The organism is Plantactinospora sp. CA-290183 (genome assembly GCF_050936375.1).
Taxonomy (GTDB): Bacteria; Actinomycetota; Actinomycetes; order Mycobacteriales; family Micromonosporaceae; genus Plantactinospora.
Map to the genome: position 1 here is coordinate 1 of NZ_JBNJMX010000017.1, position 56,390 is coordinate 56,390.

General features: G+C 73.7%; 51 protein-coding genes and 1 pseudogene (1 of these 52 running past the window's edge). 27 read left to right on the forward strand and 25 right to left on the reverse strand.

The features are described 5' to 3' along the window. From ACQEUR_RS20000 to ACQEUR_RS20015, 4 genes are all read left to right on the forward strand, one after another. On the forward strand, positions 1-954 hold a 954-nt coding region (locus ACQEUR_RS20000; protein ID WP_433033314.1), incomplete at its 5' end, for a sensor histidine kinase. A gap of 68 nt (positions 955-1,022) precedes the next feature. Further along, positions 1,023-1,709 carry a response regulator gene (locus ACQEUR_RS20005; RefSeq protein WP_433033317.1) on the forward strand — a complete coding sequence of 229 codons (687 nt, stop codon included), beginning with the start codon at positions 1,023-1,025 and terminating at the stop codon, positions 1,707-1,709. A gap of 615 nt (positions 1,710-2,324) precedes the next feature. After that, positions 2,325-3,092 carry an ABC transporter ATP-binding protein gene (locus ACQEUR_RS20010; protein ID WP_433033320.1) on the forward strand — a complete coding sequence of 256 codons (768 nt, stop codon included), beginning with the start codon at positions 2,325-2,327 and terminating at the stop codon, positions 3,090-3,092. After that, a complete protein-coding gene (locus tag ACQEUR_RS20015; RefSeq protein ID WP_433033323.1) occupies positions 3,092-5,641 on the forward strand; it encodes an ABC transporter permease in 2,550 nt (849 codons plus the stop codon). The genes ACQEUR_RS20010 and ACQEUR_RS20015 overlap by 1 nt, the downstream gene beginning before the upstream one ends. A 157-nt stretch (positions 5,642-5,798) precedes the next feature. Here the strand turns inward: ACQEUR_RS20015 and ACQEUR_RS20020 are convergent, their stop codons facing one another. Continuing rightward, a complete protein-coding gene (locus ACQEUR_RS20020; RefSeq protein WP_433033326.1) occupies positions 5,799-6,452 on the reverse strand; it encodes an HAD family hydrolase in 654 nt (217 codons plus the stop codon). Between the two features lie 182 nt (positions 6,453-6,634). Then, the gene (gene metH, locus ACQEUR_RS20025) at positions 6,635-10,147 is read right to left on the reverse strand and encodes a methionine synthase (protein ID WP_433033329.1); all 3,513 of its coding nucleotides are present in this window, start codon (positions 10,145-10,147) and stop codon (positions 6,635-6,637) included. Between the two features lie 326 nt (positions 10,148-10,473). Between metH and ACQEUR_RS20030 the strand changes: the two genes are divergently transcribed. After that, a complete protein-coding gene (locus tag ACQEUR_RS20030) occupies positions 10,474-11,343 on the forward strand; it encodes a PAC2 family protein (RefSeq protein WP_433033332.1) in 870 nt (289 codons plus the stop codon). A gap of 238 nt (positions 11,344-11,581) precedes the next feature. After that, positions 11,582-12,373 (forward strand): GntR family transcriptional regulator, encoded by a 792-nt coding sequence (locus ACQEUR_RS20035; protein ID WP_433033334.1) that lies wholly within the window; start codon positions 11,582-11,584, stop codon positions 12,371-12,373. 56 nt (positions 12,374-12,429) lie between these two features. On the opposite strand, the gene mshC is transcribed toward ACQEUR_RS20035, so the two are convergent. The 6 genes and pseudogenes from mshC to ACQEUR_RS20065 form a co-directional block, all read right to left on the reverse strand. After that, positions 12,430-13,671 (reverse strand): cysteine--1-D-myo-inosityl 2-amino-2-deoxy-alpha-D-glucopyranoside ligase, encoded by a 1,242-nt coding sequence (gene mshC / locus ACQEUR_RS20040; RefSeq protein WP_433033337.1) that lies wholly within the window; start codon positions 13,669-13,671, stop codon positions 12,430-12,432. A gap of 121 nt (positions 13,672-13,792) precedes the next feature. After that, positions 13,793-14,611: an SCO1664 family protein gene (locus tag ACQEUR_RS20045; RefSeq protein WP_433033339.1), complete on the reverse strand. Its 819-nt coding sequence runs from the start codon at positions 14,609-14,611 to the stop codon at positions 13,793-13,795. A gap of 31 nt (positions 14,612-14,642) precedes the next feature. Further along, the gene (locus ACQEUR_RS20050; RefSeq protein WP_433033342.1) at positions 14,643-15,227 is read right to left on the reverse strand and encodes a DUF3090 domain-containing protein; all 585 of its coding nucleotides are present in this window, start codon (positions 15,225-15,227) and stop codon (positions 14,643-14,645) included. Between the two features lie 202 nt (positions 15,228-15,429). Then, a pseudogene (locus tag ACQEUR_RS20055) lies at positions 15,430-16,130 on the reverse strand (MSMEG_4193 family putative phosphomutase); the annotation flags it as partial. 77 nt (positions 16,131-16,207) lie between these two features. After that, the gene (locus tag ACQEUR_RS20060; protein WP_433033345.1) at positions 16,208-17,041 is read right to left on the reverse strand and encodes an undecaprenyl-diphosphate phosphatase; all 834 of its coding nucleotides are present in this window, start codon (positions 17,039-17,041) and stop codon (positions 16,208-16,210) included. 76 nt (positions 17,042-17,117) lie between these two features. Beyond that, positions 17,118-18,170, reverse strand: coding sequence for an LLM class F420-dependent oxidoreductase (locus ACQEUR_RS20065; RefSeq protein ID WP_433033347.1), 1,053 nt, complete (start codon positions 18,168-18,170; stop codon positions 17,118-17,120). A gap of 194 nt (positions 18,171-18,364) precedes the next feature. Here ACQEUR_RS20065 and ACQEUR_RS20070 point away from each other — a divergent pair, with 194 nt between their 5' ends. Together ACQEUR_RS20070 and ACQEUR_RS20075 are read left to right on the forward strand one after the other, a co-directional pair. After that, complete coding sequence (locus ACQEUR_RS20070) at positions 18,365-19,336, forward strand: aldo/keto reductase (protein WP_433033350.1); 972 nt, start codon at positions 18,365-18,367, stop codon at positions 19,334-19,336. Between the two features lie 109 nt (positions 19,337-19,445). Continuing rightward, on the forward strand, positions 19,446-19,637 hold the full coding sequence (locus ACQEUR_RS20075; protein ID WP_433033352.1) for a DUF5703 family protein: 192 nt from the start codon (positions 19,446-19,448) through the stop codon (positions 19,635-19,637). 64 nt (positions 19,638-19,701) lie between these two features. On the opposite strand, the gene ACQEUR_RS20080 is transcribed toward ACQEUR_RS20075, so the two are convergent. After that, positions 19,702-20,376 carry a hypothetical protein gene (locus tag ACQEUR_RS20080; protein WP_433033354.1) on the reverse strand — a complete coding sequence of 225 codons (675 nt, stop codon included), beginning with the start codon at positions 20,374-20,376 and terminating at the stop codon, positions 19,702-19,704. 213 nt (positions 20,377-20,589) lie between these two features. Continuing rightward, positions 20,590-21,918, reverse strand: a complete 1,329-nt coding sequence (locus ACQEUR_RS20085) for a M20/M25/M40 family metallo-hydrolase (RefSeq protein ID WP_433033356.1) — start codon at positions 21,916-21,918, stop codon at positions 20,590-20,592. A gap of 158 nt (positions 21,919-22,076) precedes the next feature. Here ACQEUR_RS20085 and ACQEUR_RS20090 point away from each other — a divergent pair, with 158 nt between their 5' ends. The 4 genes from ACQEUR_RS20090 (at position 22,077) to ACQEUR_RS20105 (ending at position 25,262) form a co-directional block, all read left to right on the forward strand. Further along, positions 22,077-22,715, forward strand: a complete 639-nt coding sequence (locus ACQEUR_RS20090) for a hemerythrin domain-containing protein (protein WP_433033358.1) — start codon at positions 22,077-22,079, stop codon at positions 22,713-22,715. Positions 22,716-22,803: 88 nt separating this feature from the next. Beyond that, a complete protein-coding gene (locus ACQEUR_RS20095; protein WP_433033360.1) occupies positions 22,804-23,499 on the forward strand; it encodes a ThuA domain-containing protein in 696 nt (231 codons plus the stop codon). Between the two features lie 94 nt (positions 23,500-23,593). After that, positions 23,594-24,565, forward strand: a complete 972-nt coding sequence (locus tag ACQEUR_RS20100; protein ID WP_433033363.1) for a LysR family transcriptional regulator — start codon at positions 23,594-23,596, stop codon at positions 24,563-24,565. Positions 24,566-25,025: 460 nt separating this feature from the next. Further along, the gene (locus ACQEUR_RS20105) at positions 25,026-25,262 is read left to right on the forward strand and encodes a hypothetical protein (RefSeq protein ID WP_433033366.1); all 237 of its coding nucleotides are present in this window, start codon (positions 25,026-25,028) and stop codon (positions 25,260-25,262) included. A gap of 44 nt (positions 25,263-25,306) precedes the next feature. Here ACQEUR_RS20105 and ACQEUR_RS20110 read toward each other — a convergent pair whose 3' ends face one another. Genes ACQEUR_RS20110 through ACQEUR_RS20120 form a run of 3 tightly spaced genes read right to left on the reverse strand, consistent with a single transcriptional unit; the run spans position 25,307 to position 28,476 of the window. Then, positions 25,307-25,657 (reverse strand): DUF3140 domain-containing protein, encoded by a 351-nt coding sequence (locus ACQEUR_RS20110; protein WP_433033368.1) that lies wholly within the window; start codon positions 25,655-25,657, stop codon positions 25,307-25,309. Continuing rightward, positions 25,657-25,839, reverse strand: a complete 183-nt coding sequence (locus ACQEUR_RS20115) for a hypothetical protein (RefSeq protein ID WP_433033371.1) — start codon at positions 25,837-25,839, stop codon at positions 25,657-25,659. Before ACQEUR_RS20115 ends, ACQEUR_RS20110 begins: the two co-directional genes overlap by 1 nt. 54 nt (positions 25,840-25,893) lie before the next feature. Next, positions 25,894-28,476, reverse strand: a complete 2,583-nt coding sequence (locus ACQEUR_RS20120; RefSeq protein WP_433033374.1) for an ATP-dependent Clp protease ATP-binding subunit — start codon at positions 28,474-28,476, stop codon at positions 25,894-25,896. 377 nt (positions 28,477-28,853) lie between these two features. On the opposite strand from ACQEUR_RS20120, the gene ACQEUR_RS20125 reads away from it, so the two are divergent. The 5 genes from ACQEUR_RS20125 to ACQEUR_RS20145 all read left to right on the forward strand — a co-directional run bounded on the left by ACQEUR_RS20125 (position 28,854) and on the right by ACQEUR_RS20145 (position 33,981). Beyond that, on the forward strand, positions 28,854-29,255 hold the full coding sequence (locus tag ACQEUR_RS20125; RefSeq protein ID WP_433033377.1) for a hypothetical protein: 402 nt from the start codon (positions 28,854-28,856) through the stop codon (positions 29,253-29,255). 235 nt (positions 29,256-29,490) lie between these two features. Continuing rightward, positions 29,491-29,751 carry a hypothetical protein gene (locus ACQEUR_RS20130; RefSeq protein WP_433033380.1) on the forward strand — a complete coding sequence of 87 codons (261 nt, stop codon included), beginning with the start codon at positions 29,491-29,493 and terminating at the stop codon, positions 29,749-29,751. 6 nt (positions 29,752-29,757) lie between these two features. Further along, positions 29,758-30,621 (forward strand): hypothetical protein, encoded by an 864-nt coding sequence (locus ACQEUR_RS20135; protein WP_433033383.1) that lies wholly within the window; start codon positions 29,758-29,760, stop codon positions 30,619-30,621. After that, a complete protein-coding gene (locus tag ACQEUR_RS20140; RefSeq protein WP_433033386.1) occupies positions 30,614-33,313 on the forward strand; it encodes an FtsK/SpoIIIE domain-containing protein in 2,700 nt (899 codons plus the stop codon). Before ACQEUR_RS20135 ends, ACQEUR_RS20140 begins: the two co-directional genes overlap by 8 nt. After that, on the forward strand, positions 33,313-33,981 hold the full coding sequence (locus ACQEUR_RS20145) for a hypothetical protein (protein WP_433033389.1): 669 nt from the start codon (positions 33,313-33,315) through the stop codon (positions 33,979-33,981). The genes ACQEUR_RS20140 and ACQEUR_RS20145 overlap by 1 nt, the downstream gene beginning before the upstream one ends. A gap of 79 nt (positions 33,982-34,060) precedes the next feature. On the opposite strand, the gene ACQEUR_RS20150 is transcribed toward ACQEUR_RS20145, so the two are convergent. The 3 genes from ACQEUR_RS20150 to ACQEUR_RS20160 all read right to left on the reverse strand — a co-directional run bounded on the left by ACQEUR_RS20150 (position 34,061) and on the right by ACQEUR_RS20160 (position 36,930). Next, positions 34,061-35,386, reverse strand: coding sequence for a cupin domain-containing protein (locus ACQEUR_RS20150; RefSeq protein WP_433033392.1), 1,326 nt, complete (start codon positions 35,384-35,386; stop codon positions 34,061-34,063). 15 nt (positions 35,387-35,401) lie between these two features. Continuing rightward, on the reverse strand, positions 35,402-35,707 hold the full coding sequence (locus tag ACQEUR_RS20155; protein WP_433033395.1) for a hypothetical protein: 306 nt from the start codon (positions 35,705-35,707) through the stop codon (positions 35,402-35,404). 203 nt (positions 35,708-35,910) lie between these two features. Then, positions 35,911-36,930 (reverse strand): LacI family DNA-binding transcriptional regulator, encoded by a 1,020-nt coding sequence (locus ACQEUR_RS20160; RefSeq protein WP_433033398.1) that lies wholly within the window; start codon positions 36,928-36,930, stop codon positions 35,911-35,913. A 336-nt stretch (positions 36,931-37,266) separates the two neighbouring features. Between ACQEUR_RS20160 and ACQEUR_RS20165 the strand changes: the two genes are divergently transcribed. Continuing rightward, complete coding sequence (locus tag ACQEUR_RS20165) at positions 37,267-38,805, forward strand: glycoside hydrolase family 43 protein (RefSeq protein WP_433033401.1); 1,539 nt, start codon at positions 37,267-37,269, stop codon at positions 38,803-38,805. Between the two features lie 48 nt (positions 38,806-38,853). Here the strand turns inward: ACQEUR_RS20165 and ACQEUR_RS20170 are convergent, their stop codons facing one another. The 6 genes from ACQEUR_RS20170 to ACQEUR_RS20195 form a co-directional block, all read right to left on the reverse strand. Next, positions 38,854-39,825, reverse strand: coding sequence for a GNAT family N-acetyltransferase (locus ACQEUR_RS20170; RefSeq protein ID WP_433033404.1), 972 nt, complete (start codon positions 39,823-39,825; stop codon positions 38,854-38,856). Positions 39,826-39,914: 89 nt separating this feature from the next. Next, positions 39,915-40,367, reverse strand: coding sequence for a YbhB/YbcL family Raf kinase inhibitor-like protein (locus ACQEUR_RS20175; RefSeq protein WP_433033407.1), 453 nt, complete (start codon positions 40,365-40,367; stop codon positions 39,915-39,917). Between the two features lie 149 nt (positions 40,368-40,516). Next, complete coding sequence (locus ACQEUR_RS20180) at positions 40,517-40,951, reverse strand: MauE/DoxX family redox-associated membrane protein (RefSeq protein ID WP_433033410.1); 435 nt, start codon at positions 40,949-40,951, stop codon at positions 40,517-40,519. Between the two features lie 108 nt (positions 40,952-41,059). Beyond that, positions 41,060-42,244 carry a low temperature requirement protein A gene (locus ACQEUR_RS20185; RefSeq protein WP_433033413.1) on the reverse strand — a complete coding sequence of 395 codons (1,185 nt, stop codon included), beginning with the start codon at positions 42,242-42,244 and terminating at the stop codon, positions 41,060-41,062. A gap of 99 nt (positions 42,245-42,343) precedes the next feature. Next, positions 42,344-42,553, reverse strand: a complete 210-nt coding sequence (locus tag ACQEUR_RS20190; RefSeq protein WP_433033415.1) for a hypothetical protein — start codon at positions 42,551-42,553, stop codon at positions 42,344-42,346. Then, positions 42,550-43,350, reverse strand: coding sequence for an SDR family NAD(P)-dependent oxidoreductase (locus ACQEUR_RS20195; protein WP_433033418.1), 801 nt, complete (start codon positions 43,348-43,350; stop codon positions 42,550-42,552). Before ACQEUR_RS20195 ends, ACQEUR_RS20190 begins: the two co-directional genes overlap by 4 nt. A 363-nt stretch (positions 43,351-43,713) precedes the next feature. Between ACQEUR_RS20195 and ACQEUR_RS20200 the strand changes: the two genes are divergently transcribed. Then, entirely contained in the window at positions 43,714-44,337 is a 624-nt protein-coding gene (locus ACQEUR_RS20200; protein ID WP_433033420.1) for a DUF642 domain-containing protein, read from the forward strand. Positions 44,338-44,523: 186 nt separating this feature from the next. Here ACQEUR_RS20200 and ACQEUR_RS20205 read toward each other — a convergent pair whose 3' ends face one another. Further along, complete coding sequence (locus ACQEUR_RS20205; protein WP_433033423.1) at positions 44,524-45,408, reverse strand: phosphotransferase enzyme family protein; 885 nt, start codon at positions 45,406-45,408, stop codon at positions 44,524-44,526. A gap of 248 nt (positions 45,409-45,656) precedes the next feature. Here ACQEUR_RS20205 and ACQEUR_RS20210 point away from each other — a divergent pair, with 248 nt between their 5' ends. The 5 genes from ACQEUR_RS20210 (at position 45,657) to ACQEUR_RS20230 (ending at position 51,744) form a co-directional block, all read left to right on the forward strand. Beyond that, the gene (locus tag ACQEUR_RS20210) at positions 45,657-47,096 is read left to right on the forward strand and encodes an OFA family MFS transporter (RefSeq protein ID WP_433033501.1); all 1,440 of its coding nucleotides are present in this window, start codon (positions 45,657-45,659) and stop codon (positions 47,094-47,096) included. Beyond that, positions 47,093-47,215 carry an MFS transporter small subunit gene (locus ACQEUR_RS20215; RefSeq protein WP_433033426.1) on the forward strand — a complete coding sequence of 41 codons (123 nt, stop codon included), beginning with the start codon at positions 47,093-47,095 and terminating at the stop codon, positions 47,213-47,215. The genes ACQEUR_RS20210 and ACQEUR_RS20215 overlap by 4 nt, the downstream gene beginning before the upstream one ends. 457 nt (positions 47,216-47,672) lie before the next feature. Then, the gene (locus ACQEUR_RS20220; RefSeq protein WP_433033429.1) at positions 47,673-49,331 is read left to right on the forward strand and encodes a hypothetical protein; all 1,659 of its coding nucleotides are present in this window, start codon (positions 47,673-47,675) and stop codon (positions 49,329-49,331) included. Further along, entirely contained in the window at positions 49,328-50,794 is a 1,467-nt protein-coding gene (locus ACQEUR_RS20225; RefSeq protein WP_433033431.1) for an NADH-ubiquinone oxidoreductase-F iron-sulfur binding region domain-containing protein, read from the forward strand. The genes ACQEUR_RS20220 and ACQEUR_RS20225 overlap by 4 nt, the downstream gene beginning before the upstream one ends. Before the next feature lie 131 nt (positions 50,795-50,925). Beyond that, positions 50,926-51,744: an inositol monophosphatase family protein gene (locus ACQEUR_RS20230; protein ID WP_433033434.1), complete on the forward strand. Its 819-nt coding sequence runs from the start codon at positions 50,926-50,928 to the stop codon at positions 51,742-51,744. Positions 51,745-51,762: 18 nt separating this feature from the next. Here the strand turns inward: ACQEUR_RS20230 and ACQEUR_RS20235 are convergent, their stop codons facing one another. Next, complete coding sequence (locus ACQEUR_RS20235; RefSeq protein ID WP_433033437.1) at positions 51,763-53,460, reverse strand: cholesterol oxidase substrate-binding domain-containing protein; 1,698 nt, start codon at positions 53,458-53,460, stop codon at positions 51,763-51,765. A 336-nt stretch (positions 53,461-53,796) separates the two neighbouring features. On the opposite strand from ACQEUR_RS20235, the gene rnhA reads away from it, so the two are divergent. Together rnhA and ACQEUR_RS20245 are read left to right on the forward strand one after the other, a co-directional pair. Next, complete coding sequence (gene rnhA, locus ACQEUR_RS20240) at positions 53,797-54,309, forward strand: ribonuclease HI (RefSeq protein ID WP_433033440.1); 513 nt, start codon at positions 53,797-53,799, stop codon at positions 54,307-54,309. A 212-nt stretch (positions 54,310-54,521) separates the two neighbouring features. Further along, a complete protein-coding gene (locus tag ACQEUR_RS20245; protein WP_433033443.1) occupies positions 54,522-54,698 on the forward strand; it encodes a DUF397 domain-containing protein in 177 nt (58 codons plus the stop codon). Here the strand turns inward: ACQEUR_RS20245 and ACQEUR_RS20250 are convergent. Then, complete coding sequence (locus tag ACQEUR_RS20250) at positions 54,676-55,494, reverse strand: DUF6082 family protein (protein WP_433033446.1); 819 nt, start codon at positions 55,492-55,494, stop codon at positions 54,676-54,678. The two genes, ACQEUR_RS20245 and ACQEUR_RS20250, sit on opposite strands and share 23 nt — an antisense overlap. Positions 55,495-55,768: 274 nt before the next feature. Here ACQEUR_RS20250 and ACQEUR_RS20255 point away from each other — a divergent pair, with 274 nt between their 5' ends. After that, positions 55,769-56,390 carry the 5' portion of a Clp protease N-terminal domain-containing protein gene (locus ACQEUR_RS20255; protein WP_433033449.1) on the forward strand. The gene runs 116 nt beyond the window's last position, so 622 of the gene's 738 nt are visible here — the first part of the coding sequence; its start codon is at positions 55,769-55,771; its stop codon lies off the right edge, out of view.

Genomic DNA, 56,390 nt, shown 5'->3' on the forward strand with positions numbered 1-56,390 from the left:
ACCCCGTTCACCAGCATGGTGACGTTCATCGCGCTGACCTACAGCACCGCGGCGCTGCTGCCGCTGCGCCAGGCCGCGCTCGCGGCCGTGCTGGTCTGGGTACCCACCCAGGTCGTCGCGCTCGCCGAGCCGACCCCGCCACGCTCCGGCGTCACCACCGCCTACCTGCTCTTCACCCAGGCGCTGCTCGCGCTCGTCTGCTTCTTCATCGGCCGCACCGTGCAGGCGCGGCGGGCCACCATCCGGGCCCTGCGGGAGCGGGCCCGGGCGGCCGAGGAGAACCAGCGGTCCCTGGCGGACCAGGCGGTGGCCGACGAACGGCGGCGGATCGCCCGCGAACTGCACGACGTGGTCGCACACCACGTCAGCGTGATGGGGGTGCTGGCCACCGCCGCCCGCCGGGTGCTGCCCCGCAACCCGGCCGCCACCGACGACACCCTCGGCACCATCGAGGACACCAGCCGCACCACGCTGCGCGAGCTGCGCCGGCTGCTGGACGTGTTGCGCACCGATGCCGAACCCGCCGCCGAGCTGACCCCACAGCCGGGGCTGGCCGGCATCGAGTCCCTGGTTGAGCAGGTCAGGGAGGCCGGGCTGCCGGTCTCCCTGCGCATCGACGGCGAGCACGGGCCGCTGGATCCGGGGGTCGCGCTGACCATCTTCCGGATCGTGCAGGAGGCGCTCACCAACACCCTCAAGCACGCCGGTACGGCCACCGCCCAGGTCCGGCTCACCTTCGGCGGGCACTGGCTGATCGTGGAGGTCTCCGACACCGGCCGGGGACCCGTACCGACGCCGGGGCGGGTCGGGCACGGACTGGTGGGGATGCGGGAACGGGTGGCCCTCTACGGTGGAACCCTGCGCACCGGTCCCCGCCCGGGCGGCGGTTACCGGGTCTACGCGAAGATCCCGATGGACCAGTTGGGCGCGCCGGCCGACGGGGAGCCCCGGTGAGCCGGGCGGGCGGACACTGCGGGGCGGATGGCGCCGGGCCCACCGGCACGAACGGAAGGACGGGCGGCATGACCGACGGCACGGCGCCGGCACGGCCGGTACGGATCCTGCTCGTCGACGACCAGCCGCTGCTGCGTACCGGCTTCCGGATGGTGCTCGGCGCGGAGGACGACCTCGACATCGTCGGCGAGGCGGGGGACGGCGCCGAGGCGGTGGACCTGTCCCGCCGGCTGCTCCCCGACGTGGTGCTGATGGACATCCGGATGCCGCGGATGGACGGGGTGGCCGCCACCCGGGCGATCGTCGACGCCCGGCTGCCGGTCCGGGTGCTCATCCTGACCACCTTCGACCTCGACGAGTACGTGGTGGGTGCGCTGCGGGCCGGCGCGAGCGGCTTCCTCGCCAAGGACGTACCGGCCGAGGACCTGGTCACCGCGATCCGCACGGTGGCCGCCGGGGAGGCGGTCGTCGCCCCGCGCATCCTTCGACGCCTGCTGGACCGGTTCGCCGAGTCCCTGCCCGATCCGGCGGCCGCGCCGCCCCGGGCGATCCAGGGGCTCACCGAGCGGGAACGCGAGGTCCTGGTGCAGGTCGCCCGCGGGCTCTCGAACGCGGAGATCGCCCGGGCCCTGTCGGTCAGCGAGACCACCATCAAGACCCACGTCGGCCACGTGCTGACCAAGCTCGGCCTGCGCGACCGGGTCCAGGCGGTCGTGCTCGCCTACGAGACCGGGCTGGTCCGGCCCCGGGCCTGACCAGCCCGCTTCGTAAGGAAGGGCCCCTTCTTATCGCTTTCGGTATAGGAAGGGCCCCTTCCAAACCGTCTCCACCCCGGGGCGTACGCCCCGAGCACCGGACGAGGCACGCCCAGCGGTGCCGCCGTCGTACCGGCGGAGGAGGTCGGCGGCTGTCCGGTCGTACCCGGAAACCCTCCGCGCGCACGACGGAACGCCGCGGCCCGGCACCTAGCGTTTCCCACGACGGCGCCGGCACGCCGGTCCGGTCGAGCCGGGGCGGGGCGCGAACGGGGGCCGGTCGGGACGCCCGAGGGGGGCGGGTCGTCCCGGCCGGACGTGCCGGTGAGCGGATCCGGTGAATGGGACGAGGAATGGAAATGGCCAAGCGGTCGCCGGCCGGCGACCGGTTGGAATAGCGTGAACAAGCGCCCATCCCGGCACGGCCGCGCGCGGGTTCGGCGACGATAGCAGTCAGGGTCAACCCTGATTCGGCATCGGGGCGACCCGCACCCGAAAATCCGCATCGAATACGCCCGCAGAGGGACGGCTGCTTTGCGCGTCCCGGCGACAATGGGTGTCGCCGGCCGGACCACGTGTCCGGTCGGTCCAAGACGATTAGCAGGAGGAGATGACGTGACGGCCACCGTGGCCCACGGCGCGCAGATGGCGGCCAGGGCGAGCGATGTGTGGAAGGTCTACGGCAGCGGCGAGGCCCAGGTGGTCGCCCTGCGCGGAGTCAGCGCAGAATTCGAAAGGGCTCGATTCACCGCAATCATGGGTCCGTCCGGCTCCGGAAAGTCCACCCTGATGCACTGCCTCGCCGGACTCGATTCCGTCACCCGTGGGCACATTCACATCGGCGACACAACGGTCACCGGACTCGGTGACGCGGGTCTCACCAAACTTCGCCGGGACAAGGTCGGCTTCATTTTCCAGCAGTTCAACCTCCTGCCGACCCTGACCGCCCAGGAGAACATCCTGCTGCCGCTGGCCATCGCCGGTCGGAAACCCGACCCGGAGTGGCTGGACACGGTCATCGACACGGTGGGGCTGCGCGACCGGCTCAACCATCGCCCGGCCCAGCTCTCCGGCGGGCAGCAGCAGCGGGTCGCCTGCGCCCGGGCGCTCGCCTCCCGGCCGGAGGTCGTCTTCGCCGACGAGCCGACCGGCAACCTCGACTCCCGGTCCGGCGCCGAGGTGCTCGGCTTCCTGCGCCGCTCCGTGCAGGAGTACGGCCAGACCATCGTCATGGTCACCCACGACCCGGTCGCCGCCTCGTACGCCGATCGGGTCATCTTCCTGGCCGACGGCCAGATCGTCTCCGAACTGATCGAGCCGACCCCGGACACCGTGCTGGACACGATGAAGAAGCTCGACGGACTGGCCGAGGCGGGGCACTGATGCTGCGCGCCACCCTCAAGAGCCTGCTCGCCCGCAAACTGCGGCTCGTCCTCTCCGGCCTGGCCGTGGTGCTCGGCGTCATGTTCGTCTCCGGCGCCTTCGTGCTCACCGACACCCTCAGCCGCTCCTTCGACTCGGTCTTCAGCGACGCGTACGCGGAGACCGACGTCGGGATCTCCGCCAAACCGAAGATCGAGACCTCGGAGATGGAGGGCGAGCAGATCGGCGCGCCCTTCCCCGCCGCCGCTCTGGACCAGGTCCGGGCGGTGCCCGGGGTGGCCGAGGCGACCGGGATCGCCGCCGCCGACGGCGCCCGGGTGATCGGCAGCAACGGCAAGGTGCTGACCTCGTTCGGGCCGCCGCAGCTGGGGTCGAACTGGACCGGCGAGAGCGACCTCGTGCAGCTCCGCCAGGGGCAGGGGCCGACCGCCGACGACCAGGTGGTGGTCAACCAGGCGGTGGCCGAGGCGGCGAGGATCGGCGTCGGCGACCGGATCGGGGTGCTGACGCTGCAACCGAAGCGCGAGTTCACCGTGGTCGGCATCTTCGGCTACAGCGGTGGCCGGGACAGCCTGGGCGGCGCCCAGGAGGTGGCGTTCACCGACCGGGCGGCGCAGGAGCTGATGCTCGGCGAGCCGGGCGTCTTCTCCCAGATCAGCGTACGGGCCGCCGCCGGCGTGGATCCGGTGGCGCTGCGCGACGACGTCGCCGCGGCGCTCGGCGACGGCTACGTGGTCAGGACCGGCGAGCAGCTCTCCGCCGACGCCTCGGCGGGGCTGAAGGAGGGGCTGGGCTTCTTCAACAACATCCTGCTCGGCTTCGCCGGGGTGGCCCTCTTCGTCGGCATCTTCCTGATCCTCAACACCTTCTCCATCGTCGTCGCCCAGCGCACCCGGGAGCTGGCCCTGCTCAGGGCGATCGGGGCGGGACGCCGCCAGGTGATCGGATCGGTGCTCGTCGAGGCCGTGGTGATCGGTCTGGTCGCCTCGGTGCTCGGGCTGGCCGCCGGGATCGGGGTCGGCGCGCTGCTGGCGTACGTCTTCGGGCAGAGCGCGGGCGGCCTGCAACTGGCCGGCCTGGGTGTCCCGGCGGCGGCCGTGATCAGCGCGTTCGCCGTCGGCCTGCTGGTCACCGTCGTCGCGGCGGTGTTGCCGGCGCTGCGGGCGGCCCGGATCCCGCCGGTCGCGGCGATGCAGGACGTGGCCACCCCGGACCGGCCGCTGACCAGGATCTCGGCGGCCGGCGCCGTGGTCGCCGCGGCCGGCGGCACCCTGTTGGCGCTCGGCCTGAGCGGCAGCGCGGGCGACAACACCCTCTGGACGGTCCTCGGCGGCGTGCTGCTGTCGTTCGTCGGCGTGGCGCTGCTCACCCCGCTGATCAGCCGTCCGGTGGTCTCCGCGCTGGGTCGGCTCTTCTCCTGGTCGGTGCCGGGCAAGTTGGGCCGGCTGAACTCCGGCCGCAACCCCCGGCGCACCGCGATCACCGCCGCCGCGTTGATGGTCGGCATCGCCCTGGTCACCGGGGTCACCGTGATCCTCGACTCGGCCAAGAGCAGTCTGACCGCCCTCGCCGAGGACACGATCCAGGCCGAGCTGGTGATCTCGGGGGCGCAGACCGGTCCCCGGCCGCCGAGCTTCGACCCGGCGGTGCTGCGACAGGCCGCCGAGGTACCCGGGGTGGCGATGGTGGCCGGGCTCTACGGTGACCGCGGGGTGATCGGCGGGGAACCCACGTGGGTCACCGCGACCAGTGACCCGGCCGCGCTGCGGGAGATCTACCGGGCCACCCCGACGGCCGGCAGCATCGACTCGATCGGCCCCGACCAGCTCCTGGTGGACTCGGGGACGGCGAAGGAGCGGGGACTCTCGGTCGGTGCCACCCTGCCGGTGCAGCTGTCCCGGGGCGACGCGCGGACCTACACGGTGAGCGGGATCTACGCCGAGTCCGAGCTCTTCGGGGGCTTCGTGGTGCCGGCCGCCGCGACGTCCGACTTCGCCGTTCCGCAGCCGAACCAGGCGTACCTGAAGCTGGTGCCGGGTGCCTCGGTGCAGCAGGTGCTGCCACGGATCGAGGCGCTGCTGGCGGACAGTCCGGAGGTCTCGGTCGCCGACCGGGCGGCCTTCATCGACCAGCAGACCGGCCAGTTCGACCAGCTGCTGACGATGATCCAGGTGCTGCTGGCGCTGGCCATCCTGATCGCCGTGCTGGGCATCGTGAACACGCTGGCGCTGTCGGTGCTGGAGCGGACCCGGGAACTGGGGCTGCTGCGGGCGATCGGGCTGCGGCGGTCCCAGACGATGCGGATGATCACCGTGGAGGCCGTGGTGATCTCCGTCTTCGGCGCGCTCCTCGGCGTGGTGGTCGGCACCGGGCTGGGCGCGGCGGTGGTCCGGGCGCTGCGCGAGGACGGCATCACCGAGCTCGTGCTGCCGTGGACGCAGATGGGGCTGTTCCTGGTGCTCGCGGCGGTGATCGGGGTGATCGCGGCCGTGGTGCCGGCGATCCGCGCCGCGCGGCTCAACGTGCTCGGGGCCATCGCCCACGAGTAGTGACCACCCCAAGATCGCGGTGATCAGGGAGCGGTTCGGGCGTGTCGTCGGCGCGTCCCGGGATCAGCTCCCTGATCACCGCGATCATGCGGCCGGCGTGGGGCGGCCCGCGGGCCGCCGGGGGTGGCGCGCGGGCCGCGCCAGCGTGGCCGGGCCGCTAGCGGGGCAGGTTCAGAGGCGCGAGCAGGCTCGCCAGCAGCTCCAGGTCGACGCCGGTCAGGCTCTCCAGCAGGTGCAGGCCCTCGCACGGGTCGATCGGCACCTCGCTCGGCACCCCGAGTACGGCCGCACCCGAGGCGAGCGCACTGGCCACCCCGGTCGGCGAGTCCTCGATCGCCACGCACCGGTTGATCGGCACGTCCAGCAGCCGGGCGGCGGTGAGGTACGGGGCCGGATCGGGCTTCGTCGCGGTCACCTCGTCACCGCAGACCACCACGTCGAAGCTGTCCCGGCCGAGCGTCTCCAGCGCCACCTCCACCAGCACCCGGTTGGTCGAGGTGACCAGCGCGGTCGGGATCCCCGCGGCGCGTACCGCCCGCAGCAGGCCCAGCGCGCCGGGGCGCCAGCGCAGATCGCTGACGAACAGCTCGGAGATGCGCCGGTCCAGCCAGGCGGCACTGACCGCCGGGTCCCGCCAGGGCTGCGCCAGATCCTCGTGCAGGATCCGCATCGAGGTGGGCGAGTCGGAGCCGATCATGGCCCGGCGACCGGCCTCGGACAGGGTCCCGCCGTAGTGTGCGGCGAGTTCCCGCAGCCCGATGTCCCACAGCTTCTCGCTGTCCACCAGGGTGCCGTCCATGTCGAAGAGCACGGCGGCGGGATGCTGGCTGTTCAGGGGTCCTCCCCGGCTCGGGCGCGGCTGTCCGTACCGATCCTGCCAACCGCACCCCGGCCAGGGCCGCACCCCGGCCCCGAAGTGTGGCGGATCCCTCAGCCGACCCCCCTCCGCCGGGGTGGGCCGGCTCCGGTCCCGGCCGCCGCACGCCCCGCCGGTCAGCGCGCGTTGTAGTAGCTGGCGTCCGGGTGGTGCACCACGATGGCGTCGGTGGCCTGCTCGGGGACGAGCTGGAACCCCTCCGACAACCGCACCCCGATCCGCTCCGCGTCGAGCAGCTCGACCACCTTCGCCCGGTCCGCCAGATCGGGGCAGGCCGGATAGCCGAACGCGTACCGGCAGCCGCGGTAGTCCGTACGCAGCAGGCCGGCCAGGTCGGCCGGGTCGGCGTCGCCCACCGTACGGCCGCCGGGCAGCAGCAGCTCGGCGCGGATCCGCCGGTGCCAGTACTCCGCCAGCGCCTCGGTGAGCTGTACGGACAGGCCGTGCACCTCCAGGTAGTCGCGGTAGGAGTCGGCGGCGAAGAGCGTGGCCGCGTACTCGCTGATCGGCTGCCCGACGGTGACCAGTTGCAGGGCGAGCACGTCCGGTTCCTCCCGGCCCGACCGGAAGAAGTCGGCGAGGCAGAGCCGGCGCTCCTGCCGCTGCCGGGGGAAGCTGAACCGGGCCCGCTCGGCGCCGCTGTCCGGGTCCAGCACCACCAGGTCGTTCCCCTCCGAGTAGGCCGGGAAGTAGCCGTAGACCACGGCCGCCTCCAGCGCCTTGTCCGCGGCGAGCCGGTCCAGCCAGTACCGCAGCCGGGGCCGCCCCTCGGTCTCCACCAGCTCCTCGTAGGACGGTCCGGAACCGCCACGCGAGCCGCGCAGGCCCCACTGGCCGAGGAAGGTGGCCCGCTCGTCGAGCAGCGCCGCGTACTCGGCCAGCGGGACGCCCCGGACCACCCGGGTGCCGAAGAACGGTGGGGTCGGCACCTCGACGTCGACGGCCACGTCGGAGCGGACGGACGCGTCGGACAGCTCGGGCAACGCCTCGGCGACCGTCGCGCGCTGCCGCTCCCGGCGGGCCCGCCGGGCCGCCAGCGCCGCCTCCCGGGCCGGGTCGACCAGCGGCGCCCCGCCCCGCTTCGCCGACATCAGCCGGTCCATCAGGGAGAGTCCCTCGAAGGCGTCGCGGGCGTAGTGCACCTGGCCGGAGTAGCCGGACCGGAGGTCGTCCTCGACGTACGCCCGGGTCAGCGCGGCCCCGCCGAGCAGCACCGGCCAGCGCTCCGCGACCCCGCGGGCCGCCATCTCGGCGAGGTTCTCCTTCATCACGACGGTGCTCTTGACCAACAGCCCGGACATGCCGATGGCGTCCGCGCGGTGCTGCTCGGCCGCCTCCAGGATGGCCGTGATCGGCTGCTTGATGCCGATGTTGACGACCTCGTAGCCGTTGTTGGACAGGATGATGTCGACCAGGTTCTTGCCGATGTCGTGCACGTCGCCCTTCACGGTGGCCAGCACGATGCGGCCCTTGCCGCCGTCGTCGGCCTTCTCCAGGTGCGGCTCGAGGTGGGCGACGGCAGCCTTCATCACCTCGGCCGACTGGAGCACGAACGGCAGCTGCATCTGGCCGGAGCCGAACAGCTCGCCGACCACCCGCATGCCGTCCAGCAGGATGTCGTTGATGATCGTCAGGGCCGGCCGCTGTGCCAGCGCGGCGTCCAGGTCGGCCGCCAGGCCGTTGCCCTCGCCGTCGACGACGCGCCGCCTCAGCCGCTCGTCCAGCGGCAGCGCGGCCAGTTCCTCGGCCCGGGTGGCCCGGGCCGAGGCCGCGTCGACCCCCTCGAAGGCCTCGATGAACCGCTGCACCGGGTCGTGGCCGGCCCGGCGGCGGTCGTAGACCAGGTCGAGCGCGACCTCGCGCTGCCCGTCCGGGATCCGGGAGATCGGCAGGATCTTGCTGGCGTGGACGATCGCGCTGGTCAGGCCGGCCTGCACGCACTCGTGCAGGAAGACGGAGTTGAGCACCTGCCGGGCGGCCGGGTTGAGCCCGAACGAGACGTTGGAGATGCCCAGCGTGAAGTTGACCCCCGGCCAGCGGCCGGCGATCTCCCGGATCGCCTCGATGGTCTCGACACCGTCCCGGCGGGTCTCCTCCTGGCCCGTGGCGATCGGGAAGGTGAGGCAGTCGACCAGGATGTCGTCGACACCCATCCCCCACCGGCCGGTCAGGTCCTCGATCAGCCGGGTGGCGACCCGGACCTTCCAGTCCGCCGTTCGGGCCTGGCCCTCCTCGTCGATGGTGAGCGCGACGACCGCGGCGCCGTGCTCCCGTACCAGCGGCATCACCCGGGCGTAGCGGGAATCCGGGCCGTCGCCGTCCTCGAAGTTGACCGAGTTGACCACGCAGCGCCCGCCGAGCGCCTCCAGGCCCGCCTCGACCACCGCCGGCTCGGTGCTGTCCAGCATGATCGGCAGGGTGGACGCGGTGGCGAACCGGCTGGCGATCTCCCGCATGTCCCGTACGCCGTCCCGCCCGACGTAGTCGACGCAGACGTCGAGCAGGTGCGACCCGTCCCGGGCCTGGCATCGGGCGATCTCCACGCAGGCCTGCCAGTCCTCGGCCAGCATCGCCTCCCGGAAGGCCCGGGAACCGTTGGCGTTGGTCCGCTCCCCCACCATCAGCACGCTGGCCTCCTGGGCGAATGGCACGTGGTGGTAGAGACTCGCCACGCCGGGCTCCGGTTCCGGCGCGCGCGGCGCGGCCACCGTGCCGGTCAGCCGCTCCACCACGGTACGGATGTGCGCGGGCGTGGTGCCGCAGCAGCCGCCGACCAGCGCGAGCCCGTAGTCGTCGACGAACCGCGCCAGCGCCTCGGCCAGCTCGTCCGGGGTCAGCGGGTAGCGGGCGCCGTCGGCGGTCAGCTCGGGCAGGCCGGCGTTCGGCATCACCGACAGCGGCACCCGGGCGTGCCGGGAGAGGTAGCGCAGGTGCTCGGTCATCTCGGCCGGACCGGTGGCGCAGTTGAGCCCGATCAGGTCGACGCCGAGCGGCTCCAGCGCGGTCAACGCGGCGCCGATCTCGCTGCCCAGCAGCATCGTGCCGGTGGTCTCCACGGTGACGTGGCAGATCACCGGCAGCTCCCGGCCGGCGTCGGCCAGCGCCCGGCGGGAGCCGATCACCGCCGCCTTGACCTGGAGCAGGTCCTGGCAGGTCTCCACGATCAGCCCGTCCGCGCCGCCGGCCACCAGCCCCGCCGCACCGCGCTGGTACGCGTCGCGCAGCTCCCGGAACGGGATGTGCCCCAGCGTCGGGAGTTTGGTGCCGGGCCCGATCGAGCCGAGCACGTACCGGGGCCGGTCCGGGGTGCTCGCCGCGTCGGCGGCCTGCCGGGCCAGCCGGGCACCGGCCTCGGCCAGCTCGGTGACGCGCCGCTCGATGCCGTACTCGCGCAGCGCGGAGAGGTTGACGCCGAAGGTGTTGGTCTCCACACAGTCGGCGCCGGCGGCGAGGTACGCGTCGTGCACCGCGCGCACCACGTCCGGACGGCTGACGTTGAGAACCTCGTTGCACCCCTCGTGCCCCTCGAAGTCGTCGAGGGTCAGCTCGGCCGCCTGCAACATCGTCCCCATCGCCCCGTCGGCGACGAGAACCCGGCCGGCCAGCGCGTCCAGCAGCGGAATCGGCACGACTCCAGGCTAGTGCCGGGGCCGGTCCCGCACCGGCGGGAGGACGACGAGCACCCCGGCGGCACCCCGGGCAGCGGTCGTCCGGTCCGTACCGGCGCGTCCCGCTTGTCGCCGGGACCCCGTACCGGCGGCGACCGGGCGGCGGGCCCGGGTGCCGGGCGGGCCGGCACGCCGGGCGCGGCCGGCGGGCCGCATCCGGGTCCGGGACGTAGGCTGACTTACGTGAGGGACAACAGGGACGGCAGTACCAGGCAGCGGCACGGGGGGACCACGGCGCGGCATCAGACCGGCCGGCTCGGCAACGGCACACACGCTGGGGGGACGGCGTGACCGAGTTCGACGGTTTGCCCGTACTGCGCTCGCCGGTCGCGATCGCGGCCTTCGAGGGCTGGAACGACGCGGCGGACGCCTCCACGGCGGCGGTCGAGCACCTGGAGCAGGTGTGGCAGGCCCGCCAGGTCACCGAGCTGGACCCGGAGGACTTCTACGACTTCCAGGTCAGCCGCCCGACCATCACGATGGCCGACGGGGAGACCCGCCGGGTCGAGTGGCCGACCACCCGCTTCATGGTGGCCAGCCCGGAGGGCACCGAACGGGACGTGGTGCTGATCCGGGGCATCGAGCCGAGCATGCGGTGGCGCACCTTCTGCGAACAGGTCCTCGAGCTCTGCCACAGCCTGGAGGTCAACCGGGTGGTGCTGCTCGGCGCCCTGCTCGCCGACGTGCCGTACACCCGCCCGCTGCCGATCAGCGGCAGCGCGTCGGACAAGGACGCCGCGGAGCGCTACCAGCTCACCCCCACCCGCTACGACGGCCCGACCGGCATCGTCGGGGTGCTGCACGACGCCTGCGCCCGGGCCGAGGTGGAGGCCGTCTCGTTCTGGGTGCACGTGCCGCACTACGCGAACAACCCGCCCTGCCCCAAGGCGACGCTCGCCCTGCTGCACCGGGTCGAGGAGGTGCTCGACCTGCCGGTGCCGATGTCGGAGCTGGCCGAGGAGGCCGCCGAGTGGGAGCAGCGGGTACGCACCGCCGCCGAGCAGGACGCCGAGCTGGGCGAGTACGTCCGCGAGCTGGAGGAACGGGTCGGCGACGCCGGCATCCAGCCGCTGACCGGGGACGAGATCGCCCAGGAGTTCGAGAAGTACCTGCGCCGTCGCGGCGGTTCGGCCGGCCCGACCGCCGGATCCTGGTGACCGCACCGCACTGACCGCGCTCGCCGCGTTCCGCCCCTCCCCCGGGGCCGGGCCGGCAGTTCGCCCGATCCGACCGTTGCCGGCCGGCCCGCCACCGAGGCGGGCCGGCCGTCGTCATGGTGTCCGGGTCTGCGCTGTCGCCGGTGCGGGCGGCGGTGCGGGCGGCGGTGCGGGTTGCCCCGGGCACACCCCGTACGGCATCCTAGGAACCTAGTGCTGTTGCTGACGGGAGTGCGTCATGCAGATCAACCCCGGGGCCGCCGAGTTCCCGCACCGGCAGATCGCCGCCCAGCTGCGCGCCCGGATCCGGGCCGGCGACTGGGCCGCCGGCGAGCGACTGCCCTCCATCCCGGCCATCGCCGAGATGTTCGGGGTGGCCAAGCAGACCGTGCAGCGCGCCATCGACCAGCTCCGGGTCGAGGGCGTCCTGATCACCAAGCCCGGCTCCGGCACGTACGTCCGGGGCACCCGCCGCCGTCTCAACCGGCTCTCCCGGGGCCGCTACGGCGGGCACCGCGGCTACCACGCCGACCTCGCGGCGCGGTACCGCCAGCAGCTGGTGCAGGTCGGCCGCGCCCCGGCCCCGCCGGAGGTGGCGGACGCGTTCGGCGTCACCGACGGCACGGAGCTGCTGGTCCGCCGGCACCTGGTCCGCACCGAGGACGTACCGGTGGAGGTCGGCGCGTCCTGGTTCCGGGTCGACGACGCCGCCGGCACCAGCCTGGAGCGGATGGAGGCGTACGGCCGGCCGCTCTACCAGGAGGCGGAGGAGGCGATCGGCCGGCGGTACGTCTCGGCCACCGACCAGATCAGCGCCCGGCAGCCGAGCCGGGAGGAGGCGGAGATCCTCCAGATCCGCCCCGACACCCCGGTGCTGCACCTGCTGCACGTCGCCTACGACGCCCACCACCGGCCGATCGAGGTGGCCCAGGCGACCTGGCCGGGCCCGATGACCACGCTGACCGAGCGCTACCAGGTGCCCGGGCCGGCGGCGGAGCCCGAACCGGACCCCGGACTGGTGCTCGGCTGACCCACCCGCGCGCCGGCACCGGCGGCGCCGAGCGCTTCGGGCCTGGGCCCGGGTGTCTACAACCGCACCCCGAGCAGGGCGTCGACGGTCCGGGTCAGGAGCCTGCCCGCCTCGGTGTCGGTGCCGCCGCCGGCCAGCGTCTCGTCGACCCAGCGGTCCACGAACGCCAGCGCGCCGGGGGTGTCCAGGTCGTCGGCCAGCCGCTCGCGTACCCCGTCCAGCAGGTCCGGGCCCGACGCCCCGGTCGACCTCCCGGCCGCCTCCCGCCACCGGCCCAGCCGCTGCGTGGCGGTCTTCAACAGGTCGTCGGTCCACTGCCGGTCGGCGCGGTAGTGGCCGGCCAGCAGCGCGAGGCGCAGCGCCATCGGGTCCACCTGGTCGGCCCGCAGCCGGGACACGAAGACCAGGTTCCCCTTGGACTTCGACATCTTCGCGCCGTCCAGCCCGATCATGCCGGCGTGCACGTAGTGGCGGGCGAACGGGACCTCGCCGGTCAGCCGCTCGGCATGGGCCGCGGAGCACTCGTGGTGCGGGAAGAGCAGGTCGTTGCCGCCGCCCTGGACCGCGATCCGGGCACCGAGCAGGTCGAGCGCGATCACCGCGCACTCGATGTGCCAGCCCGGCCGCCCCGGCCCCAGCGCCGCGCCCGGCCAGGCCGGCTCGCCGTCGCGGGCGCCGCGCCAGAGCAGCGGATCGAGCGGGTCCCGCTTGCCGGCCCGGTCCGGGTCGCCGCCCCGCTCCGCGAAGAACCGGAGCATCTCCGCGCGGGAGAGGTTCGACTCGTACCCGAACCGGGGCGCCGCGGCGATGTCGAAGTAGACGTCACCGGTGCCGTCGTCGAGGCGGTAGGCGGCACCGTCGTCGAGCAGCACCTGGACCCGCTCCGCGATGGCCGGAATCGACTCGACCGCGCCCACGTAGTGGTCCGGCGGGATCACCCGCAGCGCCTCCATGTCCTCGCGGAACAGCGCGGTCTCCCGCATCGCCAGGACCACCCAGTCCTCGCCGTCGCGCGCCGCGCGCTCCAGCAGCGGGTCGTCGATGTCGGTGACGTTCTGCACGTACCGCACCGGGTGGCCGGCGTCCCGCCAGGCCCGCTGCACGAGGTCAAAGGTGATCATGGTGGCGGCGTGCCCGAGGTGGGTCGCGTCGTACGGGGTGATCCCGCAGACGTACATCGTCGCCGGGCCCTGGACCGGGCCGCTCGGGTACACCCCGCGCCGCGCCGAGTCGTACAAGGCCAGCGGTCGCCCCGTCCCCGGCAGCCGCGGGATCTCATGCCCCACCCAGGAGTCCATGGTCACCACCCTAGCCAGCCGGACGGGGCCGATCATCGCTCCGGCGGCACCGGGTGATCAGAACGACAGCGCCGCGCCGGCACGGGGACCGTGCGGGGACCCCGGCGGTGGCCGACAGGCGTCAGATCGGCGGCCAGGGCATCGCCGGCCAGTCCTCGGGCGGATCCGGGAAGCTCTCCCCGGCGAGCAGCCGGGACACCCGACGGACGGTGGCGGCGACCTCGGCCCGGGTCAGGTGATCCGCCAGCGACGCCCCGAGCGGGCCGGCCAGCGCCCCGGACAGCTCCCGCAGCATCTCGACCGCGTCCGGCGGCAGGCTCCGTCCCGACCAGCCCCAGAGCACCGTACGCAGCTTGTCCTCGACGTGGAAGCAGACCCCGTGGTCGACGCCGTAGATGCGGTCGTCGGGCCCCGGCAGGACGTGCCCGCCCTTCCGGTCCGCGTTGTTGATCACCGCGTCCAGCACCGCCAACCGGGCCAGCCTCGGGTCGTCCGCGTGCGCCAGCAGGTACGCCGCGCCGTCGTCGTCCCGGGCCGCGGCGACCCGGAACCAGCGGGGCGGCAGGCTCTGCTCGGGTACGAAGCCGACCAGCGGCTCCGCCTCCTGCGGCTCGTCGATCCAGAGCTGGCAGGCGCCGGGACCGAACGGACCGTCCCGCAGCACGGTCGGCGGGACCAGATCCCAGCCGGTGGCGTGGGAGACCAGGTAGGCGGAGACCTCCCGGCCGGCGAGGGTGCCGTCGGGGAAGTCCCAGAGCGGCCGCTCGCCCCGGACCGGCTTGTAGACGCAGCGGGCCGTCACGCCGTCGAGGGTCAGGAACCCCCGCAGGGTGGTGTTGGAGGCGTCCACCAGCCGGCCCTCGAGCTCGAACTCGCCCCCGGTCAGCAGCCGGAGGGCGTCGCTCTCGTCCAGCACCGGTCGCAGGTCCGAGGAGGTCACCGACGGGTCCCCGGTGCGAGGCCCCCGTCGGTCACCGGTGGTAGCCGTTGTGTCGTGGGCAGAGGTGCCCGGCCGGGTCGAGCGGCTGGCCGCAGAGCGGGCACGGCGGGCGGCCGGCGGACACCACCCGGCGGGCCCGGTCGATGAACTCCCGGGCGGCCTGCGGGGTCAACCGGACCCGCAGCCGGTCCAGGTCGTCGTCCGGCTCGTCGTCCTCGTCCTCGTCCTCCTCGACGTCCTCACCAGCACCGAGCTCCACCTCCGCCTCGGCCTCCCCGGCGGCGATCGCCTCGATCACCACGGTGGCCGTGTCCACGTCGAAGGCGAGCCCGAGCGTGCCCACCCGGAACTCCTCGTCCACCGGGGTGTCGAGCGGCTCGTTGTCCCCGGTGACCGGGGGCGGCTCGGGCAGTTCGACGCCGAACCGGCGGTGCGCCTCGGTCAGCAGCTCCTCGAGCTTCTCGGCGAGCAGCGAGACCTGCACCTTTTCCAGGGCGACGCTGACCAGCCGGCCACCGCCCCGCGCCTGGAGGAAGAACGTCCGCTCACCCGGCGGGCCCACGGTCCCGGCGACGAACCGCTCCGGCGGCTCGAATGCGTGCACCTGGTGGGTCATACCCACGACCCTATCCGGCCCGGTACGGTGCCGCGCAGCCCACCGACCCGAATCACGGTGCCCCCTGGCCCGGCCGGCCCGCGCCGTCCCGCCCGCCAACCATCACCTGCGCCGCTCCCGACGCACCCGCCGGGGCGACCCCGTCGGCCGGGCCGGTCGCGGCGGCGGCCGTACCCGAGCGGGTGGCCCGGCCCGCGTCGACGCCGCCGGCGCCGGCGCCGCCGCCGACCGGGGCGTCCGACTCGGCGGCCCGGGCCCGGCGGCGCCGTCCCCGGCGCGGGACCACCAGGCCGGTCAGGTCGCCGCCGGTGTCGTTGAGCCGGAGCAGGAACGGGCGCACCGGGGTGTAGCGGATCCCGGTGACGGAACCGGGGTCGGCCACGATCCGCTGGAAGAGGTCGAGGTGCAGGCCGAGGGCGTCCGCCACTTCGCGGCCTTGATCACATCACCGTGGCTGCACGCCAGCCAGATCGCCTCCGGCCCGTGCTCGGCGGTGACCCGGGCGTCCCAGCGGCGCACCGCCGCGACCGCCCGCGCCGCCATCCCCGCCATCGACTCGCCGCCCGGGAAGACCGCCGCGCTCGGATGCTGCTGCACCACCGGCCACAGTGGATCCTTGGCGAGCTTCTTGAGCGGCTGCCCCTGCCAGGCACCGTAGTCGCACTCGACCAGCCCCTCCTCCACCTGCGCGGCGGCCTCCGGCAGGGCCAGCTCCAGCGTCTGACGGCAGCGGACCAGCGGGCTGGTGACCACCGCCGCCAGCGGCAACGGCCGCAGCCGGGCCCCCACCGCGACGGCCTGGGCCCGCCCGGTCTCGTCCAGCTCGACGGGCTGGTGGCCGGCCAGCCCGCCGTCGGCGTTGGCGGTGGTCCGGCCGTGTCGCAGGAGCAGAAGGGTTGCCACGAGCACACCCTACGACCCGGCCGGCAAACGGCGGCGGCACCCGGCCCGGCCAGCGGGGAACACGCCCCGCGGCGGCGTCAGGTCGCCGAGATGGTGCCGGTCATCAGCAGGGCGAGGACGAGACTGCCCAGTGCCACCCGGTAGAGCACGAAGACGTACAGGGTGTGGTGGGCGACGTAGCGCAGCAGCCAGGCGATGGCCGCGTACCCGACGCCGAAGGCGATCACCGTGGCCACCAGCATCTGCGCGCCGGACGGGATCGAGCCCCCGCCGCTGGTGTCGAAGACGTCCGGGATGCTGAACACCCCGGACATCACCACCGCCGGGATCGCCAGCAGGAACGAGTACCGGGCCGCCGCCTCCCGGGTCAGGTTGAGGAAGAGCCCGGCGGTCAGGGTGCCGCCGGACCGGGACACGCCGGGGATCAGTGCCATCGCCTGGGCGAGGCCCATCACGATGCCGTCCCGGAGGGTGAAGTTCTCCAGCCGGCGGGTCTGCCGGCCCCAGTACTCGGCGAAGGCGAGCACGAAGGCGAAGACGATCAGGACGGTGGCGACCAGCCAGAGGTTCCGGGCCGCGGTCCGGATCTGGTCCTTGAACAGGAGACCGAAGATCCCGATCGGGATGGAGCCGACAATGACGTACCAGCCCATCCGGTAGTCGAGGCTCGACCGGACCGAGGAGTCCCAGATGCCGATCACCCAGATCCGGGTGATCCGCCAGATGTCCTTCGCGAAGTAGAGCAGCACCGCGGCCTCGGTGCCGAGCTGGGTGACCGCGGTGAAGGACGCCCCGGCGTCCTGCTCGAAAAAGATCGCCGAGGTGATCCGCAGATGCGCCGACGAACTGACCGGCAGGAACTCGGTCAGGCCCTGGACGATCCCCAGGACGATTGCCTCGATCCAGCTCACCGTCGCACCCCACCCGTCGCCACGTCCCGCCGCGCACCCCGCCCCACCGGGCCCGTCCCCGGTCCGACGCGCTCGGTCACTCGCCCACCCCGGCGAGGTCGAACGCCTCCGCGCAGGCGCGCAGCGTCCGTACACCGGTCTCGGCGTCGGCCACGAAGAGGCTCACCGAGAGCGTGGTCACCCCGGCCGCCGCGTACTCGCGCATCCGTTCCGCGATCCGCTCCCTGGGCCCCAGCAGCGAGGTGCGGTCGATGAACTCCAGCGGCACCGCCGCCGCCGCGTCGCGCTGCCGCTTCGCCAGGTAGAGGTCCTGGACCTCCCGGGCCGCGTCCCCGTAGCCCATCCGGGTGGCGAGCTGGTTGTAGAAGTTCTGCTCCCGGCTGCCCATGCCGCCCACGTAGAGCGCGGCGTACCACCGGACCAGCTCGGCGCAGGCGGCGACATCGTCACCGACCACCAGCGGCACGGTGGGCACCACGTCGAACCCGGCCAGCTCCCTGCCGGCCCGGGCCCGCCCCGCCGACACCGCGGCAAGCTGCTCGGCGGCGAACTCCGGGGCGTAGAAGACCGCCAGCCAGCCGTCGGCGATCTCACCGGCGAGTTCCAGGTTCTTCGGCCCGACCGCCGCCAGGTAGATCGGAATGTGGTCGCGCGGGGGGTGGAAGCCGAGCCGCAGCGCCTTGCCCGGGCCGTCCGGCAGCGGCAGCCGGTAGTGCGCCCCGTCGTAGGCGACCTCCCGGCGGGCGAGCGCCAGCCTGACGATGTCGACGTACTCCCGGGTGCGGGCCAGCGGCTTGGCGAAGCGCACCCCGTGCCAGCCCTCCGAGACCTGCGGGCCGGAGACGCCGAGACCGAGGCGGAACCGGCCGCCGGAAACGGCGTCGATGGTCGCCGCCGTCATCGCGGTCGCCGCCGGGCTGCGCGCCGGGATCTGCATCACCCCGGCGCCGAGGTCGATCCGCTCCGTCTGTCCGGCCAGCCAGGCCAGCATGCTCGGCGAGTCCGAGCCGTACGCCTCCGCCGCCCAGACCACCGAGTAGCCGAGCCGATCCGCCTCCCGGGCGAGCGCCAGATGGTCCGCGGGTGTGCTCCACGCCGTCTGGTAACCGAGGCTGAGCCCGAGTCGCACTGGTCCACTCCCCCATCCATGCGCAAGTCGCATCAGGGTACGCAATGCCCCGCCCGGCCCCCGCCGGAGGGGACCGCCCGGCCCCCGAAGGAGGGGACCGCCCGGGCCGCCACCGGGGACGGGAAGCCGACGCGCCGAGGCCAATGGGGGCGACGAGGATATCGGCGGGGCGATGTTCTGAATAAGGTTCAACCATGCAACAGCGACCGCTCGGCCGAAGCGGGCTGGCGGTTTCCCGGCTCGCGCTCGGCACCATGACCTGGGGTCGGGACACCGATGCGGACGACGCGGCCGCACAGCTCAAGAGCTACCTGGACGCCGGGGGCAACCTCGTCGACACGGCGGACGTCTACAGCGACGGCGACGCCGAGGCGGTGATCGGCTCCCTGCTGGGCACCCTGGTCCCCCGCGACGACCTGCTGATCGCCACCAAGGCGGGGCTGCGGCCGGGCGCCGAGCGCCGCCGGGACGGCTCCCGGGGCCACCTGCTGCGTACCCTGGACGCCTCGCTGCGCCGGCTGGGCACCGACCACGTGGACCTGTGGCAGGTGCACGGCTACGACCCGGACACCCCGCTGGAGGAGACCCTGGCCGCGCTGGACCACGCGGTGGCCAGCGGCCGGGTCCGCTACGTCGGCGTCTCCAACTTCTCCGGCTGGCAGACCGCCCGCGCCGCGACCTGGCAGGCCGCCTTCCCCGGGCGCGCCCCGGTGGTCGCCGCCCAGGTGGAGTACTCGCTGCTCGAACGGGGCGTCGAGCGGGAGGTGCTGCCCGCCTGCGCCGGTCTGGGGCTCGGCGTGCTGCCCTGGTCGCCGCTGGGCCGGGGCGTGCTCACCGGGAAGTACCGGCACGGCCGGCCGGCCGACTCCCGGGCCGCCTCGCCGCACTTCGAGCGCTTCGTGGCCAGCTACCTGGAGCCGCGCTGCTCCAGCATCGTGGAGGCGGTGGCGACCGCGGCCGGCGGTCTGGGTGTGTCGCCCCTGGAGGTGGCGCTGGCCTGGGTGCGGGACCGGCCCGGGGTGGTCGCGCCGATCCTGGGCGCCCGCACGGTCGGCCAGCTGCTCGGCGCGCTGCAGGTGGAGCGGATGACCCTGCCGGCCGAGATCACCCGGGCCCTCGACGACGTCTCGGCCGTGCCGCTGGGCTACCCGGAGCGGGACGGCTGAGCGCTCCGGCGCCGACCCGCCCGTACCGCGGGTCCCACCGGCCCCACCAGGCCCGGCTCGGGCACCGAAGGACTGGTGTCCGCCGCCCGGCGTGGGCAGGATAGAGGACATGGACTACGAATACGCGCCGTTACGGTTGCCCCCGAACGTCGATCGGGTTACCGCGACGGCGCAGCTGGCGATCCAGGCCGAGTTCTCCGGCTGGGAGCTGGCCCGGGTACGACTGTTCCGCGACGGCACGCGGCAGGTGGTGCTGCGGCGTCGGGTGAACAGCCAGTCGCAGCCGGGCCTCTCCTACTGACGGTCCCCCGGACGGTGCCGCCCGTCGGCCCCTCGCCGACCGGCGGCACCGTCCTGGGCACGCGTCACCGGGTTTCGATCTCCTCGTCGACGTCGCCGTCCAGCGACAGGTACGGGTGCTCGTCCAACCGCCCGACCAGCCGGTCGTCGACGGCGGGCGTGAACGGCCCGAGGCTGTCCTCGTCGTCGAAGGACTCCAGGTCCAGCGGGGTGCCCACCTCGCTGACCATCACCACGCCGTCGAGCGGCTCCAGCTCCGGGATGTCCAGGGCGGCCAGCGACCCGTCACCGCCCTGGAGCAGTTCGAGGACGGCCTCGCCGACGCTCTCCACCTCCACCGACTCCTCGTCCTCCGGCAGGGCCGATCGGCGGGCCGCCTGCGCCACCCGCAGCAGCGCGGCCACGCTCGGCACCCGGTAGTCGCGCCGCTGGCGTACCGAGACCACCTGCGGGTGCGGGTCGCCCGGCTCGGCGCCGTCGACCCCGCCCAGCCCCACGCCGAAGCGCTCGTCCGCCTCCTCGGGGTCGATCGCCTCGACGTCCCACGGCGTCACCTCGCCGAAGGCGTCGAGCAACCGCTCGTCGTAGTCGAACGAGGCGTTGTTGAGCTCCACGTACGCCTGCCAGACGGCGTCGTCGTCGATCCGCCCCTCCGCGCCCCGGATCGCGGCGAGGTGGGCCCGGGCCGTCTCGACGACCCGTTCCAGGGCGGCGTCCAGCTCGGCGTGCTGGTCGGTCATGGTGTGGAATGTCCCTTCGGTGATGTCACGGCCGCCGTCCGGTCGACTCGCCGTGGTGCCGACCGGCCGCCGTGCGGGCGGGCGGTCGGACCGGTGCGCGGGACAACCGGGTGGACCGGGCTTGTGGTCAAACGATCTGCTGGTGGTCGGCGGGGTGTGCCGGCCGGGGGATCTGTGGATCGGCAGGGGTCGGTGGGTCAGCCGGACAGGTGGTCAACTCTGGCGCAGGAACCGGTCGAGCACCCGCACGCCGAACTGTAGTCCGTCCACCGGCACCCGCTCGTCAATGCCATGGAAGAGCGCGGAAAAGTTCAGGTCGGCGGGGAGCCGCAGCGGCGCGAAGCCGAAGCAGCGGATGCCGAGCTTCTGGAACGCCTTGGCGTCCGTCCCGCCGGAGAGCATGTACGGCACCGGGCGGGCCCCCGGGTCCTCGGCGCGCAGCGCCGCCGCCATCGCGTCCACCAGGGCGCCGTCGAAGTCCGTCTCGATCGCCGGCTGGCGCTGGACGTACTCCACCTCGATCTCGGGGCCGACGACCTCGCGGAGCTGTTCCAGGAGCAGCTCGGACTGTCCGGGCAGGCTCCGGCAGTCGATCGTGGCGCTGGCCCGGCCGGGGATCACGTTGTCCTTGTAGCCGGCGGCGAGCCGGGTCGGGTTGGCGGTGTTGCGGATGGTCGCGCCGACGATGTTCGCGATCGGCCCCAGCTTGGCGATCGCCGTCTCCGGGTCGTCCGGGTCCAGCTCGATGCCGAGCGCGTCGGAGACCTCCTCCAGGAACGCCCGGACGGTCGGCGTCACCACGACCGGGAACCGGTGCCGGCCGACCCGGGCCACCGCCTCGGCCAGCGCGGTCACCGCGTTGTCGTCGTGCACCATCGAGCCGTGTCCGGGGCGCCCCCGGGCGTGCAGCCGCAGCCAGTCGAGCCCCTTCTCCGCCGTCTCGATCAGGTAGAGCCGCAGGTCGTCGTTGACGGAGTAGGAGAAGCCGCCCACCTCGCCGATCGCCTCGGTGCAGCCGTCGAGCAGCTCCGGGTGGCGGTCCACCAGGTAGTGCGCCCCGTAGTCGCCACCGGCCTCCTCGTCGGCGGTGAAGGCGAGCACGACGTCGCGCGGCGGCCGTACGCCGGTGCGCTGCCACTGCCGGACCACCGCGAGCACCATCGCGTCGAAGTCCTTCATGTCGATCGCGCCCCGGCCCCAGAGATAGCCCTCGCGGATCTCGCCGGAGAACGGGTGCACCGACCACTCGGTCGGGTCGGCCGGCACCACGTCCAGGTGGCCGTGCACCAGCAGGGCACCCCGACCCGGGTCGGTCCCGGGGATCCGGGCCACCAGGTTGGCCCGGCCGGGCGCCGATTCCCGCAGCTCCGTCTCGATCCCGACCTCGGCGAGACGCTCCGCCACGTACTCCGCGGCCACCCGCTCGCCGGCGCTGGTCTCGTTGTCGCCGGTGTTGGTGGTGTCGATGCGGAGCAGGTCCCGACAGAGTTCGACGACCTCGTCGGTGCCGCTCGGCGCGGCGGGCGCGGGGTGGTTGGTCATGCGGTTCTTCATACCAGCCCGGCCGGCCGTCGCGCGCCGCCCACCCGCCCCCGGGGTTTCGCGCCAGGGGGCCGGGGGTACCTGCGCCTCGTCCACCCGGTGGCGCCGGTCGATGCCGGGCCGCCGGATCCGGGCGTCCGCCCCCGAGGAGGGTAACCGTGACCGTGCCCCTGCCCCCGTTGCCGCCGACCGTCGAGGACGAGGAGTACCGCCCCGGCGGGCGCGACATGGTGGAGCTGCTCACCGAGGAGCACGACCAGATCGTCGCGCTCTGCGCCGAGCTGACCGACGAGACGGCGACCGAGCGGCGCAGCCAGGTGGCGCAGATACTGACCGCCACCGTGGCGCGGCACCTCTCCGGCGAGGAGCAGTACCTCTACCCGACGGTGCGGGAGGCGCTGCCCGACGGTGCGGCGCTGGCCGACCGGGAGATCGCGGCGGACAGCGAGCTGCTGCGCACCCTGCGCGAGCTCGGCGGCACCGCGCCCGAGGAGCCCGGATTCGCGCGCCTGGTCGCCGAGCTCACCGGTGGGCTGCGCCGGCACGCGGAGACGGCGTCGAAAGAGATCTTCCCGGCGCTGCGGGAGGTGGCCAGCACCGCCGAGCTGATCCGGCTGGGCAACCGGGTGGAGATCGCCGAGGAGGCCGCACCGACCCGCCCGCATCCGGGCACCCCGGCCACCCCGCCGTGGAACCGGGTCGTCGAACCGGCTCTCGGCGTCGTGGACAAGGTCCGGGACGCGGTGAGCGGGCGCCAGACGTACGTCGAGGACCTGACGCCGCGTCCGGAGGCGTGACCGACGGCGGAGGTGCCATGATCCCCTCGGCGGGTCCGACCCGGCACGGTCCGCGCGGGGTCGGCCGCGGTGACGAGGAGGGTACGAGATGACGACGGCGCGCAGCGCGGTGGTGGTCCGGGGCGGCTGGGACGGCCACGTGCCGGTGCCGGCCACGGAGCTGTTCATCCCGTTCCTGCGGGGCCGGGGCTTCGACGTGACGGTCCACGAGGACCTGGACGTTTACGCCGACGCGGAGCGGATGGCCGCCGCCGACCTGGTCGTGCAGTGCTGGTCCATCGGGACCATCACCGACGGGCAGGCCGCGGGGCTGGCCGCGGCGGTCCGGGCCGGCACCGGCCTCGCCGGCTGGCACGGTGGCATCGTCGGGGCCTTCCACCACGGCGGCTACCAGCAGCTGACCGGGGGCGTCTTCGTGCACCACCCGGCCGGGTTCGTCGACCACGAGCTGACGGTGCTGCCGGAGCGGGCGGATCATCCGGTGGTCGCGGGCATCGCCTCCGTCGCCCTGCACACCGAGAAGTACTGGGTGCTGACCGACCCGCTCAACGACGTCCTGGCGACGGTGACCTTCGATCCGGAGCCGGTCGGACCGGCCGGGGGCGGATCGGCCGAGGGGGCCCCCTGGCGGCGTCCGGTCACCCTGCCGGCGGTCTGGACCCGGTCCTGGGGCGCGGGACGGGTCTTCGTCTCCACGGTCGGCCACAAGCTCGACGACCTGGCACTTCCTCCGATCAGGACGATCACCGAGCGGGGCCTGCTCTGGGCCGCCCGGCACCGTTAGGTGTCCGTTCGTTCGCAGTTCGGGTTTCCCTTGGGGGATCTTTCACTGGCCAAAGGTCTTCCCGTGGATCCCGTCCTGGTCCTACCGTCACGCTATGAACCTGGAGCTGCGGCACCTCAAGGTGGTCTGCGCGATCGCGGAGACAGGCAGCGTCACGAAGGCCGCCTCCCTGCTCGGGCTGGCCCAACCCGCCCTCACGGCGCAGCTCCAGCGCATCGAACGCACCCTCGGCGGCCCACTGTTCGAACGGGACCGGCGCGGCGCCCGCCCCACCGCGCTGGGCGAGCTGGTCCTGGCCCGGGCCCGGGTGCTGCTGCCGGCGATGAAGGGGCTGCAGGACGAGGCGGCCCGGCTGGCCGGCACCGGCACCTCGATGAGCCGGTTCCGGTTCGGCGGGGTGAACAGCCCGATCCTCGGCGGGCTGGTGCACCGGCTGGCCGCGGACCAGCCGCACGCACAGATCAGCACGCACGCGTCCTGGTACGTCGACGAACTCGCCCAGATGGTGCTCAGTGGACGGCTCGACTACGTCCTCTCCGGTGTCTGCGGTGACGCCACCCCCTCGGCCGAGTTCGGGCTGACCTGGCGGGCGGTGGCGGTGGACGCCGTCTTCGTCCTGCTGCCCGAGGCGCATCCGCTCGCCACCCGGGACGAGATCCACCTCGCCGCGCTGAGCGGGGAGCGGTGGGCGGCGGCGCCCGGCGACGGCTGCTTCGCCGACTGCTTCGCCGCGGCCTGCGCCCGGGCGGGCTTCACGCCCCGCAAGATCTACGAGACGGACATCCGCAGCTGCATCGACCTGGTCGAGGCGGGTGAGGCGGTGGCGCTGGCCCAGGCGACCTTCCGGCCGATGCCCGGCCTGGTGACCCGCCCGCTGGCCAAGGCACCGCTGCGCTGGCGCCTGTTGCTCGGCTGGCACCCGGAGGCGCCGGCGGCGGCGTTCGCGGACCGGGTGGTCGGGCACGCGGTCGCGGCGTACACGGACTCGCTGTCCCGCAACCCGGACTACCTCGCCTGGCTGGCCCGCAACCCCACCTTCGGCCCCCAGCAGATGGCCGCGGCCTGAGCCGGCCACCCCGCGCCCCGGCGGTATGAGCCAGACGATATATAGCCGAGTCGATGGCCGCCGGTTACCTTAACGGTGCCCGACCCGATCCAGACCGGCGGCGCCGCGGACGAGAGGTCGACCTCGCCCCGGCCCCCCGGGCTGACCCCCGGTCGGCAGGGCGCCGGCCACCGCGCGTCGCCCGGTTCCGGGCCGGACGACGCGCGGTCGAGCCGACCCGCATCCGGTACGACGCCGGCACCTCGTGCCCGCCGTACGCGTCCTGGCCGTGGGCACCACCGCTTCGCGGCGCGTGCGGCCGCTCGCCGGGCGCCGGGGCGCCGTGACGGACCCGGGTCGGCCCCGCCCGGTCCGCCGTACTCCCCGGTGGCCGGGCGGGCGCCGGTCGCGGTGTGACGGGAACACCAGCTATGTCGACCGGTGCGGTGCGAACCGGCCGAGATCGGGTACCGGTAGCGACATGACGGACCTGATCCCACCCGAGGACGACCCGGAGACCGTACGGCGGGTCGCCGCCGCGCACACCGCCGCGTCCCGTGACGTGGAGGCGTTCCTGCGTCGGGTACCGGCGCTGCCGAACGCCGAGGACGTCGCCGAGTACGCCGCGCTGCTGGCCCGCGAGGAGGCCGTCCGGACCCAACGGACGGACGCCGCCGAGGCGGCCGGGCTGCGCGTGCCTAGCATCGGCGGCGAGTAGCGCCCGGTCCGGTCCTGCGGCGTTGCGGGCCGGCCGGGCGGCGGCTACCGTTCCAGCAGCGGGTCGTGGCCGAGGTCCAGCAGGGCATGCCGCCACTCCTGGTCCGTGCTGCCGGCCTCGGGGCGCTCGTCGAGCAGGCCCCGGACCTCGGCGACGGTCTCCCGCATCACCTGGATGTCCCCCTCGGTCAGGTCCACCTTGCGCTTGCGCAGCACGGCGAGGATGTTGCGGCCGGGCTGCGGGAGGTCGAGGGTGGGGTCGGCGCCGAAGACCTCCTCGCCGGAGCCCCGCGTCAGCAGCCAGTCGCGCAGCCGCTCCGAGGTCACGTTGACGTACTGGTGGAACTCCTCCCAGAGCTGCTCCACCTCGGGCTCGACGCGCTGCTTGCGGGCCATCAGCCCTCCTCCCGATCCGGCGACCCGTCCTCCTCGGGCTCTCCGCCCGGCGGCGCCGGTGGCGGGCCCGGCCGCGCCGAGGATGGCCGCGGCACCTGGTTGGGCGGATGCCGTTCCGCACGCGGGCTGAGCACGGCGTCGGTCTTCGGGGTCTTCTCGCGGTTCTCCTCGGGCTCGCTCACGCGGCGTCTCCCTTCAGCGACCTCTTCCCAGCCCGCCCAGGGGCGGCCGGACCGTCAACCCGCCGAGGCGGCGGCCGGGCTGCGGTCGGCCGCCCGCTCCCCCGCGGACACCTCGAAGACCAGCTCGTCGTCCCGGGCGTCGACCCGGACCCGCTGGGTCGGTTGCAGTGTCCCGTCGAGCAGCATCCGGGACAGCCGGTTGTCCAGCTCCCGCTGGATCGTCCGGCGCAGCGGTCGCGCCCCGAACTGCGGCTGGTAGCCGTGTTCGGCGAGCCAGTCCACGGCGGCCGTGGCGAACTCCACGCCGATGTTCTGGGCGTGCAGCCGCCGGCGGGTCTCCTCCAGCAGCAGCCCGGTGATCTGGCGCAGCTGCTCGCCCTCCAACCGACGGAAGATGATCACCTCGTCGATCCGGTTGAGGAACTCCGGCCGGAACTGCTCCTGCAACTGCCGCATCAGCCGGTCCCGCAGCACCGCGTTCTCCTGGTCGGCGCCGTTGCCGTTACCGTTGCCGTTCGGGCCGCGACCGAAGCCGACGCTGCGCTGGGTACCGGTGATCAGCTCCGAGCCCAGGTTGCTGGTCATGATCAGTACGGTGTTCTTGAAGTTCACCGTCCGGCCCTGGCTGTCGGTGAGCCGCCCCTCGTCCAGCACCTGGAGCAGGATGTTGAACACGTCCGGGTGCGCCTTCTCGATCTCGTCCAGCAGCACCACCGCGTACGGGCGCCGCCGTACCGCCTCGGTCAGCTGGCCGGCCTCCTCGTAGCCCACGTACCCGGGCGGGGCGCCGACGAGCCGGCTCACCGTGTGCCGCTCCTGGAACTCGCTCATGTCCAGCCGGATCATCCGTTCCGCCTCGCCGAAAAGCGCCTCGGCGAGCGCCCGGGCCAGCTCCGTCTTGCCCACCCCGGTCGGGCCGAGGAACAGGAAGCTGCCCATCGGCCGGTCCGGGTCGGCCAGCCCGGTCCGGGACCGCCGGACCGCCTCGGCCACCGCGGTGACCGCGTCGTCCTGCCCGACCACCCGCTCGTGCAGGTGCCCCTCCAGGCGCAGCAACCGGTCCCGTTCCTCCTCGGTGAGCTGGCTGGCCGGGATCCCGGTCGCCCGGGACACCACCTCGGCGATGTCCGGCGGACCCACCTCGGGTACCGACGCCGAGTCGCCGTTGCCCCGGGCCGCCTCCAGCCGGGCCTTCACCTCGTGACACCGGTCGCGCAGTTCGGAGGCGCGCTCGTACTGCTCGTCGGCGACCGCCTGGTCCTTCTCCCGGCGTACCTCCTCCAGCTCCCGCTCCAGCTCCCGTACGTCGCCCGCCGGGGTGCGGGTGCGCAGCCGGACCCGGGCTCCCGCCTGGTCCATCAGGTCGATAGCCTTGTCCGGCAGGAACCGGTCGGTGACGTACCGGTCGGAGAGTTCGGCGGCGGCGACCAGCGCCTCGTCGGTGAAGCGCACCTGGTGGTGGGCCTCGTACCGGTCGCGCAGCCCGCGCAGGATCATGACGGTGTCCTCGACGGTCGGCTCCGGCACCAGGACCGCCTGGAAGCGTCGGGCCAGCGCGGCGTCCTTCTCGATGTAGCGGCGGTACTCGTCCAGCGTGGTCGCCCCGACGACCCGCATGTCGCCGCGGGCCAGCGCCGGTTTGAGCATGTTGCTCGCGTCCATCCCGCCCTCGCTGCCGGCGCCGCCCGCGCCGACCAGCGTGTGCAGCTCGTCGAGGAAGATGATCATTTCTTCGCCGTGCGTCCGGATCTCGTCGAGCACCTTCTTGAGCCGCTCCTCGAAGTCGCCCCGGTAGCGGGTGCCGGCGACCAGACCGGCCAGGTCGAGCTGGACCACCCGCTTGCCGATCAGCGTCTGCGGCACGTCCCCGTCGGCGATCCGCTCGGCCAGCCCCTCCACGATCGCTGTCTTGCCGACCCCGGCCTCGCCGATCAGCACCGGATTGTTCTTGGTACGCCGGGAGAGGATCTCCACCGCCTGCTCGATCTGCTCGGCGCGGCCGATCACCGGGTCGAGTTCGTTGGCCCGGGCCTGGTCGGTCAGGTCGTGGCTGTACTGGTCCAGGGTCGGCGTGCCCCGGTCCGGGCGGGTGCCGGGCGCCCCGTTGCGTTCCGTGCCGGCGGCCTGCAGCGACTGCGGCTGGATCCGCCCGGCGGCGAGCATCCGGCCGGCCGGCGACTCGGGGTTGAGCGGCAACGCCATCAGGATGTGCTCCGGCCCGATGTACGAGGCGCCCATCGCCCGGGAGAGCTGGTGGGCGTCGAGCAGCGCCCGCTTCGCGGCCGGGGTGAGGGACATGTTCGACGGCACCTGGCCGTGCTTGGCCGGCTGCTGCACCCGGCGCTCCCCGCCGAGCGCGCCGAGCAGCGCCTCCGGATCGGCCCCGGCGCGGCTGATCAGGTCGCGCAGCGGCTCGCGCTGCAACGCGGCCCAGAGCAGGTGGTCGGTGTCCAGGTCGCTGCTGTTGGCCTGCGCGGCCCGGCGGGCGGCGTCGGCGAGCAGTTCCCGCGCGTCCGCGGTCATCAGCCGGGTGATGTCCACCCGCTGCCCCGGCCGGCGCCCTTCCCCACGGCCGAAGTACCGGGCGAGAAACTCGTCCCAGGGGTCGGTGCCGAAGTCGCCGGGTCCCTGCGTCATCTCTTGTTTCCCCCTCACGGGCGCGGGCACTGGCGACGACGGGCTACCCGGCGGAAGGCCCGACAAACGCGTCGTAACGGTCGGGCGGGCCGGCGGTGGGCCAGGCCGGACGCGGGGTCCGGCCGGCCGGACGCCGGGTTCGCCCGCAGCGGTCGACCCGGGTGGTCGGCCGGGGCCGACCACCCGGGCGGCCGGGCCCGACGACGCCCGCTGCCGCCGGTCCGCCGGGCCCGACGACGCCCGCTGCCGCCGGGTGGTGCCGGGCCCGACGACGCCCGCTGCCGCCGGGTGGTGCCGGCGGCCCGCCGGTCGGCACCGGCCCGGCCTTCCGGCGGGGCGTCCGGGCAGCCGCCCGCCCGGGTGGCAGGCTGGGGCGGATGGAGACCCCGCCGCTGCTGGTCGTGGACGCCGCCAACGTGGTGGGCAGCCGCCCGGACGGCTGGTGGCGGGACCGGGCCGGCGCCACCCGGCGACTGCGCGACCGGCTGGCGCCGGTCTCCCGCTCCGGGCTGCCCGGGCTGCCGCCGCCGGTCGACGTGGTCCTGGTGGTCGAGGGTGCCGCCCGGGACGTCCCGGGCAGCGTCGAGGTGCGGGTGGTCGCGGCGGAGCGGTCCGGTGACGACGCCATCGTGGAACTGCTCCGGGCCGAGCCGGTCGACCGGATCCGCGTCGTGGTCACCGCCGACCGCGAGTTGCGCTCCCGGGTCGCCGCGCTCGGCGCCGAGGTACGCGGACCGCGCTCCCTCTGGCCCCCGCCGGGCGAGCCGACCGGGGACTGACCCGGGGCGGACCGCGCCGGACCGGTGGACCGCACCCGGCGCGACGGTGAAGTGTCGGCTATCCGACTCCGTCACCGCCCGATCGCGCAAAGTGGTCCCCACCTCGGCGGCGGCACCGATCCGGTGCGGACAAGCTGGGAACGGACAGCCGGGCAGCAAACGGCCAGGGGGGATCCGGGGAGCAGATGGGGATAAGCTCTAATAAGAGCCCTCCCCGCCCCCAGGAGGTTTCGCCGTGGCGAGCGTCGCCGAGCTGAAAGCAGCCATCGATGCCGCCCTGCAACAGATCGGCGAGGGCCAGGCCGCCGTGCAGGCCGCCAGCGACAAGCTCTCCGAGGCGCAGCAGACGCTGGCCGGCGCGCTCGAGGGCAGCGGGCACTCCACCGTCGACGCCGCCCAGGCCTCCCTCTCGCAGGCCGCGCAGGAGCTCGAGGAGTGCCTCGCCGCGACGCTCGCCGCCGTCGAGCAGGCCCAGCTCTACGTCTCGACACTCTGACGCCGGATGTCCATCATCGAAGACCTCGGAGCCCAGGTACGGGCCGCCGCCGACGAGCTGCCGGTGGGGCTTCTGGCACAGGCGCTGGAACGCCTGCAACTCGCCTCCGAACGGCTGCGCTGGGTACGCCAGGAGTCGGCCGACCCGATGGGCGTACCGGAACTCTCCGCCGCCACGGAGCACGCGGAGACCGCCAACCACGCCCTGCGGCTCGCCCAGGACCAGCTCGCCGCCTACCTCGCCGCGATCGGGCTGGGCCAGGGCGGTGCCCCGGCCCAGCGGCGGGAGGCTCCACCCGCCGGTCCGGCCACCCCGCCGGCCACCGAGCCCGCCGGGCCGAGCCGGCGCGGCGCCGCCCCGGGTGGCCGCTGGTGGTCGGTGCGGGTGGGTGAACTCTTCGACCGGCGGGACACGCCGCCGGCCGAGCCGGCCCGGGACATCACCGACGCCGAGGAGCTGCTGCGCCGGGTGACCAGCGGAGTGCGCTCCGGCGACCGCGCCCGGCTGCACTCCGAGCTGCGCCAGGTGGAGGCCAACGTCGGGCTCGGGCTGGCCTCGGTGGCCCCGCCGGTGCTCCGGGACCTGGCCGCGGAGCTGCTCGGCCATCCGCCGCGCGCCGCCGACCTGCCCCGGCTGCGCCGCGAGCTGACCGGGCGGGTCCGCGAACTGGTGCCCAACCTGCCTCCGGCGGTGCTCGACACGCTGCTCAGCCGGGTCTGCCGGATGCCGCCGCCGAAGGACCCGGTCGAGCAGCCCCACCCGGCCGACCCGGCGGTCGCGGCGGGTGTGCTGACCGGGCTGCTCATGCACCGGCTCGGGCACGACCAGCGGCCGGTGACCGCGCGCGCTCCCCGGGACACCCATGCCTGACCTACGGACCCAGCTCGTCACCCGGGTCCGCACGATGCTGTCGCACGCGCTGGGTGCCTCCCGGAGCCGGTTCGCCGAGACCCGGACCGAGCTGGACGCCGCGCAGGAACGGCTGCGGCGGGTCCGGGACGCCGCCGCGCGGGTACCCGGGCGGGTCGGCGCGGAACGGGACCGCCGGATCGCCGAGCTGACCGACCGGTACGACGCGGGAATCACCGACCTGGCCACCAGGGCCGCGCAGGCGGCCACCCGGGAGGCGGCCGGCGCCGCCGGTACGGACTGGTCCGACTGGCGTCCCACCCCGGTGGTCCGGGGCGAGCCACCCGGTCCACTGCGCCTCGGCACGGTACGCCTCTCGGGCGCGCCCCCGGTGCCGGCCCTGGTGCCGCTGCTCGACGCGGGACACGTACACCTGTCCGGCGCCGACCGGGCCGGCTGTGACGCGGTCGTCGCCGCCCTGCTGCTGCGGGCCGTCGGCCGCGCCGCCCCCGGGGCGGTCCGGTTGGTCGGCTACGACCCGGAACACCTCGGCGGCGGGCTGGCCGGCTTCGCCCCGCTCTCCACCGCCGGCCTGCTGACCTTCGTCGGGCCCGGTGGGCTGGCCCGGCTCCTCGACGACCTGGTGGACCAGATCCGCCGGATCAACGAGACCGTCCTCGCCGGCGAGTACGGCTCCCTGCGGGAGCTGGCCGCGGCGACCGGACGCCGCCCGGAGCCGTGGCGGGTGGCGGTGCTGCTCGGCGGCGACGAACTCTCCCGGCACGAACGCGGGCAGCTCGACCGGGTGGTCCGCACCGGCGCGGCGTGCGGGGTGCACCTGGTGGTGCGCGGCATCGACCTGCCCGCCGAGCCGACCGTCCGGCGGGTGGTGGTCGGCGCCGACGGCACCCGGCTGGACAGCTGCCCCGGACTGACCGTACGACTCGACCCGGCCCCGCCTGCGGCGCTGGTCACCGACACCTGCCGGGAGGTGGCCGCCCAGGTGAACGCCGGTCCGCCGCCGACACCCTTCACCGACCTGCTGCCCCCGCCCGACCAGATGTGGCGGGAGGATTCCGCGCACGGCCTGACCGCGCCGATCGGGGACGGCCCCCAGGGCCGGCCGGTCCTGCTCACCCTGGGCGACTATCCGCCGCACGCGCTGATCGGCGGGCCGTCCGGCACCGGCAAGACAAACCTGATCTTCGCCTGGATCGGTGCGCTGGCCGCCCGCTACTCCCCCGCCGAGCTCCAGTTCTACCTGCTCGACTTCAAGGAGGGGGTCTCCTTCGCCCGGTTCGCCCAGGGCCGGCGGGACCCGAGCTGGCTGCCGCACATGCGGCTGGTCGGCATCAACGTCAACACCGACCGGGAGTTCGGGCTGGCCCTGCTCCGCTTCCTGGCCGAAGAGCTGCGCCGCCGGGCGGACGCCGCCAAGAAGCACGAGGTGACCAAGCTCGCCGAGCTGCGCGCGGTGGACCCGGACGGGCACTGGCCCCGGATCGTCGCCGTGGTGGACGAGTTCCAGATGCTGCTGGCCGGGCGGGACGCGGTCGCCCGGGAGGCCGCGGACCTGCTGGAGGACCTGGCCCGCCGGGGCCGGTCCCAGGGCATCCACCTGGTGCTGGCCTCGCAGGACGTCCGGGGCATCGAGGCGCTGTGGGGCCGGCCGGCCCTGGTCGCCCAGTTCACCCTCCGAATCGCGCTGCCCAAGGCCCTGCGGATCCTGGCCGAGCGCAACGACGCCGCGCAGGCACTGCCCCGGCACCACGCCGTGGTCAACGCCGAGTCGGGGATGGCGGAGGGCAACCAGGTGGCCCGGATCCCGGCGGCCAGCGACTGGAGCACCTGGAGCGACCTGCAACACCGGCTCTGGCGGATGCGCCCGCCGGACGCCGCGCCGGCCCGGCTCTTCGACGGCGACGCGGTGCCCCGGCTCACCGACGCACCGGACTACGGCGCGCTGCGCCCCTCGGGGCGGGGCCCGGACCGACCGGGCGGCACCCGGGGGCCGGTCGCGCTGCTCGGCGAGATCATCGACGTACAGTCCCGGTCGGCCGGGCTCCGGCTGCCCCGGGCCCCCGGGCGCAACCTCGCGGTGCTCGGCACCGGGGTGGACGAGGCGTGCGCGGTGCTGGACGCCGCCGCCCGGTCGCTGCGCCGCCAGCACCGTCCCGGCACGGCCCGGTTCTCGATCGCCTGCCTCGACCCGGACGCGGACGCCGCCGCCCGGTCGCTCTACGAGGCGCTGGGCGAGGAGGACGCCAACTGGTACGACGAGGAGACGGTCGCGGAGCTGATGGCCGAGACGGCGGCCGGGCTCGGTCCCGGCACGAGCCCGGGCGAGCCGCACTATCTGCTGCTCTACGCGGTCGATGCGGCGGCCGGCCAGCTCGGCGCCCGGGTCGCCGGCCGCACCGGCCTGGAGCACCTGCGGCAGATCCTGCACGACGGGCCGGAACGCCGGACCCACACCTTCGCCTGGTGGCGCGGGGTGGCCCGGATGCGGGCGGACCTCGGCGGGCCCGCCTCGCGTACCGACCAGATCGGCGCCTGGGTGGCGCTGGACGTGCAGGGGGCGGAGCTGACCTCCGCGCTCTACCCGGGCCAGGGCGCCGGCCCGGACTGGTACCCGCGCCCGTGGCGCGGGCTCTTCTTCGACCGGGCGGTGCACCGCACCGGACAGGTGATCATCCCCTACGGACCGTCCTGATGAACGCGAATCCCGATCCCGGCACCGGATACGCCGCGCTGGTCCGCCAGCTCGCCGAGCTGAGCGGCGAGGCCGACGCGCGGCGAGCCGAGGCGGACGCCTGGTACGAGCGCCAGTGCGCCAGTGCCGAGCGCGCGGTACAGGACGCGGAGCTGGCGGTACGGCGGGCCGAGGCGGAGCTGGCTGCGGCCCGGGAGGAGGTCGAGCGGACCGACGCCGAGGTCACCGTGTTGTGGAGCACCCTGCGTGGGCTGCTGGGTGGCAACGCGCGGCGGCTCGGCGACGCGCCGGTGCCGACCCGGGGCCCGTCGGAGAACACCGAGGCGCTGTTGGACGGGGCCCGGGAGCTGCTGGAGCGGGCCCGACGCCCCGGCGAGTTGCCCTCCTCGACCCAACCGCTGCTGGTGCTCTTCGGCGTGCTGGGCGCGGGTGCCGCGTACGCCCTCGGTCTGGCGGCCCGGGCGGCGGGCGCCCGGTACGGCGGGGATCTGGCGGTCGGCCTGCCGGTGCTGGGGCTGCTGGTGAGCCTGCTCGGCCCGGTGGTCGGGCTGGCCCCGGCCAAGGTGCTCGCCGAGCGGCGCTACGCCGGCCTGGACGTGCGCGCCGTGCTGCTGGTGGTGGTGGCGGGCCTGGCCACCACCGGCGCCCTCTTCGCACTGTTCCGCTGACTCCCGGGCACCACGCGCACGTCCAGGGGGTTAGGAGGGGGCCCTTCCTATACAGAAAGCGATAACAGGGGGCCCTTCCTTACGCCGCCGGTACCGCGACCGCCTCGCGGAGCAGGCGGCGGGCCAGCACGAGGCGGTCGGCGTCGTCGTCGAGGCCCGGCAGGTCGCCGACCCGGGTGACGCCGCCGGCCAGGAAGCTCCGCACGGCGAGCGCGCACTGGGCCGGGAAGGTGATCGTCCGGTCGAAGAGCCGCAGCGTGATCCGGCCGGGCGAGCCGGGAGCGGCACGGTTCTCGGGCTCCAGCTGCCAGTACAGGCCGTCCCGGGGGACCAGCCGGGTGTCGACGTCCAGCGCGGCGAGGACCGCGGCCTGGGCCAGCGGCCGGATCGGCGCGGGTCGGCTCGCCGGCCAGGCCCGGGCCCGCAGCCGGTCGGCGACGGCGGTCGGGTCCGCCCGCAGGAGCCATTCCCGCAGCGCCTCGACGGTCTCGGTCAGCTCCGGTTCGATCTGGTTGGCGTCGGCGACGTCCACGCCGAACGGCAGCGGGGCGCGCAGCCGCCGGTCCTCGGCGGCCAGGTCCAGCAGCGTCTCCACCAGCGTGTACCGGGTCAGCGCCCGGACTCCGACGGTCAGGTGCAGGGTGCTCTCGTCCTGGGCCTGGGCGCTGTGCAGCCAGCCGCGGGGCAGGTACAGCGCGTCGCCGGGACCGAGTACCACGTCGAGCGCCGGCGGCCCCTCGGCGACCGCCGAGACCTCGTCTGCGCGCCCGCCCCAGGGCTGCCGCTCCAGCGGGTCGGGCAGCACCGGCTCGTGGACCCGCCAGTGCTTGTGCCCGTCGACCTGCAGCACGAAGACGTCGTGGGTGTCGTAGTGGGTGGCGAAGCCCTGGTTCGCCGGCGGGGTGAGGTAGGCGTTGACCTGTAGCGGCTGTCCGAGGGTCCGGCTCAGCTCGCGGGTGAGGTCGATCAGCGGCGGCCAGTTGCGGTGCAGGCCCTGCAACACCAGGGTGGCCCCCTCGGCGTACAGCTCGAGGACGCGCTCGTCGAGCACCTGGTCGCCGATCTCCGCTCCGGCGCCGCCGCCGCCGGTGTACCGCCCGGTCGGCACCAGCTGCCCGGCGCGGGCGACCCGGAGGAACGGGGCCCGCAGCCCGCGCCGGCTGAGCAGGTCGTCGGCGTCGGCCGGGCTGAGCAGGTCGGTGAAGCCGGCCCGGTTGGGCAGCTCGGCGGCGCGGGACAGCAGCGGGGCCTTCCCCCAGTACGCGGCGGCGAACTTCGCCGGCTCGACGGCCACGCACCGGGCGAGGGCCGGCGGTACCCCCTGGGTCCCGCCGGCCGGGGCCGCCTCCGGCCGCCGCTCCCGCGCCGGCCCGGCTTCCCGGGCGGGCGGCCCGTTCCCGATCATCGCGGCGGTCCGGCGTCAGCGGGCGGCGCTGTCGGCGCCACCGTCCTGCTGACCGGGCATGGCACCGGCGTCGGCCGGTCCCTCGGCGCTGCCGTCCGCGCCGCCGTCGTGCTGGCCCGGCGTGGCACCACCGTCCGCGGGCCCCTCGGCGCTGCCGTCCGCGCCGCCGTCGTGCTGGCCCTGGGTGGCACCGGCGTCGGCCGGCCCCTCGGCCGCACCGTCCGCGCCGCCGTCCTGGCCCATCGGGTTGGCGCCGCCGTCGGCCGGCCCTTCCCCACCGCCACCGCCCGTGGTCCGGATGTCGTCGTCGTCGAGTCTCATCGGTGCTCCCTCGGCTCTGGCGCCCCGGCAGGTGCGGCGGGGCGTGGCTGCGGCGGTGGTACCCGGCGACCGAGCAGGTCTAACCCATAACCCGGCAAATCGGTCCGCCGCACGAGGCCGGATCCCGGGACATCGGGGGGAACGCGCGAGACGACGACGGTCTACCGGAAGACTCCCGGTAATGGTGCGAACGGGCCGGTGGCTCAGCGGGCGAGCGGGGCGGAGCTGTCCCGGACGACCAGGTCCGTGGAGAGTTCGACCCGCGGAGTGTCCAGCGGCTCGCCCTGGGCGAGCCGGAGCAGGGTCCGGGCGGCCAGCAGGCCCATCTCGGCCAGCGGCTGGCGCACCGTGGTCAACGGCGGCGACGCCCAGCGCGCCTCGGGCAGGTCGTCGAAGCCGACCACGCTCACGTCGTCGGGCACCCGCATTCCCCGCCGCCGGAGCGCCTCGTACGCCCCGAAGGCCATCTGGTCGCTGGAGGCGAAGATCGCCGTCGGCGGCTCGGGGAGGTCGAGCAGGGCCGCCCCACCGGAGAAGCCGGACTCGTGGTAGAAGTCGCCAGGCATGATCAAGTCGTCGACCAGCGGGATGCCGGCGGCGTCCAGCGCGGCCCGGTAGCCGTCGAGCCGGGCCCGGCTGCAGAGCAGCCGCGGCGGGCCGGCGATGAACCCGATCCGCTTGTGTCCGAGTGAGAGCAGGTGCTGGGTGGCCCGCAGGCCTCCCGCCCAGTTGGTCGCGCCGATGGTGGGGATGTCCAGGTTGGGTACGCCCGCCGGGTCGACCAGCACCATCGGCACGTTCAGCCGGCGCAGCTCGGCGTGCACCGGCGGGGCGAGGTCGCTGGCGACCAGGATGACCCCGTCGGTGGCCCGGGTGCGCAGGTTCTGCAGCCACTGCCGGGTCGGCGTGGTGCGGCGGTGGATGGCCGAGACGACGGTGCCCACCCCGGCGGCGTGCGCCACGTCCTCAACGCCCCGGATGATCTCCACCGCCCAGGGACTGTCCAGGTCGTTGAAGATGAGGTCCACCAGGCTCGCCCCGGCTCGCGGCCGGGTCGCCCGGCGGCGGTAGCCGTGCCGGCGGAGCAGCTCCTCCACCCGTTCCCGGGTCTGCGGCGCCACGTCGTTGCGGCCGTTGAGCACCCGGGAGACCGTCGGCACCGACACGCCCGCCTCCTGGGCGATCGCGGTGATCGTGATCCTGCGTCCTTCGTCGACCGTCACGAGGCAGCTCCTTCGTCGAGGCTCCAGCCTACGACCGAAACACTTTCGCGGTGGAGCCGGCGCCCGTACCACGCCTTCCCGGTATTTTGCCCCAGGTTGAGGGTTGACTGTCCGCACACCGGGCCATAACGTTCCGATCGAGTTACGGAAGTATTCCGGAAATTTCGCCGGAGAGGACCATCGATGAGCCACACCCGCGGGGCAGCCACCATGATCGCATACGTGATCTTGGGCGCCCCGGCCACCGTCCGGCCGGCGTCCGGGATGGTCTCCGGTGCGTGCCGGCCCCGCGCCGGGTCGGACCGCCCGGCGAGCCGGTAACGGGCGACCGACCCGATGCGCACCTACCGCAATCCGGTGATCGCCGGCTGGCACCCGGATCCGAGCGTCTGCCGCGTCGGTGACGACTACTACCTGGCCTGCTCCAGCTTCGAATACTTCCCGGGCGTACCGATCTTCCACAGCCGGGACCTGGTCAACTGGACCCAGCTCGGCAACGTGCTCGACCGGCCGAGTCAACTGCGGCTGCCGCCCGGCACACCCTCCTCCGGCGGCGTCTACGCCCCCACCCTGCGCCACCACGCCGGACGGTTCTGGCTCATCATGTCCAATGTCCCGCACGGCGGCACCCTGCTGGTGACCGCCGAGGACCCGGCCGGGGACTGGTCCGACCCGGTGCACCTGCCGGGCCTGACCGGGGTCGACCCCGACCTGGCCTGGGACGCCGAGGGCAACTGCTGGTGCACCTGCGCCGGGATCGAACAGGTCCGGATCGACCCCTTCACCGGGACGGTGCTGAGCCGCCCGAAGCGGCTCTGGTCGGGCACGCCGGGCGCCCGGTTCCCGGAGGCGCCGCATCTCTACCGGATCGGCGACACCTGGTACCTCCTGATCGCCGAGGGGGGCACCGAGCGGGGCCACGGCGTCTCGGTCGCTCGCGGCCCGGCCCCGGACGGCCCGTTCGAACCGTGCCCGACCAACCCGATCCTGAGCCACCGCAGCACCGACCACCCGATCCAGAACACCGGACACGGCGACCTGGTGCAGGCCGCGGACGGCTCGTGGTGGCTGGTCTTCCTCGGCGTACGCCCGCGCGGCGGCACCCCGGGCTGGCACGTGCTCGGCCGGGAGACCTTCCTCGCCCCGGTCTCCTGGGTCGACGGCTGGCCGGTGGTCGGCCAGGTGGACCCGCTGACGGTGGCGCCGGACGCCGGCCCGGCCCCGACTTCCGCGCCGGTCGGTGCCGCACCGGCGCGGGACGACTTCGACACCGGTGTGCTGCACCCACGATGGATCTCGGTCCGGTCCCGGCCACCGGAGGACGTCTCCCTGGCCGAGCGCCCGGGATGGCTGACCCTGCACGCCCGGGGCGGGTCACTCGACGACCCGACAGTGACGTTCGTCGGGCGCCGGCAGGACCAGCACGACGTCCAGGTACGCGCCCTCGTCGACGCCGGGCGGGGCCGGGGTGGGCTGGCGGTACGCCTCGACGAGCAGCACCACTACGCGGTGGAGGTGGCGGGCGGCGAGGTGTCCGTACGGGCCCGGATCGGCCCACTCGCCCAGTGCCTCGCCACCCGGAGCGTCGCCGGCCCGGTGGTGCTCCGGATCGAGACCCGCGCCTCCGGGCCGGAGATGGACCATCCCCGCCAGGAGCCGGACGTGGTCCGGTTGGGCCTGGAGTTCGCCGACGGGGAGTTTGTCGCGCTCGCCGAACTGGACGGGCGCTACCTCGCCACCGAGGTGGCCGGCGGCTTCACCGGTCGGGTGATCGGCTGCTACGCGGCTGCGGGCACCATCCAGGTCGACTGGTACGACTACCGGTCGCTCTCCTCGGACCGCCTCGCCATGGCCGACGACCTGATAGACGCCTGAGGTATCGGAGGCGGATCCGGCCCGGCACCGTGGGACGGCGGGCCGGTCTCAGGAGCCGGGGCTGGCCGGGACGGTCCGCTCGAAGACGTCCGCCTCGTACCGCGGGGTCATCCCGACCGACCGGTAGAGCTGGACCGGCTGTGTCGGGTTGCTCAGGTCGACGCCGAGCCCCGCGTACGCCCGCCCCTTGGCCGCGTAGCGCGCGAACGCCCGCGCCAGCAGCGCCGTGCCCACCCCACGCCGCCGGTACGCCGGCAGCACCGCGAGCTGCTTCACCCAGCCCTCGTCCTGGTCCAGGGTCTGGTCGGCGGACTGCAGGACGCCCACCGGCTCACCCGCCACCTCGGCCACGAACCACTCGTCCCAGGCCACGCTCGGCAGCGCGGCGACCTGCTCGCGCCACCGCTCGTACGTCGTCGGCTGGTGGTCCGGGGTGTCCCGGAACCCGGTGTCCAGCACCCGGTGGAACGTCCTCAGTTCGGCCTCGTCGGTCGACCGGACCGGTCGGATCGTCACCCCTGGTGGCGGGAGCGGCGGTTCACCCGGCACCCCGTCGAGAGGGCGGCGCATCCGGGCGTACCGCTTGACGAACCCGAAGCCGGCGGCCCGCAGCGTGCCGATCCACCGCTGCTCGGTCGGGATGGCGATGGCCCGCACGGTGATCCGGTCGAGACCGAACTCCGCCGCCCGTTCGGCCGAGCGGGCGAGTTGCCGGGCGAGCAGCGGCGCCTGTGCCGGCAGCCCTCGCCGCGGGTGCACGTACACCTCGACGGTCTCCCGCGGTCCCCGGTTGGAGTCCTCCAGGTAGGACCAGCCGACCACCTCGCCGGCGGGATCCACCGCGAGCCAGGAGTCGCGGGCCGGATCCAGGTCGGGCGCGGTCAGCACCTCCCGGACGTCCTCGGCGCTGAAGTCCGGGTGGCCGAGCGCCGCGATGTCGCTGGCATGCACCACACCCAGGATCACCGGGACGTCGTCGAGGCTCGGCCGGCGGACCGACCAGCCGGGAGGCAGCCGCATGGCCAGCATTCAACCCCGTGCCGAGCGCCGGTGCCGCCGAATTTCCGCCGCACCGCGCCAACCCCGGACGGCGGGCGGTGGCCGTACGGTCAGCGGGCGAAGGTGCCGACCATGTTGCCGCTGGCCAGTTCGAGATCCTGGATCGCGGCGTGCACGTCGGGCGCCTGCGGCGCGCCCGGCAGCTCCAGGGGGCGGTTGATGGCGTAGAGCCGGAAGAAGTAGCGGTGCGGGTCGTCGTTCTGCGGGGGATGCGGGCCGCCCCAGCCGGGGGTGCCGAACCCGTTGACCCAGGCCCGGCCGCCCGGTGGCAGCTCGCCCTCGGCCACGCCGCCCGAACCCGCCTCGATGCCGGTCACCAGCCAGTGCAGGAACGGGGTGCGGCCGGCGTCCCGGTCCTCGACCAGCAGGACCAGCTCGGTCGCCGAGTCGGGCACGTCGGACCACTCCAGTGGCGGCGAGATGTTGCCCCCGGTCCGGGAGAACCGGTCCGGGAGCCGGTCGTGGTCGTTGAAGGCGACGCTGCGGATCATGATTCCGGCCATGGCTTCGTCCCTCCGTTGCGCGACTCGTGCCCCGGCCCGCCGTCGCGCGGCGGACCGGGCCTGGCGGCACCGCCCACCGCACGGACCGGTGCGGCGCGGGTACCCGCAATGCGGGCGGTGAAACGGCGACCGGCGGGTGGAGCCGGAAATCAGCGCAGCCGGCGACCCAGCCGGCGCCCGCGCCCGGTGAGGTCGTCGATGACCAGGGTGAGCCCGGCGCCGACCAGCCAGACGTCCTTCGCCAGCGCGGTGCCCTGCTGGGTCGGGCGCGGGTCGCCCGGCGGGTGCAACCCGGGCGTCGCCCAGTAGAGCCGCATCAACCCGCCGGCGAAGCCGAGCAGCCCGGCGCCGACCAGCGCGGACGGCACGACCGGCAGCAGCAGGGCGACGCCCAGCGCGATCTCGGTGCCGGACAGCGCCCGGGCGAACGGCCCGGGCTGGAGCCGCTTGAGCGGCGGGAGGGCGCTCACCGCCATGCCGTGCACGCTCTGGGCCGCCTCCCCCTCCAGGCTCCACTTCGACAGGCCGGAGTTCAGGAAGAACGCGCCGATCGCGACGCGCAGCGGGACATGGGACAGGTTCATCGTCGCTCCACTCTGCCGGTGCCGCTCCCCGGCCCGCCTACCCCGATCGGCGCCCCGCACACCACCGGGACGCCGGCGCGGGTACTGCCGCGCCACCGGCCACGTCGGTCAGGCCGCCGGGGACGGGTGTTCCGGGGCCCGGCCCCAACTGCGGGCCGTGTCCGCGGCGGCCATCCCGCCGAGCACCAGCGCGGCGCCGGCGGCGATCGCCACCGGCGGAAGGATCAACATCGCCGGGGCGATCAGGCCGAGCAGCAGCAGCGCGACGAACCGGGACGGCGAGACGCGGTGGAAGACCTCGTACTCGAAGCGGCAGCGGCCGAGGAGGAAGAGGGCCGGACCGCCCAGGATCACCCCGACCATCGCCCAGCTGCTGTCCCCGAGCGGCTCCCGGATGACCAGTTCGAAGCTGGCCGCCGTGATCACCACGCCGGTCACCATCACCAGATGGGTGTACGGCGCCACCCGGAAGAAGCGGCGGGCCTCGACCACGGACTCGAGCGCCAGCGGCAGCACCTCTCCCGAGCGGTGCGAGTAGATCCGCCACAGCAGCACGGTGCCGGCGAAGGCGACGAGGAACGCCCCCGAGCGGGCCAGCGAGAAGTCGCTCTGGCTGTACGAGAAGCCGGTGACCAGGATCGCGTCCCCGAGGGCGATGATGAAGAACTGCTGGTAGCGCTCGGCCAGGTGCGCGGCGGTGACGTTGTACTGCGCCCCCGGCACCCGCCCGAGGAACGGCGTCGGATAGCCGAGGCTGAACGCGCCGTAGTCGATCACCAGCGCGACCGCCCAGAGCACCGCACGCGCGGTGTAGCCCTCCATCAGTCCGCCGACGAGCCACGGTACGGCGGAGAGGCCGAACCAGAAGAAGATCCGGATCGCCCGGCCCTGCGCCTCCTGGCCCCGCAGCACGGGCACCAGGAACAGGCCTCGGCTCAGGTGGATCGCGACGTACGTGCAGGCGAAGATCAACCCCTGCTCGTCGAACGCCTTCGGCAGCGTCGCCGCCATCAGCAGGCTGCCCAGCATCACGGTGACGGTGAGCAGCTGGATCGAGACCTGCTGCGGGTCGTACAGGTCGGTGAGGAAGGCGGTGATCGCCCACACCCACCACATGCCGCCGAGCAGCACCGCGCTCTGCAGGGCGCCGGTCCAGTTCAGGTTGTCGACCAGGTGCTTCGAGACGAAGGCGAGCGCGACGACGTAGACGAGGTCGAAGAAGAGCTCCAGCAGGCTGACCCGGCGGGAGCCCTCCGGGTCGCGCTCCAGCGCCGCCTTCGTGCTAGCCCTCACCGGCCCAGCCTGCGCCAGATCGGAGCGTTTCGGCGGCGGTTTCCCCCGCTGCGCCCCGGACGGACCCGCTCCCCGGCCGCGGCGCCCGGGCGGGCGGGCTCAGGCGGACAGTTCGCGTTCCAGCGGGGTGCGGAACCGCGGGGTGACCCGGGCCGGCGCCACCAGGTCCCGCGCGACCTCGACCGGATCGTCGGCGCGGGGCGCCGCCAGCCGGTGCCGTCGGCCCAGCCGGGCCCGCCGCTGCGCCACGTCGATCCGCAGCCGTCCCCCACCCGTCGGGCGTCGGCCGGCGGTGGGAGTCGGCGTCACGGGAGGATCGCGTCGACGTACCCGCCGTCGACCCGGACCGCCGCGCCGGTGGTGGCCGAGGCGAGCGGGGAGGCCAGGTAGGTGACCAGGTTGGCGATCTCCTCGGGCTCGATGAGCCGCTGGAGCAGGGACTGCGGCCGGTGCTCCCGCATGAACGCGCGCTGCGCCTCGGCCCAGGACAGGTCGCGGTCCACGAGCTGGTAGACGAAGTCCTCGACGCCCCCGGTGTGGGTCGGGCCGGCGATGACCGAGTTGACCGTGACCCCGGTGCCGGCGGCGGCCTTGGCGAAACCACGGGAGACGCCGAGCAGCGCCGTCTTCGAGACGCCGTAGTGGATCATTTCGGCCGGGATCACCACCGCCGAGTCGCTGGCGATGTACTGGACCCTTCCCCAGCCCCGCTCCATCATCCCGGGCAGGTAGGCCCGGGTCAGCCGGACCCCGGCCAGCACATTGACCTCGAAGTAGCGCCGCCACTCCTCGTCACTGATCTCCAGGGCCGGACGGGCGCGGAAGATGCCGAGGCTGTTGACCAGGATGTCGACGTCCGGCAGCAGATCGAGGACCCGGGCGGTGCCCTCGTCGCTGGCGACGTCGGCGGCGACCTCGACCACCTCGGCACCGGGGACCTCCACGCGCAGCGCCGTCGCCGCCCTCTCGACGCTGGCGGCGGTACGGCCGTTGACCGCGACCCGCGCCCCGGCGCGGGCGAGTTGGGCGGCGATCGCGGCGCCGATGCCCTGGGTCGATCCGGTCACCAGCGCGATCCTGCCGGTCAGGTCGATGTTCACGGCCATGTTTCCTCTTCGTCATCGCGTTCCGCGCCGGCGGTGGGTGCCGACGCCGCATTTTCCACACCGCATCCGACCGTAGTGCCATCGGCCCGTCCGGACAGCGGTGATCGTCACGGGACGCCCGGCCAGCCGGCGACGGACATCGTCATCCGGGCTCCGGATACCCGGCTCGGCGGCGCACGTGTCAAGCCCCTCGGGCGGACCCGCGCTGTCGGATTGTGAACGACCGCAGACAGATCGATGGCCTTGTCAGCCTTCGTTGCGTCACCGTAGCGTCACTGCCGACATCGATCCCTCGGCCTCCGGCGATCCGGAACCCACGGCGCCCGGCAGCGCCGGGCGGGCAGCTACGTCGGAAGGACAAGCATGGCACGAATGCGTCCGGGCACCCGTCGTACGACAACCGGAGCGGCACTGGCGGTGGCACTCTCCGCCCTGCTGGCCATCATGACAGCGAATCCCGCCTCGGCGGCCACCGTCTTCGCGGACGGCTTCGAGAATCCGGTCGTCATCGGCGACTTCACCGAGTTCACCGCCGGCCAGCAGTTCGGCCCCTGGACCGTCACCAGCGGCAACGTCGGCCTCACCCGGGACTGGCAGGCCGCGGAGGGAAACCAGTCACTCGACCTCAACGGGTTCGCTCCGGGCGCGGTCGCCCGCACCCTGCCGACGAAGCCACTCACCACCTACCGGGTGACCTACGCCCTCGCCGGCAACCCCGACAACGGCCCGGTCATCGCCACCGGCCGGGTCACGGCCAACGGCAACACCGTCGACAGCTTCAGCTTCGACACCACCGGCCAGACACCGTCCGACATGGGGTACGTGTACCGGACCTTCTACGTGGTCAACGTCCTCTCGTCCGCCACCACCCTCGGGTTCGCCAGCACCACGACCGGGGCGTTCGGCCCCGTCATCGACGACGTACGGGTCGACAGCTGCCTGCTCGTCCTCTGCCCCGCCAGCGCCAGCACCAGCACCGTCGGCTGAGGCTGCCGGTCCCGGGTTCCGTTCGTGGCTCGCGGCCACCCGCCGCGGGCCACGGCGGCTCAGTCCACCAGTTCCGGCGCGAAGTAGTCGCGCAGCAGGGCGATCAAGTATCCGCCTCCGCCGCGGGTCGGGCGTCCCCGTCGGGCAGCGTCGGGGCAGCCGCGCCTCCCGGGCCACCGGCATCGTCTACAGAGGTGGGAGATGCCGCCTCGCGTCCCGGAGACCCGTCAGATTCTCGGCCGCGTCGTCGATGCCGGTCAGGTCACCCGCGCGGAGGCGGCGGGCGAAGTAGTCGGCCTGGACGGCCCACCGGAACCGGACCATCCTCGACAGGCCCACCTCGATCTCCTGCCCGCCGAGCGGGCCGCTCGCGCGGTAGGAGTCGATCAGGGCGCCGGCCGCCTCCGGTCCTCCGACGTACATGACAGCCGAGGCGAGGTCGTACAACAGCGGGCCGTAGACAGCGGATCCCCAGTCGATGAGTCCGCAGCGACGATCGGTGGCGCGGAACCGGAAGGCGTCCGGAGCCGGGTCGCCGTGTAACCCGCCCCAGGTGTGCGGGAGGCCGGCGATCGACTCCCACTGCCGTACGCCGGCGGAGACCGCGTCGCGGACCCAGGGCTCCACGTCCAGATGGGGGGCCGTGGGGTCGACCCAGTGCCAGGCCGCCAGGCCCTGGGCACGGACGCCGGCCAGGGCGGTGTGGGCGCGGGCCAGGGTCTCCCCGATCAGGGGCTGTGCACCGGGGTCGCCGCGCAGGGGGGTTCCGGCGACCCAGGCCAGCAGTGCCAGCCAGCCCTGACGGATCCCGACGACGACGGCACCGTCCAGGGTGGGGCGTGGCGCACCGGTCTCGATACCCGCCGACTCGACCACGGCGGCCAGCCGTAGACCCGCCCGTAGCGCGTCACCCCGGTCGTGCGGGACCAGTTTGGCCACCCACCGGCCGCTCCGGCCTCGTACCAGCCAGGTCCGGGAGTTCATTCCACCCGACAGTTCGGCGACCTCGGCCTCGGCGATCCCCCACCGGTGCAGCAGCAACTCGGGCAGCTCGGTCCGGACAGCGTCCACCGTCCGAGTCTGTCAGCACGATGTCCGACGGGCCCGTACCGAGTCATTCCACCGTGACGGTCGTCGCGGCGGCGACGCGCGTACGTATGGCGAACGACCGTTCGGCTCAGACGATCGACCGCCGAGCGATCCGTGGGTTGCGGACGATCACCGCCGACCGGACGGCGGCTAGGTTCCGGGCGGTAGACGTAGCCGACGCGGTAGGCGTAGCTCACCGCCCGAGTCGAAGCGAGGTGCGTCCCGTGCCGCTGCTCTCCGCGCTCGACCACCAGCACACGGTCGCCCCGGCGGGGTACAGCCGCTGGCTGATCCCCCCGGCCGCCCTCGCGGTGCACCTGTGCATCGGCCAGGCGTACGCGACCAGCGTCTACAAGAACTCGCTGATCGCCCACTTCGACACCAGCCAGACGGCGATCGGCGTCATCTTCAGCATCGCCATCGTGATGCTGGGGCTCTCCGCCGCGATCGGTGGGACCTGGGTGGAGGCGAACGGACCCCGCAAGGCGATGTTCGTCTCCGCCTGCTTCTGGGCCACCGGGTTCCTCGTCGGCGCGCTCGGCATCGCGACCCAGCAGCTCTGGCTGGTCTATCTCGGCTACGGCTTCCTGGGCGGCATCGGGCTCGGCATCGGCTACATCTCACCGGTCTCCACGCTGATCAAGTGGTTCCCGGACCGGCCCGGCCTCGCCACCGGCCTGGCCATCATGGGCTTCGGCGGCGGCGCGATGCTGGCCAGCCCGCTGTCCCGGCAACTGCTGTCGCTCTACGACCCCGGCTACAACTCCGCCGACGCCTCCTCGGTCGCCTCCGGCGGCGCCCTGGTCGGGCTCTTCGTTACGCTGGGTCTCGGATACTTCGCCATCATGATGTTCGGTGTGGTGAACGTGCGGGTGCCGGCCCCCGGTTGGCGGCCGGCCGGTTTCGACCCCGGCCAGGTGGCGGCCAAGCCGCTGGTCACCACCGCCAACGTCTCGGCGGCGAACGCGATCCGGACCCGCGCGTTCTGGCTGCTCTGGATCGTGCTGTTCTGCAACGTCACCGCCGGCATCGGGATCCTCGAACAGGCGAGTCCGATGATCCAGGACTTCTTCCGGGCCGACGGCACCTCGACGGTCACCATCGCCGCGGCCGGCGGGTTCGTCGGGTTGCTGTCCCTGTTCAACATGGCCGGCCGGTTCGTCTGGTCGTCCACCTCCGACGTCATCGGGCGGAAACCCATCTACCTGGTCTACCTCGGCGTCGGCATGGTGCTCTACGCCCTGCTGGCGCTGTTCGGCTCCACCGCGACCGCCCTGTTCGTGCTGCTCGCCTGCGTCATCCTCTCCTTCTACGGCGGAGGGTTCGCGACCGTGCCGGCCTACCTGCGCGACCTGTTCGGCACGTACCAGGTCGGCGCCATCCACGGCCGGCTGCTGACCGCCTGGTCCGCCGCCGGCATCGCCGGGCCACTGATCATCAACGGCTTCCTCGACGCACAGGGAAAGCCGGGCACCCTCACCGCGTCCGCCTACCGGCCGGCGCTGTTCACCATGGTCGGCGTGCTGGCCATCGGCTTCGTCGCGAACCTGCTGATCCGCCCCGTCCCGGAACACCTGCACGAACCGGCCGGTACCGGCGGACGCGCCGGCGGCCCCACCGCCGAGCCGGCCGCCGGCCCGACGGACGCCGAGAGGAGCACGGCACGATGAGCGAGCACCAGCACGGACAGTCCGGCCGACTCTGGATCTCCTGGCTGCTGGTCGCCGTACTCCTGGGTTACGGCGTCGTCCAGACCGTCATCACCGCCGCCCGGCTCTTCACCAGCTGAGGGCTGACCGCCGGGGACTCCCGGCGGGCCCGACACCCACCGGCGACCACGGCCGGCCCCGGGGGCCACCGGCGACCGCCGGCACTGCGAGGCTCGGGGCCGCCGGCGACCGCCGGCCCGCCCAGCAGACTCGGGACATTCCCGATCTGCGATGGATCGGCGGATTGCCGGCTTTCCCGAGGGGACTCCGGATTGCCCACCCCGGAGGGCTCCCGGCTCCGCCCATCGTGAAACATAATCGGCACGAAACTCATCCGCCCGGCCCGTTGATCCGTACCTGGTGTGGGGCCGACCGCGGGCGTACCACGCCCGCGGCACGCCCCTGTCGACGTGGCAGGCCACCGAGGGCAGGGTGGAGCGAGCGAGTACGTTCGCCGGAGGCGCGAGCGGCCACCCGAGGCGCGCCTCGGTGGTACCGAGGCGGAAGATCGAGGAGCGTATGGCCCGAACGAGGCAGATGCAGCGACCCAGCATCCCCAGGAGCTTCACCAGCCGAGGCAGCGCGCCCCGGCCGAGGTCCGCGGTCGCGCTGCTCGTCGTCTCCGGGCTGACCGCCGTCTGGGCGGCGGCGATGCTCAGCCCGTTCGGCAATCTCCTGCACGCCTACATGTTCGTCTTCACCACCTTCTACGCCGGCCCGGTCACCCTGGTCTCGCTCAGCCTGACCGTGATGGCCGGCCTGGTGGCCACCGACCGGATCGTGCTGTTGATCCGTCACCGGGTGCTCCTGCAGTCGGCGCACCGGTCGCTCGGCATCATCGCCGTCTTCGGCCTCGTGCTGCACGTCATGACCAAGATCACTGCCGGCTACGTCCGGCCGAGCACCGCGTTCCTGCCCTTCATCAGCGGCAACGACGTCTACGTCGGGCTGGGCACGATCGCCGCGTTCCTCATGGTGAGCGTGCTCTGGACGGGGCTCGTCCGGGCCCGCTTCGTCGGCGTCGGCCGGCCGTGGATGTGGCGGGCCCTGCACAGCACCGCATACCTCGCCTGGCCCGTCGCCCTGGTGCACGGCCTGAACGCCGGACGTCCGGCGGCCGCCTGGGTGACGGTCAGCTACCTGCTCTGTGTGGCCCTGGTGATCGCCGCCCTGCTGGTCCGGCTCTCGGTCAGTCTCGGCCGGCGGCGCGAGGAGCAGGGGCAGACCACCGGGTCGATGGCCCCGGTCGGCCGGCCCGGTCGTGCGGGCGCGGCCGGTCGCGGCGCCCCGGCGGGCGCCGGCCGGCGCCGTACCGCCGACGAGATCCGGGCCGGCCGGCGGACCGCGGACGAGATCCGGGCCGGCCGGCGGACCGCCGAGGAGATCCGGGCGGGTCGCGGCGAGACCGAGGACGCTCCGCGCACCGGTCGGCGTGCCGCCGGCGTCCCCCGGCGGGACGCTCTGGACGGCGCCGACCGCGACCTGCGGGCCGGCCGGGGGCGCCGGGAGAGCCTGGACGACCTGCGCGGCGACGCCTCGGGCGCCATCATCGACTCCTGGGCCCGGGCCGGCGAGGACGAGACCGGGGAGTTCTCCCGCCGCCGCTCGGAGCGGTTCGCCGTACCGGAGGTGCCGACTCCGGCGGCCGGGGGTGCCGGACCGGATCGTCGGGAGCAGGTCACGGACTGGGAACTGCCGTGGGACAGCCCCCGCCGCTGGGCGGGCGGGGCACCGGACGAGCAGTGGGACGGCCTTCGCGGCAGGGAGGACGACGACGCCCCGTACCGGCGGCCGGAGCCGGCCGACGACGACGCGTTCGCCGAGGGCGGGCGCGCGGCGGGGCGGCGCCGACGGGACGTCGACGAGGACGAGCCGCCGGTCGAGCCCACCCGGGCCCGGCGGCGCGCCGCGGAGACGGGCCCGGACCGGCCGGCCGAGAGGCCGAGCCGGCACGGCAAGGACGACGACGAGGCGGAGAGCACCGGTGGCTGGGGCCGCGCCGCCCGCTACGATCCCCAGCTCTCGGCCGCCACCACCACCGACGACGAGGACGACGACACCCCGACCCTGGTCGACCTGGCCTCCCGGCGCGCCCGCCGCGCCCCCGGGTCGGGCCGCTCCTCCCGTCGGCGGCAGGCCGACGAGGCGGCCGAGGAGGGTGCGTACTGGACGAAGCTGAAGGGCGAGGCGCAGTGAGCCTGAACGCGGTACCCCCGGTCGCCTGCTTCGGCGAACCTCGGCTCACCGCCGGGTTCGACGAGTTCGGCCGGCTCGACCTGGCGGCGCACGAGACCGTGCACGGTGCCGTCAACCCGCTCTCCCCCAAGGGCCTGCTCAGACTGGTGGAGGGGATCGAGCTCAAGGGCAAGGGCGGCGCGGGATTCCCGTTCGGCCGCAAGATCCGCGCGGTGCTGGACTCCGCGGACCGGCAGGACCTGCCGACGGTCGTGGTGGTCAACGCCACCGAGGGCGAGCCGGGCAGTTGGAAGGACAAGGCGCTGCTCACCCGGGCCCCGCACCTGATCCTCGACGGCGCCGCGATCGCCGCGTACGCGCTGGACGCCGAGGAGATCGTGATCGGCGTGGCCGACGACGGGATCGGCGAGGCCTCCCTCACCGCCGCCCTGGCCGAGCGCCGGATGCCGGTACGGACCGGCATCGTCACCGTTCCGCACCGGTTCATCTCCGGCGAGGGCGGCGCGCTGGTGCGCGGGATCAACGGCGAGGCGCACATCCCACCGGGGCGCAAGCAACGCGCCAGTGACGCCGGGGTCGGCGGGCTGCCCACGCTGCTCTCCAACGCCGAGACGTACGCCCAGCTCGCGGTGGCCGCCCGACTCGGCCCGTACGAGTACGGCACGGTCGGTACCCCCGACGAGCCGGGCACCGTCCTGTTGACCGTGACCGGGGCGGCCGGCCGGCCCGCCGTCGTCGAGTGCCCGACCGGGATTCCGCTGCAGGACGTGCTGGAGCTCTGCGAGACGCCGACCGGCCCGGGAGTGCTGGTCGGCGGCTATCACGGAAAGTGGATCACGGCCGAGGCGGCGGTTGCCGCCGAGGTCTCCCGGGCCGGCTTCACCAAGGCCGGTGGCACCCTCGGCGCCGGCATCATCATGCCGCTCTCCGCCGACGTCTGCCCGCTCGGCGAGGCGGCGCAGGTGGTGCAGTACCTCGCCGGCGAATCGGCCGGCCAGTGTGGACCGTGCCGGCTCGGCCTGCCGGACCTGGCCCGGTCGCTGGACCTGATCGTCGGCGGCAGCGCCTCCGCCGAGGTGGTCCGGGCGGCGGCCGGCGCGGTACGTGGGCGCGGGGCGTGCAGCCACCCGGACGGTACGGCCCGGTTCGCCACCTCCGCCCTGGAGGTCTTCACCGAGGACCTGGAGGCGCACGCCACCCGGGGCGGCTGCGGGCGCCGGGTCAAGGGGGTGCTGGGCCTGCCCTCCGCCCCGGACGCGCCGACGGCGAAGCTGGCGGTGGACTGGTCCCGCTGCGACGGGCACGGCCTCTGCGCGCACGTGGTGCCCGAGTTCATCCGGCTGGACGCGAACGGATTCCCGTCGTTCCCCGCCACGCCGGTGCCGAGCTGGTTGGAGTCCGGCGCCCGCAAGGCGGTGCGGATGTGTCCGGCGTTGGCGCTGCGGCTCAGCCCGGTGGACTGAGCCGGCCGGTCCGACCGGCCCGGCGTCCCGACCACCCGACCACCGGCAGGCAGCCGGGCAGCCGGGGTGATGCTAATAATGCACGGCGTGGCGGCTTGATCGGTGCGAGCCTCTGGGGCGAGGTGGAGCCCATGGAGACCGAGAGCGACCTCATGCTCGCCCGCCGGGCCGCCCTGGCCGGCGCGGCGCTGGGCCTGCGCTACTTCGCCGCCCTCGCCGAACTGCCGCGGGAACGCAAGTCGGACGGCAGCGTGGTGACCGAGGCCGACCGGGCGGTCGAGGCGGTCATCCGGGAGGTCCTGACCGGGGCCCGGCCGGGTGATGCCGTTCTCGGCGAGGAGGCCGGCCAGCAGGGCGGCGGCAGCCGGCGCTGGATCGTGGACCCGATCGACGGTACGGCGTCCTTCGTCGCCGGCGACGACCGGTGGCTGGTCCTGGTCGCCCTCGAAGAGGCCGGCGAGATCGTCGTCGGGGTGGCCGCGGTGCCCGCCCAGGGGAAGATCTGGTGGGCCCGGCGCGGCGGTGGGGCGTTCGTCGCCGACGTCGCCGGCGCGGATGTCGGCGCGGTACGCCGGATCGGGGTCGACCGCGACCGGCCGGAGGTGCTGTCCGGAAGCCGCCTCGGCGTGGTACCCACCGGCGACGCGCTCCTCCCCGCCGACCACGAGCTGATCGCCCCACTCTGCGCGGTGGTGCCCAGGGTGCCCTGGCGTACGCACGCCGCGCTCCTCGTCGCCGCCGGTGAACTCGATCTGGCCGTGCAGACCCGGGGACAGCTGTGGGACTTCGCCGCCACCTCGCTGATCGTCGAGGAGGCCGGTGGCCGGCACAGCGGGCTGGACGGCGAGCGCCGGCCCGCTCCCGGGCCGGCGCTCTTCAGCCGCGGCGACGCGCTGCACGCCGCCGCGCTGCCGCTCCTGCGGGCCGGCGCCGGGCGGGCCGGTTCCTGACCGGCGCGCCCGGCCCGGTCAGGAGCCGGCGGGCAGCAGCACGTCCAGGAACGGATTGCTGAACAGCCGGTGCGGGTCGTACGCGTTCAGCGTCGCGACGGCCCGATCCCAGGTCGGGTCGGAGCCCTGCCGGTAGGAGTCGGGCACCACCGCACCGAGCATGTTCGGCTCGGCCCAGGCGGCGGTGTCGGTGTAGCCCCAGCCCTTCGACCACTCGACCCGGCAACCGGCGTACGAACCGGTGTAGTTGGTGACGAAGAAGGTCTCCATCTCCCGGTAGAACGCGTGCGCCCGGGGTGCGCTCGGGAAGGTGAGCACGTCGAACCAGACCACCACGTCCCACTCCGGGTGGTCGGTGCGGGGCCGGGCCGCGGAGAGCGCCGGCGGCTCCGCCCCGGGTACGCCGACGTCGCCGGCCCGGTCCACCCCGGCGACCCGGATCTCGACCTGGCCGGTGACCGGGTACTCGCCCCGGGCCCGGTACGCGGCGAGCTGCCGCTCGTAGAACCGGGCGAACTCGTTGACCACCCGCTGGATCGAGGCGCGGCTGGTGTGCACCGCGTACCCGTTCGCGTGCTCCCGCAGGGTGGTCGGCCTGACGTAGAGCAGCAGGTTCTTCGACGGCCCCCACAGGTCGGTGGCGGCGGTGGCGGTGAGCCCGGTGGCGGCGGCGGTGTACTGCACCTGCCCGAACGTCGGGGTCAGCGCCCACTCGCCGTTGAGCAGCCGTTCGGCGAGGTCGGAGACCGGCTCGGGCACGTTGTCGGAGAAGACGTAGTTGTAGGGGGCGACGACCGGGCGGGACGTCAGCGGCCGCTGCGGGCTGACGCTCCACACCTTGAGCCAGGGATTGTCGGTGAAGGCGAACCAGATCGCCTCGACCCGTCCGGCGGCGGCGACGAAGCTGGCGAGGGTACGCCCGGCGCCGCTGCCCGGTGCCGCGAAGAGTTCCGCGGCGGGTATGTCCACCCGGCTCACGCAGCGCAGGTTCTGGTTGGCGCCGACCCGCAGCGTGACCTCGGTGAGGAAGGCGCGGCCGACGTGGGTGAGCAGCGCCGCGCAGTCCGGATCGGTCCGGTCGAACGTGCGCAGCACGTACCGGGCGGTGGCCGGGTCCCAGACCACGGCGGTGACGGAGAGGATCAGGTTGCTCAGCGAGCCGTAGGTGTGCCCGGCCGGTCGGGTCTCGCCGTCCGCGGGCACCGAGGTGCCGTGTCCGTTGATCGCCAGCACCCCGCCGACGCTCAGCTCGCCCGGGGCCGGGGTGTTGGTGACGCCGAGCCCGTGCCCCTCCAGGAAGCCGAGCAGGTCCTCCATCGACGCGCCGGTCTGCACCCGTACCGCGGCCGGTGCGGTCGCCACGACCGCCATCGAGGTCAGGTGCCGGGTGGTGTCGACCAGGATGACCCGGTCCGCGCCGGCACCGCCGGCCGGTACGGTGAGCGGCGACCAGGTGTGCCGGTAACCGCGCGGACGCACCGAGAACCCCTGCGTGTGCGCCCAGTTGGCCACGGTCAGCACCTCGGCCGGCGTACGGGGCGCGCAGACCCACACGCCGTCGACGACGATCTCACCGGCCCAGTTGCGGTAGACCTCGCGGTGCACCGGGATGTCGGCCGGAAAGTCCGGCGGCGCCGAGCGCCCCGCCGGAGTCCACAGTGTACCGAACGCCGTAACGGCGGACGCCTCCAGGAAACCACGCCGGGTGAGAGCCATCGCGATCCTTTCCTCGTACGGAGAACCGCGCCGACGGGTGTCCGGGAGGCCCCTCGTCGTGTTCCGGTGGGCAGGGCTCCTCGGCGCACGTCGGGCGGGCGGACGTGGCCGGGGCCTTACCCGTGGGGCGGGCCGGGGAACGCGGGCGGGTCGGCTGTGGATGTGGCTGATCATTCCGACAACGCCGGCACACCCGGGCCAACCCCCCGGCATCCGAGCCAACCCGCCGGCACCGGGAGCAGCCCGCCGATCCCGGGTCCGGGCGGGGCGCGGCGCGCTGGTTCACATCCGGGTGCCGGACCGGGCCGGGTGGCCGGTGGCCGGTATGTTGCCCGGGTGACAGAGCAGGAGTCCGCGTCGGTCGTCGACATCTACACCGACGGCGCGTGCAGTGGCAACCCCGGTCCGGGCGGCTGGGGCGCGGTGCTGCGGTACGGCACCCGGGAGAAGGAGATCTGCGGCGGCGAGGCGGCCGAGACCACCAACAACCGGATGGAGCTGATGGCGGCGATCCGGGCCCTGGAGAGCCTGACCCGGCCGGTGGAGGTGCGGGTGCACACCGACAGCACGTATGTGCGCGACGGCATCACCAAGTGGCTGCCGGCGTGGAAGCGCAACGGCTGGCGCACCGCCGCGAAGCAACCGGTGAAGAACGCGGACCTCTGGCAGCGGCTGGAGGCCGCGGCCGCCCGCCACCAGGTGCGGTGGCACTGGGTCAAGGGCCACGCCGGGCATCCGGAGAACGAGCGGGCGGACCGGCTCGCGGCCCTGGGCCTGCGCGAGGCTACCGGCGGCCACGATGGTCAACCGGCGAACGCCAGCGCGATCATTTGTACCGCTGCCGAATAGTCTGCAAGGGCTCGGTGCCCGGCGTGGGCAAGCGCACCACTCCCGCGGTGACTAGACTACGCGCGCATCGGCGGCCGGGTACGAGACGGTTGATCACCTGGCAGAACGCACCACTCGCCGCCGCACCCCTGTTCCCCTGAGGGTGCCAATCATGACTAGCGCTGGGAGCTTGAATGTACCTGGACCGATCCGCTGACCTTGGCAGAGGCCGCATGACGACTTGGCGTCGATCCAGCCGGTGCGAGCAGTCCAATTGTGTCGAAGTAGCTGCTCGTCACCTGGATGGAGTGCGGGTGCGGGACAGCGAGCGACCGGAGGTCAACCTGACCTTTGGTGGCAAGAACTGGAACGACTTCGTCACCTCCGTCAAGGCGGGCCGTCTGGCCTGACCCTCCGCGCTCTTCGCCAACGCACAGCAGCTCCCGCCACAAGCGCCACGCCCACCAGCACACCCAATGACGTCGCAGGCAACCTTCGCTTGCGAAAGCCGCAAGAACCCATCTCGGGTTTGATCACCCTGTCAGCAGAAGAGTCATACCGAGCCTCTTCCGACGCCCGTCGACACGCTTCATCCACGAGCCGTATGAAGCGCCGCTGTGATCTGTTTTGCAGCCCGCCCTCATAGGCAATGCGAATTCGTTGCCAGTGCTCTCTGATGTCCCGGACCTTCATCTGGTCCCGAAGCTCTCCGCGCAGCGAGTCCGCAGGGAAGTAGCCTATCTCGTAGCCGAGCTCCAGATACTTTAAGATCAAATTGGAGAAGATGTCGCGTCGGCGCTGGTCCATTGATTTGTACTGGCCGCTCGGCGAGACGGGTCGAAGCTCTGGACGCTCAATCAGCATCCGCATCAGCTCGATCTGCATCGTCCGCATGCCCTGCGCCTGGCTGATCTTGACTTGGCGCACCTGAAGCAGCAGAGCAGCAGCTATACCGATGGTCGCCGCCCCGGAGAGCAGAGCCGACAATGCACCGTAGGCTTGACCGAGGTCACTCATGCGACCCAGCCGGGCGTCAGACAAGTCTGCATAGAGGCTCAGCAGCACCACCGGAGAGCCCAGCAGAAGAGCCATCCCGATCACGGTGGTGGTGACGACTGCGGCACTCATACCGATCTTCTGCGCCAGCCGCAACCCGGCATTGCGAGTACCGCGATCCACTGGTCTTGAAAAAGGATCAGCAGTCACCGAGCCTCCGATCCTCAACCAACTATCTCGACGATACAGGGCTACCACCAGCAGACCAGACCGGAGCCCGAGATCGACACCTCCGCGAAGAGCCACTCGATATCAAGTTCGCGGCATACATTCTGTCGGGCGACACTGACAGCGCATTTGCAGATGACAATTTGCGGGGTTAGTTTCGTACGATATTTCCCCATGAACATTAATCGCCTGGGCGCGAGTAGGCGGCCGTCAACCGTGGGTTGACCCTCGGCCATCGTCAACCTACGGTTGACGCATGGAGAATCTGCCGGTACGCCTCGACGACCTCGTCAGCTACGTGCACCGCCAGCGGCCCGACGCCGACGCCCTGCACCGGCTCTCCGACGCGGTGCTGGTGGCCGGCTACCTCACCGAGCTGGCTGACCACCTGATCGGGCACTTCGTCGACCAGGCCCGCCGCTCCGGTGCCTCCTGGACCGACACCGGCCAGGCCCTGGGGGTGACCAAGCAGGCGGCCCAGAAGCGGTTCGTGGCCCGACGGTCCGACCAGGACGAGGACGTCCCGGCCGGCGTCTTCGCCCGGTTCACCGACCGGGCCCGCAACGTGGTGACGAAGGCGCGGGAGGAGGCGCTGCGCACCGGCGCCACCGAGGTCGGCACCGCGCACCTGCTCCTGGGCATCCTGCACGAGCCGGCCGGCCTGGCCAGCCGGGCGATCGAGGGGCTGGGCGTCTCCGCCGACACCGTACGGGCCCGCACGGTCGCGATCCTCCCGCCGCCCGAGGAGGCGCTCCCCGAGCACCCGCCCTTCTCCCCCGGCGCGAAGCGGGTCCGGGACCTGACCCTCCAGGAGGCGCTGCGGCTCGGGCACAACTACGTCGGCACCGAGCACATCCTGCTCGGCCTGCTCGGCGCCG

Excerpts from the sequence above, each read along its gene's own strand:
- ACQEUR_RS20005 (WP_433033317.1), top strand. The coding sequence starts at position 1,023 with ATGACCGACGGCACGGCGCCGGCACGGCCGGTACGGATCCTGCTCGTC.
- ACQEUR_RS20015 (WP_433033323.1), top strand. The coding sequence starts at position 3,092 with ATGCTGCGCGCCACCCTCAAGAGCCTGCTCGCCCGCAAACTGCGGCTC.
- ACQEUR_RS20035 (WP_433033334.1), top strand. The coding sequence starts at position 11,582 with ATGCAGATCAACCCCGGGGCCGCCGAGTTCCCGCACCGGCAGATCGCC.
- mshC (WP_433033337.1), bottom strand. The coding sequence starts at position 13,671 with ATGGACTCCTGGGTGGGGCATGAGATCCCGCGGCTGCCGGGGACGGGG.
- ACQEUR_RS20050 (WP_433033342.1), bottom strand. The coding sequence starts at position 15,227 with ATGACCCACCAGGTGCACGCATTCGAGCCGCCGGAGCGGTTCGTCGCC.
- ACQEUR_RS20070 (WP_433033350.1), top strand. The coding sequence starts at position 18,365 with ATGCAACAGCGACCGCTCGGCCGAAGCGGGCTGGCGGTTTCCCGGCTC.
- ACQEUR_RS20075 (WP_433033352.1), top strand. The coding sequence starts at position 19,446 with ATGGACTACGAATACGCGCCGTTACGGTTGCCCCCGAACGTCGATCGG.
- ACQEUR_RS20080 (WP_433033354.1), bottom strand. The coding sequence starts at position 20,376 with ATGACCGACCAGCACGCCGAGCTGGACGCCGCCCTGGAACGGGTCGTC.
- ACQEUR_RS20085 (WP_433033356.1), bottom strand. The coding sequence starts at position 21,918 with ATGACCAACCACCCCGCGCCCGCCGCGCCGAGCGGCACCGACGAGGTC.
- ACQEUR_RS20095 (WP_433033360.1), top strand. The coding sequence starts at position 22,804 with ATGACGACGGCGCGCAGCGCGGTGGTGGTCCGGGGCGGCTGGGACGGC.
- ACQEUR_RS20100 (WP_433033363.1), top strand. The coding sequence starts at position 23,594 with ATGAACCTGGAGCTGCGGCACCTCAAGGTGGTCTGCGCGATCGCGGAG.
- ACQEUR_RS20105 (WP_433033366.1), top strand. The coding sequence starts at position 25,026 with ATGACGGACCTGATCCCACCCGAGGACGACCCGGAGACCGTACGGCGG.
- ACQEUR_RS20110 (WP_433033368.1), bottom strand. The coding sequence starts at position 25,657 with ATGGCCCGCAAGCAGCGCGTCGAGCCCGAGGTGGAGCAGCTCTGGGAG.
- ACQEUR_RS20120 (WP_433033374.1), bottom strand. The coding sequence starts at position 28,476 with ATGACGCAGGGACCCGGCGACTTCGGCACCGACCCCTGGGACGAGTTT.
- ACQEUR_RS20125 (WP_433033377.1), top strand. The coding sequence starts at position 28,854 with ATGGAGACCCCGCCGCTGCTGGTCGTGGACGCCGCCAACGTGGTGGGC.
- ACQEUR_RS20135 (WP_433033383.1), top strand. The coding sequence starts at position 29,758 with ATGTCCATCATCGAAGACCTCGGAGCCCAGGTACGGGCCGCCGCCGAC.
- ACQEUR_RS20140 (WP_433033386.1), top strand. The coding sequence starts at position 30,614 with ATGCCTGACCTACGGACCCAGCTCGTCACCCGGGTCCGCACGATGCTG.
- ACQEUR_RS20145 (WP_433033389.1), top strand. The coding sequence starts at position 33,313 with ATGAACGCGAATCCCGATCCCGGCACCGGATACGCCGCGCTGGTCCGC.
- ACQEUR_RS20150 (WP_433033392.1), bottom strand. The coding sequence starts at position 35,386 with ATGATCGGGAACGGGCCGCCCGCCCGGGAAGCCGGGCCGGCGCGGGAG.
- ACQEUR_RS20155 (WP_433033395.1), bottom strand. The coding sequence starts at position 35,707 with ATGAGACTCGACGACGACGACATCCGGACCACGGGCGGTGGCGGTGGG.
- ACQEUR_RS20165 (WP_433033401.1), top strand. The coding sequence starts at position 37,267 with ATGCGCACCTACCGCAATCCGGTGATCGCCGGCTGGCACCCGGATCCG.
- ACQEUR_RS20170 (WP_433033404.1), bottom strand. The coding sequence starts at position 39,825 with ATGCGGCTGCCTCCCGGCTGGTCGGTCCGCCGGCCGAGCCTCGACGAC.
- ACQEUR_RS20175 (WP_433033407.1), bottom strand. The coding sequence starts at position 40,367 with ATGGCCGGAATCATGATCCGCAGCGTCGCCTTCAACGACCACGACCGG.
- ACQEUR_RS20180 (WP_433033410.1), bottom strand. The coding sequence starts at position 40,951 with ATGAACCTGTCCCATGTCCCGCTGCGCGTCGCGATCGGCGCGTTCTTC.
- ACQEUR_RS20195 (WP_433033418.1), bottom strand. The coding sequence starts at position 43,350 with ATGGCCGTGAACATCGACCTGACCGGCAGGATCGCGCTGGTGACCGGA.
- ACQEUR_RS20200 (WP_433033420.1), top strand. The coding sequence starts at position 43,714 with ATGGCACGAATGCGTCCGGGCACCCGTCGTACGACAACCGGAGCGGCA.
- ACQEUR_RS20215 (WP_433033426.1), top strand. The coding sequence starts at position 47,093 with ATGAGCGAGCACCAGCACGGACAGTCCGGCCGACTCTGGATCTCCTGG.
- ACQEUR_RS20220 (WP_433033429.1), top strand. The coding sequence starts at position 47,673 with ATGCAGCGACCCAGCATCCCCAGGAGCTTCACCAGCCGAGGCAGCGCG.
- ACQEUR_RS20230 (WP_433033434.1), top strand. The coding sequence starts at position 50,926 with ATGGAGACCGAGAGCGACCTCATGCTCGCCCGCCGGGCCGCCCTGGCC.
- ACQEUR_RS20235 (WP_433033437.1), bottom strand. The coding sequence starts at position 53,460 with ATGGCTCTCACCCGGCGTGGTTTCCTGGAGGCGTCCGCCGTTACGGCG.
- ACQEUR_RS20245 (WP_433033443.1), top strand. The coding sequence starts at position 54,522 with ATGACGACTTGGCGTCGATCCAGCCGGTGCGAGCAGTCCAATTGTGTC.